Annotated in this window: 54 protein-coding genes and 1 pseudogene (1 of these 55 running past the window's edge); 10 read left to right on the top strand and 45 right to left on the bottom strand. The window is 38.7% G+C overall.

Annotated elements, in window-relative coordinates; genetic code table 11:
- The 3 genes from NIE88_RS00275 to NIE88_RS00265 all read right to left on the bottom strand — a co-directional run.
- Nucleotides 1–1,191: the 5' portion of an ABC transporter ATP-binding protein gene (locus NIE88_RS00275; protein ID WP_253057704.1), read on the bottom strand. The gene continues 606 nt to the left of window position 1, outside the view; the window shows 1,191 of its 1,797 coding nt (coding positions 1–1,191); it begins with the start codon at nucleotides 1,189–1,191; its stop codon lies off the left edge, out of view.
- Entirely contained in the window at nucleotides 1,172–1,978 is an 807-nt protein-coding gene (locus NIE88_RS00270; protein ID WP_253057703.1) for a S24/S26 family peptidase, read from the bottom strand. The genes NIE88_RS00275 and NIE88_RS00270 overlap by 20 nt, the downstream gene beginning before the upstream one ends.
- Nucleotides 1,979–2,160: 182 nt before the next feature.
- Nucleotides 2,161–2,928: a hypothetical protein gene (locus tag NIE88_RS00265; RefSeq protein ID WP_253057702.1), complete on the bottom strand. Its 768-nt coding sequence runs from the start codon at nucleotides 2,926–2,928 to the stop codon at nucleotides 2,161–2,163.
- Between the two features lie 798 nt (nucleotides 2,929–3,726).
- Between NIE88_RS00265 and NIE88_RS00260 the strand changes: the two genes are divergently transcribed.
- Complete coding sequence (locus NIE88_RS00260; RefSeq protein WP_253057701.1) at nucleotides 3,727–3,957, top strand: hypothetical protein; 231 nt, start codon at nucleotides 3,727–3,729, stop codon at nucleotides 3,955–3,957.
- Nucleotides 3,958–4,110: 153 nt separating this feature from the next.
- On the opposite strand, the gene NIE88_RS00255 is transcribed toward NIE88_RS00260, so the two are convergent.
- The 24 genes from NIE88_RS00255 to NIE88_RS00140 all read right to left on the bottom strand — a co-directional run bounded on the left by NIE88_RS00255 (nucleotide 4,111) and on the right by NIE88_RS00140 (nucleotide 28,142).
- On the bottom strand, nucleotides 4,111–5,232 hold the full coding sequence (locus NIE88_RS00255; protein WP_253057700.1) for a glycosyltransferase: 1,122 nt from the start codon (nucleotides 5,230–5,232) through the stop codon (nucleotides 4,111–4,113).
- A 44-nt stretch (nucleotides 5,233–5,276) separates the two neighbouring features.
- Nucleotides 5,277–5,729: a lasso peptide biosynthesis B2 protein gene (locus NIE88_RS00250; RefSeq protein ID WP_253057699.1), complete on the bottom strand. Its 453-nt coding sequence runs from the start codon at nucleotides 5,727–5,729 to the stop codon at nucleotides 5,277–5,279.
- Nucleotides 5,730–5,746: 17 nt separating this feature from the next.
- Entirely contained in the window at nucleotides 5,747–6,034 is a 288-nt protein-coding gene (locus tag NIE88_RS00245) for a lasso peptide biosynthesis PqqD family chaperone (protein WP_253057698.1), read from the bottom strand.
- Nucleotides 6,031–6,978: a phosphoenolpyruvate carboxykinase (ATP) gene (locus NIE88_RS00240; RefSeq protein WP_253057697.1), complete on the bottom strand. Its 948-nt coding sequence runs from the start codon at nucleotides 6,976–6,978 to the stop codon at nucleotides 6,031–6,033. The genes NIE88_RS00245 and NIE88_RS00240 overlap by 4 nt, the downstream gene beginning before the upstream one ends.
- Before the next feature lie 160 nt (nucleotides 6,979–7,138).
- Entirely contained in the window at nucleotides 7,139–7,267 is a 129-nt protein-coding gene (locus NIE88_RS00235; RefSeq protein WP_253057696.1) for a paeninodin family lasso peptide, read from the bottom strand.
- Between the two features lie 31 nt (nucleotides 7,268–7,298).
- On the bottom strand, nucleotides 7,299–9,242 hold the full coding sequence (locus tag NIE88_RS00230; protein ID WP_253057695.1) for an asparagine synthase-related protein: 1,944 nt from the start codon (nucleotides 9,240–9,242) through the stop codon (nucleotides 7,299–7,301).
- 135 nt (nucleotides 9,243–9,377) lie between these two features.
- Complete coding sequence (locus NIE88_RS00225) at nucleotides 9,378–10,475, bottom strand: glycosyl hydrolase family 28-related protein (protein WP_253057694.1); 1,098 nt, start codon at nucleotides 10,473–10,475, stop codon at nucleotides 9,378–9,380.
- Between the two features lie 46 nt (nucleotides 10,476–10,521).
- A complete protein-coding gene (locus tag NIE88_RS00220) occupies nucleotides 10,522–11,937 on the bottom strand; it encodes a lipopolysaccharide biosynthesis protein (RefSeq protein ID WP_253057693.1) in 1,416 nt (471 codons plus the stop codon).
- Between the two features lies 1 nt (nucleotide 11,938).
- Nucleotides 11,939–13,027, bottom strand: a complete 1,089-nt coding sequence (locus NIE88_RS00215) for a polysaccharide pyruvyl transferase family protein (RefSeq protein ID WP_253057692.1) — start codon at nucleotides 13,025–13,027, stop codon at nucleotides 11,939–11,941.
- A gap of 107 nt (nucleotides 13,028–13,134) precedes the next feature.
- Nucleotides 13,135–14,190 carry a glycosyltransferase family 2 protein gene (locus NIE88_RS00210; RefSeq protein WP_253057691.1) on the bottom strand — a complete coding sequence of 352 codons (1,056 nt, stop codon included), beginning with the start codon at nucleotides 14,188–14,190 and terminating at the stop codon, nucleotides 13,135–13,137.
- Between the two features lie 31 nt (nucleotides 14,191–14,221).
- Nucleotides 14,222–15,229, bottom strand: coding sequence for a glycosyltransferase family 2 protein (locus NIE88_RS00205; protein WP_253057690.1), 1,008 nt, complete (start codon nucleotides 15,227–15,229; stop codon nucleotides 14,222–14,224).
- Nucleotides 15,222–16,166, bottom strand: coding sequence for a glycosyltransferase (locus NIE88_RS00200; protein WP_290446246.1), 945 nt, complete (start codon nucleotides 16,164–16,166; stop codon nucleotides 15,222–15,224). Before NIE88_RS00200 ends, NIE88_RS00205 begins: the two co-directional genes overlap by 8 nt.
- A gap of 49 nt (nucleotides 16,167–16,215) precedes the next feature.
- A complete protein-coding gene (locus tag NIE88_RS00195) occupies nucleotides 16,216–17,313 on the bottom strand; it encodes a glycosyltransferase (protein ID WP_253057689.1) in 1,098 nt (365 codons plus the stop codon).
- A 42-nt stretch (nucleotides 17,314–17,355) separates the two neighbouring features.
- Nucleotides 17,356–18,711: an O-antigen ligase family protein gene (locus NIE88_RS00190; protein ID WP_253057688.1), complete on the bottom strand. Its 1,356-nt coding sequence runs from the start codon at nucleotides 18,709–18,711 to the stop codon at nucleotides 17,356–17,358.
- Between the two features lie 73 nt (nucleotides 18,712–18,784).
- Nucleotides 18,785–20,173: a sugar phosphate nucleotidyltransferase gene (locus tag NIE88_RS00185; protein WP_253057687.1), complete on the bottom strand. Its 1,389-nt coding sequence runs from the start codon at nucleotides 20,171–20,173 to the stop codon at nucleotides 18,785–18,787.
- Nucleotides 20,174–20,190: 17 nt separating this feature from the next.
- The gene (locus NIE88_RS00180) at nucleotides 20,191–21,429 is read right to left on the bottom strand and encodes a glycosyltransferase family 4 protein (RefSeq protein ID WP_253057686.1); all 1,239 of its coding nucleotides are present in this window, start codon (nucleotides 21,427–21,429) and stop codon (nucleotides 20,191–20,193) included.
- A complete protein-coding gene (locus NIE88_RS00175; RefSeq protein WP_253057685.1) occupies nucleotides 21,401–22,543 on the bottom strand; it encodes a glycosyltransferase family 4 protein in 1,143 nt (380 codons plus the stop codon). The genes NIE88_RS00180 and NIE88_RS00175 overlap by 29 nt, the downstream gene beginning before the upstream one ends.
- A gap of 9 nt (nucleotides 22,544–22,552) precedes the next feature.
- Nucleotides 22,553–23,548 (bottom strand): GDP-mannose 4,6-dehydratase, encoded by a 996-nt coding sequence (gene gmd / locus NIE88_RS00170; RefSeq protein ID WP_253057684.1) that lies wholly within the window; start codon nucleotides 23,546–23,548, stop codon nucleotides 22,553–22,555.
- A gap of 24 nt (nucleotides 23,549–23,572) precedes the next feature.
- Nucleotides 23,573–24,523 (bottom strand): GDP-L-fucose synthase family protein, encoded by a 951-nt coding sequence (locus tag NIE88_RS00165; protein ID WP_253057683.1) that lies wholly within the window; start codon nucleotides 24,521–24,523, stop codon nucleotides 23,573–23,575.
- A gap of 15 nt (nucleotides 24,524–24,538) precedes the next feature.
- The gene (locus NIE88_RS00160; RefSeq protein WP_253057682.1) at nucleotides 24,539–25,240 is read right to left on the bottom strand and encodes a sugar transferase; all 702 of its coding nucleotides are present in this window, start codon (nucleotides 25,238–25,240) and stop codon (nucleotides 24,539–24,541) included.
- A gap of 18 nt (nucleotides 25,241–25,258) precedes the next feature.
- The gene (galU, locus tag NIE88_RS00155) at nucleotides 25,259–26,140 is read right to left on the bottom strand and encodes a UTP--glucose-1-phosphate uridylyltransferase GalU (RefSeq protein WP_253057681.1); all 882 of its coding nucleotides are present in this window, start codon (nucleotides 26,138–26,140) and stop codon (nucleotides 25,259–25,261) included.
- Nucleotides 26,141–26,242: 102 nt separating this feature from the next.
- Entirely contained in the window at nucleotides 26,243–26,917 is a 675-nt protein-coding gene (locus NIE88_RS00150) for a CpsD/CapB family tyrosine-protein kinase (protein ID WP_253057680.1), read from the bottom strand.
- Nucleotides 26,918–26,929: 12 nt separating this feature from the next.
- The gene (locus NIE88_RS00145; protein WP_253057679.1) at nucleotides 26,930–27,658 is read right to left on the bottom strand and encodes a YveK family protein; all 729 of its coding nucleotides are present in this window, start codon (nucleotides 27,656–27,658) and stop codon (nucleotides 26,930–26,932) included.
- A 211-nt stretch (nucleotides 27,659–27,869) separates the two neighbouring features.
- Nucleotides 27,870–28,142 carry a hypothetical protein gene (locus NIE88_RS00140; protein WP_253057678.1) on the bottom strand — a complete coding sequence of 91 codons (273 nt, stop codon included), beginning with the start codon at nucleotides 28,140–28,142 and terminating at the stop codon, nucleotides 27,870–27,872.
- Nucleotides 28,143–28,592: 450 nt separating this feature from the next.
- Here NIE88_RS00140 and NIE88_RS00135 point away from each other — a divergent pair, with 450 nt between their 5' ends.
- The 3 genes from NIE88_RS00135 to NIE88_RS00125 all read left to right on the top strand — a co-directional run bounded on the left by NIE88_RS00135 (nucleotide 28,593) and on the right by NIE88_RS00125 (nucleotide 31,498).
- Nucleotides 28,593–29,897: a right-handed parallel beta-helix repeat-containing protein gene (locus NIE88_RS00135; RefSeq protein WP_253057677.1), complete on the top strand. Its 1,305-nt coding sequence runs from the start codon at nucleotides 28,593–28,595 to the stop codon at nucleotides 29,895–29,897.
- A 627-nt stretch (nucleotides 29,898–30,524) separates the two neighbouring features.
- Entirely contained in the window at nucleotides 30,525–31,115 is a 591-nt protein-coding gene (locus NIE88_RS00130) for a sigma-70 family RNA polymerase sigma factor (RefSeq protein ID WP_253057676.1), read from the top strand.
- Between the two features lie 158 nt (nucleotides 31,116–31,273).
- Nucleotides 31,274–31,498: a T7SS effector LXG polymorphic toxin gene (locus NIE88_RS00125; protein WP_253057675.1), complete on the top strand. Its 225-nt coding sequence runs from the start codon at nucleotides 31,274–31,276 to the stop codon at nucleotides 31,496–31,498.
- A 491-nt stretch (nucleotides 31,499–31,989) separates the two neighbouring features.
- Here NIE88_RS00125 and NIE88_RS00120 read toward each other — a convergent pair whose 3' ends face one another.
- A complete protein-coding gene (locus tag NIE88_RS00120; protein ID WP_253057674.1) occupies nucleotides 31,990–32,151 on the bottom strand; it encodes a hypothetical protein in 162 nt (53 codons plus the stop codon).
- 318 nt (nucleotides 32,152–32,469) lie between these two features.
- On the opposite strand from NIE88_RS00120, the gene NIE88_RS00115 reads away from it, so the two are divergent.
- Nucleotides 32,470–32,799, top strand: coding sequence for a hypothetical protein (locus NIE88_RS00115; protein WP_253057673.1), 330 nt, complete (start codon nucleotides 32,470–32,472; stop codon nucleotides 32,797–32,799).
- Between the two features lie 56 nt (nucleotides 32,800–32,855).
- Nucleotides 32,856–33,872 (top strand): dTDP-glucose 4,6-dehydratase, encoded by a 1,017-nt coding sequence (rfbB, locus tag NIE88_RS00110; RefSeq protein WP_253057672.1) that lies wholly within the window; start codon nucleotides 32,856–32,858, stop codon nucleotides 33,870–33,872.
- Between the two features lie 422 nt (nucleotides 33,873–34,294).
- Here the strand turns inward: rfbB (NIE88_RS00110) and NIE88_RS00105 are convergent, their stop codons facing one another.
- From NIE88_RS00105 to NIE88_RS00095, 3 genes are all read right to left on the bottom strand, one after another.
- Nucleotides 34,295–34,657: a 3D domain-containing protein gene (locus NIE88_RS00105; protein WP_253057671.1), complete on the bottom strand. Its 363-nt coding sequence runs from the start codon at nucleotides 34,655–34,657 to the stop codon at nucleotides 34,295–34,297.
- Between the two features lie 277 nt (nucleotides 34,658–34,934).
- Entirely contained in the window at nucleotides 34,935–35,636 is a 702-nt protein-coding gene (locus tag NIE88_RS00100) for a L,D-transpeptidase family protein (protein ID WP_253057670.1), read from the bottom strand.
- 11 nt (nucleotides 35,637–35,647) lie between these two features.
- Nucleotides 35,648–36,223: a L,D-transpeptidase family protein gene (locus NIE88_RS00095; RefSeq protein WP_253057669.1), complete on the bottom strand. Its 576-nt coding sequence runs from the start codon at nucleotides 36,221–36,223 to the stop codon at nucleotides 35,648–35,650.
- A gap of 825 nt (nucleotides 36,224–37,048) precedes the next feature.
- Here NIE88_RS00095 and NIE88_RS00090 point away from each other — a divergent pair.
- The gene (locus tag NIE88_RS00090; protein ID WP_253057668.1) at nucleotides 37,049–38,062 is read left to right on the top strand and encodes an acyltransferase family protein; all 1,014 of its coding nucleotides are present in this window, start codon (nucleotides 37,049–37,051) and stop codon (nucleotides 38,060–38,062) included.
- Between the two features lie 194 nt (nucleotides 38,063–38,256).
- A pseudogene (locus tag NIE88_RS00085) lies at nucleotides 38,257–39,665 on the top strand (IS5 family transposase).
- 115 nt (nucleotides 39,666–39,780) lie between these two features.
- Here NIE88_RS00085 and rfbD read toward each other — a convergent pair.
- The 14 genes from rfbD to galU (NIE88_RS00015) all read right to left on the bottom strand — a co-directional run bounded on the left by rfbD (nucleotide 39,781) and on the right by galU (NIE88_RS00015) (nucleotide 54,577).
- Complete coding sequence (rfbD, locus tag NIE88_RS00080; protein ID WP_253057667.1) at nucleotides 39,781–40,656, bottom strand: dTDP-4-dehydrorhamnose reductase; 876 nt, start codon at nucleotides 40,654–40,656, stop codon at nucleotides 39,781–39,783.
- On the bottom strand, nucleotides 40,646–41,668 hold the full coding sequence (rfbB, locus tag NIE88_RS00075; protein WP_253057666.1) for a dTDP-glucose 4,6-dehydratase: 1,023 nt from the start codon (nucleotides 41,666–41,668) through the stop codon (nucleotides 40,646–40,648). Before rfbB (NIE88_RS00075) ends, rfbD begins: the two co-directional genes overlap by 11 nt.
- Nucleotides 41,665–42,231 carry a dTDP-4-dehydrorhamnose 3,5-epimerase gene (rfbC, locus tag NIE88_RS00070; RefSeq protein ID WP_253057947.1) on the bottom strand — a complete coding sequence of 189 codons (567 nt, stop codon included), beginning with the start codon at nucleotides 42,229–42,231 and terminating at the stop codon, nucleotides 41,665–41,667. The genes rfbB (NIE88_RS00075) and rfbC overlap by 4 nt, the downstream gene beginning before the upstream one ends.
- Before the next feature lie 26 nt (nucleotides 42,232–42,257).
- A complete protein-coding gene (gene rfbA / locus NIE88_RS00065) occupies nucleotides 42,258–43,130 on the bottom strand; it encodes a glucose-1-phosphate thymidylyltransferase RfbA (protein WP_253057665.1) in 873 nt (290 codons plus the stop codon).
- Between the two features lie 103 nt (nucleotides 43,131–43,233).
- The gene (locus NIE88_RS00060; protein WP_253057946.1) at nucleotides 43,234–44,655 is read right to left on the bottom strand and encodes a lipopolysaccharide biosynthesis protein; all 1,422 of its coding nucleotides are present in this window, start codon (nucleotides 44,653–44,655) and stop codon (nucleotides 43,234–43,236) included.
- 123 nt (nucleotides 44,656–44,778) lie between these two features.
- The gene (locus tag NIE88_RS00055) at nucleotides 44,779–45,621 is read right to left on the bottom strand and encodes a polysaccharide pyruvyl transferase family protein (RefSeq protein ID WP_253057664.1); all 843 of its coding nucleotides are present in this window, start codon (nucleotides 45,619–45,621) and stop codon (nucleotides 44,779–44,781) included.
- Nucleotides 45,618–46,790, bottom strand: coding sequence for a glycosyltransferase (locus tag NIE88_RS00050; protein WP_253057663.1), 1,173 nt, complete (start codon nucleotides 46,788–46,790; stop codon nucleotides 45,618–45,620). Before NIE88_RS00050 ends, NIE88_RS00055 begins: the two co-directional genes overlap by 4 nt.
- Nucleotides 46,791–46,795: 5 nt before the next feature.
- Nucleotides 46,796–48,142 carry an O-antigen ligase family protein gene (locus NIE88_RS22545; protein WP_253057662.1) on the bottom strand — a complete coding sequence of 449 codons (1,347 nt, stop codon included), beginning with the start codon at nucleotides 48,140–48,142 and terminating at the stop codon, nucleotides 46,796–46,798.
- A 24-nt stretch (nucleotides 48,143–48,166) separates the two neighbouring features.
- Nucleotides 48,167–49,378: a beta 1-4 rhamnosyltransferase Cps2T gene (gene cps2T, locus NIE88_RS00040; protein ID WP_253057661.1), complete on the bottom strand. Its 1,212-nt coding sequence runs from the start codon at nucleotides 49,376–49,378 to the stop codon at nucleotides 48,167–48,169.
- 48 nt (nucleotides 49,379–49,426) lie between these two features.
- Complete coding sequence (locus tag NIE88_RS00035; protein ID WP_253057660.1) at nucleotides 49,427–50,413, bottom strand: glycosyltransferase family 2 protein; 987 nt, start codon at nucleotides 50,411–50,413, stop codon at nucleotides 49,427–49,429.
- A 1-nt stretch (nucleotide 50,414) separates the two neighbouring features.
- The gene (locus NIE88_RS00030) at nucleotides 50,415–51,554 is read right to left on the bottom strand and encodes a glycosyltransferase (RefSeq protein ID WP_253057659.1); all 1,140 of its coding nucleotides are present in this window, start codon (nucleotides 51,552–51,554) and stop codon (nucleotides 50,415–50,417) included.
- 41 nt (nucleotides 51,555–51,595) lie between these two features.
- Nucleotides 51,596–52,255, bottom strand: a complete 660-nt coding sequence (locus tag NIE88_RS00025; RefSeq protein ID WP_253057945.1) for a sugar transferase — start codon at nucleotides 52,253–52,255, stop codon at nucleotides 51,596–51,598.
- A gap of 67 nt (nucleotides 52,256–52,322) precedes the next feature.
- Complete coding sequence (locus NIE88_RS00020; RefSeq protein WP_253057658.1) at nucleotides 52,323–53,645, bottom strand: UDP-glucose dehydrogenase family protein; 1,323 nt, start codon at nucleotides 53,643–53,645, stop codon at nucleotides 52,323–52,325.
- A gap of 50 nt (nucleotides 53,646–53,695) precedes the next feature.
- Nucleotides 53,696–54,577: a UTP--glucose-1-phosphate uridylyltransferase GalU gene (gene galU / locus NIE88_RS00015; RefSeq protein ID WP_253057657.1), complete on the bottom strand. Its 882-nt coding sequence runs from the start codon at nucleotides 54,575–54,577 to the stop codon at nucleotides 53,696–53,698.
- A 997-nt stretch (nucleotides 54,578–55,574) separates the two neighbouring features.
- Between galU (NIE88_RS00015) and NIE88_RS00010 the strand changes: the two genes are divergently transcribed.
- Both NIE88_RS00010 and NIE88_RS00005 read left to right on the top strand, forming a co-directional pair.
- Entirely contained in the window at nucleotides 55,575–56,231 is a 657-nt protein-coding gene (locus NIE88_RS00010) for a potassium channel family protein (RefSeq protein ID WP_253057656.1), read from the top strand.
- A 44-nt stretch (nucleotides 56,232–56,275) separates the two neighbouring features.
- Complete coding sequence (locus NIE88_RS00005; RefSeq protein WP_253057655.1) at nucleotides 56,276–57,628, top strand: TrkH family potassium uptake protein; 1,353 nt, start codon at nucleotides 56,276–56,278, stop codon at nucleotides 57,626–57,628.
- Nucleotides 57,629–57,671: the final 43 nt, after the last annotated feature.

The raw sequence follows: 57,671 nt of genomic DNA, 5'->3' as shown, positions 1-57,671 counted from the left end.
AAGGCGAAGCAGCAGAGAAAACAGTGTCGTTTTTCCCGCACCGCTTAAACCGACTATTGCCGTTTTTTTATCTGCCGGCACTTTTAAATTGAAATGCTGCAGAACAGGCTTTCCCGCGTCATAGCCAAAAGTCAGATCTCGGAATTCAAGCGAATAGATCGGCATATGAACAAAAGGCGACTGAACCTGCCAACGCGACTGCTCCCGTTCCAAAGGTTCATCAAGAATCTCCTGAATACGCTCAGCAGAAGCCGCCGCACGTTGAAAATTAACCCAGTTTCCTGCCGCACCGGTCAGCGGATAGACCATGTGACCAATCAGAGTTATAAAGGTTACCAGAGCGCCCACCGACATCGATCCGTTTGAAATAAAGTAGGCTCCTAAGCAAAGCGTGACGAACAAGGTTAAACTTCCGGCAATTTCGCCGCCAACATAGTATAGTCCGGAAAGCTTAGCATTTTTCATTTGCAGATGATAAATTCGATCATTTTGCTTTGTGTTTCGTTGCAGCATTAGATGCTCCATTACAAATGAACGAATGACAAAAAATCCTTGAAGTGTTTCATTAATCAGCTGTGAATTATCTCCAGTCACTTCATTAAGCATTCGGCTGTTGCGGCGAATAAGAAAACCAAATACAGAACTTGCTGTTACTGCAATGGGAGCTACCAGCCAGCTTACTAATGCTAGGGTTATGTTAATGTGCAATAAATAAATGAAAACAGTAATATAGATGAGCGGCATACGGACAAGATCGACCAACCGACTTCCGAGCATGTTTTCGATCTTGTTAATATCATTACTGAACCGAGACAGCAAATCTCCTGATCGCAGTGAAGTCAGACATTGCGCACGCAGGTACAAAATGTGTTGATACAGCATTTTTTTTAAATCACGTTCAATACCGTACACGGCTGCTGACTGAAGACACGAATTACAGTAGTTGGCTGTTATCGACACGAGCAATAACCCGCTCCCCCATGGGATTAATTGAGTGAGTTCAGCTAAACGGCTGTTTACTGCCGCATTCATCACCCTGCCGAAAAAAGCTGCGATTAACAAAGTAAGCATTAAATTAATCAGCATGATGATTGTTAAACCCGAATAGGCCTTCCAATGTTTCTTAATTAAAGGACAAATCAGCACAACCACCTTCCGATTGATTCCTGATTCAAATTTCTTTATAGTCATAGCAATACATTCCTCCAGAGCGTGTCGTCAACTCATCACTAGGCATTGCGCGCAGGTTGACGAAGCAGCAGAGCCGAATTAAAAGATACATATTCAGAAGCCATGAAAGGATCGGCAAATGAAGCATCGTTTGGCTCCAGTACAGATGAAATTTATGTGAGAGACGCTTTGAATGATCAAATGTTTGTACAGATGTGAGAATGCCCACAATTTGTTCAGAATGAACAGGTTTATCTGCTTTGAAATTACTGTCACCTTTAAATAAATAAAGTTCCTTAGCCGAAACACCATCTTCCTTGCCAAGATACCGATGGGCAATTAATTGATCTGAGTCCGTACGATAAAGCGCAATCTGACCAGGCCGCAGCATACTTGAAGGATAAGAACAGAAAAGGCATGAATCACCTTCCTGGATATAAGGGAACATACTTTGTCCCCGGGCGTTCATCAAGATCTCTCCCCGATTTTTCAAAACCTTATGAACCTGAGACAGAGTTTCTGAATTCAGATCAAACTCTGCCGCCGGCTTCTTGCTGCAGTAAAAATCAAATTTTTTTCCCTTAACCGACTGATTTTTGTGGTCATAAACTTGTTTAACCATTTTCGTCGCTAAGCGATTGATGACCTGTTGCTGTTTCAGAGCAAGCACCCACTCATCCGCGTTCAGTTGATTGCGATGGATGATTTTACTGATAAAGTCATTGAAGAATTCATTTTCTGACCCACAAAGACGTGATCTGCTCGGATCGGCGGCAGTCTGAGATTCCGACCGTGGCCGTGTACGCATTTTCTCAGCCTCAAGCAAATACGAATCAGTTTGATTTTTTCTCTTTACGGAATTTATTGGAAGGGGCTGAACCCTTTTTAACGAATCATTTACTGAAAACATATCTCAGTTTCTCCCCACAAACAGTATCGATTGCCTTTTGAATTATTGGCGCAAGGCTGGCGATATTTCTCCATAATCATTCACGAAATCAGTTCCCTGACTGCTTCCTTATTTTGAAAATAGCAATTGAAAATAGAAACCTGATGAATAAGCAGTTTTAGTAAATGGATAACACTTTTCGTTTGTTCTGTGCTGCGCGGCCAGTAGAAAACCAAGTCTAATAAACGCAGGAGACTGTACGTACGCCCTACCGTAATTCTTTTGTTTTCAAAGGATCTCTGTAGAAAGCATAAGCTGGATACCGGGAGTGAATCTGACGCTCTTTCAAGGCCCGCGGAACCGAATGGAAATTCAAGGACGAATGAGTGTTCAGGGAGAATTTTAATTAATACCAAAGGTTTACTGAAAAAATTATGAGCATCCATTGACTGGGCAGAGGGTTCACCATAGTCACCACACAGCATATGAACAGATTGCTGATCAAAGATACAATCCGCTTCCAAAAGCAGCCCCCATTTTTGATGGACAATGAATGAACTATATATAGTGAGAAAGGCCTGCCTGAGCGATGAACTATCAATAATGTATAAATTTGTCGAATTATATTCAGGATTAATGTCGATTATGAAGTTATCTTGTCGAAAATTGTATTTACTCTTTTCGAGATTTATGCTAGAATCACTGTACATAGCAGGAATGACATAGTGCAAATTGACGGTCATGTCTATTGTTTTTTGCTCCGTCTTTTTCACTGTTGAAAAAGTTGAAAGAAAGAGATTGATTAAACTTGCCGACTCTGCCTGAATCTTGAAATAATGTTCGCCCAATTTAAAATTAAATTTATGCATTTTTTGGTATTCTCCCCTTTAGCTTTTCTCTCTATATTAAATGCATGTAAATGATTAAATTTACCGCTTTTAACAGATTGGAGCAATGGAATCGTTCACGACATTTCATAAATTAAGCAATAAAATTCCATCAAGTTTCGATTTCTCCTGCCTTTTTTTTCATTTATCTGATCTTATTTGCTATAAAATAACAGTTTTATAATACCTTTTAAATCATTACACAATCGTTACATTTCTGTTCGGAATTATCACAAAAATAGTTGTCTGTTCACTGTCGAACCTTTCCTATCTTCAATCCGGATACAATGAATAGAACGTCAAGACAAAATTTGTCAAAGCAATGACAGTTTTGGATTTGAGGATCAATGAGCCATTTATTTTCTCCAACGTGAATCATCTAACGTTCATACGGCGTTTCCACATTGAATCAGCTTTGAAAACAATTTGACATAGATTGTATCATTCATAAACAGCCCTGCTGCAAAAAAACAGACTTCAAACGTCTGTTTTTTTTACGTCTGCTGCTCATTGGCTTTTTTTACCCTGAGATTGAAAAGTTTTGTGATCGCTACAGATAATTAGATCTGAAAAATGCAGATTTCTGTCGAACAAACACCTAAAAACCGAAATTATCAAGAAGATGCATCAAAACGCGTTTCTCCGACTTTTTACCTAACTAGTAATAAAATCCTAAAAAATGAAACATTTTGGTTCTTAAATCTACACTTATTACTTTTTACTGGTAAAATAATCATTGGATTATGTTAATAAATGCACCGATTGTTAGGAGAGACATGCATGCTTCGTGACATGCACATTGTTCGCTACATCAAACATTCTCATTCTTGGTATCTGCATGACATTGTTCCTTTGTATACAGAAAAAACATGCTACAGAAAAGGGGATATTATTGAAAATAAACACCACTTGTACATCGTCATTGGGGATCATCCTTATTTAAGAGTCGAACGTTATAATCACAAGGTTATCAGACGAAAGCCACTTAACTTGCTCTTCCCAGAAAAATGAATCGTGCTGATTTAAATAATGATGCAGATAAATGTTGCTTTTTTTAATAGATACAAACCAGATTAAACAGTACCGGTAACTCTGTTGCCCAATTGGCAAGTATCTTAACTATTTAAACTGATTCTATGACGATTTTCTTCTCTATACGTTAACTCATGAATAACCATCTTGTTTATGATACAGGATGGTTTGAATTTCATCAGCAAGATCATTCAGTACGTTCTCTGAATTCATCATTGATCTATTTTTCTGCTTATCTAATTGATGAAGCAGATCATCAGTTATTGTAAACTTGTTCATTTGCTCCCATCTAATTAATTCACACCCACCATGCTTTTGCAGATAGCCAATCGTATGTTCATCCTCCGGCATGTTGTTTCGTTTCACTAGAATCAATGGTTTATGAGCATTCACAGCCTCTGCAACCGTACTCCATCCAGGCTTTGAAATGACAAGATCACTCGCAGCCAGATAATTTTGAGATTCAGCCTCATCACCGGGGATTTTATAAATCGTTTCTCCTTCAATATCTAGATTCTCCGACACGAGGAAGACACAATTTCTGCTGTGCCATAGCTTGTAAGCATTGAGATTTCCTGCATTAATCCTCATGCCCAGTCCAAAAAAGACAACGATTTGATTGCCCTTCGGGTCAACACTTTTTCTAATGTTATGTACGATACCCATTTGCGGAGGCCGTGAGAAAAAAGCCACATTTGTATTCGCTTCCCGACCCCATTGTGGTTCCTTGCTGCCTGCAAGAGCGAAGAAATAATCCATCTCCTTGTAACAGTCAAAAAACGGGCGCAGCACCTCATCAGGCAATAAGCTGTTATACGCAGTAAACCAAGTGAAATTCGACAGCCCGATGGATGGAACAGACACAAGTCGGGCAGCTTTGAAGGGAACCGGAGGAATATCGCCAATGACAAGATCAACATGCTGGTTCCTGAGAAAGCTCACTTCCCGCTTCACAGCTAATGGGAGTTCATGAATAAAACGCGTGCATTTTATGGCTAATTGATGACGATCCGGTTGAAGCGAGTGAGGTTTCAGGACATAACCCATATCATTTTCCAACCGACGCATCCGTACTTTACCTGCCAGAATCAGCTCTGATAGTGCTTGGTTTATAAAGTTGAAGGCAAATGCATGGCAAATAATGATTTGAATCCGCTCATGATCACATAACCTTCTGATGATTGCCAGACTTCTCGTTACATGGCCATATCCGTAATCAGAAATATAGTAAGCAATTGTTTGATAATCATCCATATTTCGCTATGACTCCCATTCGTTACGCCTGTAAATCCCCACTATTATACGTTTTTCCGTACCTTAGCAAATCGGTCCACAATAATGAACCGGCTCATGACCTCAGCGCCGGTTAGATAATAACAACCTGCACGCAGCCAAGCATGAGCAATCATTTTTCCATTGCTGTCCCTGCCTGTGCCAAGATAGATTGTACTCTCAATATTTCTCCGTTCAAGCATTTTCTGGGCAGTAATGGCTTGAACAAGGCACATGCTTTTCCAAGGTGTATGTCGGCTGACCAATTGAACGGCATGGGCAATTTTTTTTAGCAGTGTTTGATTAAGATTCTCATTTGAATACGGCGTCTCCATTTTTTCCACACCGAGATGCTTATTAATCTTTGCAAACGGTCGTAAAATAAGCAGACGTGCCCAACCCAAATAAAAAAAAGCCTCAATGTATAAACCTTTCATTTTCCACGGAGAATTGATAAATTTACGAATCTTTTTTAACATGCGATCACTCCTCAGCCTTACCGAATCGTAATCAGTCCATCACGACTTAAACGCCCAAGAAAAGGAACGATATCTGAAAAGCATTGATCCTGATCAACAGAATATTGCCCGGTTAAAATACGAATCATTTGTTTTACTTTAATCGGTTGGGCCATGAGATCCCAAATGGTTCCTCCGACTTTTCCAATGTTGTAATAATTGCCGGTTGCAATACTCAGCATGACCTTTTCACCGTCCATGTCGCTCGCGATGTTGCCCTGATTTTGACTGACAATACTGTCCATTGTAATCATCGTAATACTCATAATGTTCCCCTCTCCATTTGAATGACCTTTAATCGTTGCAACTGCTCAACTTTTTCTAACACTTGCGAAGCAATAAATGGTGCGGAAAAGTCACCCTGACTCGGCCGTTCGATGCTATAAATAGCCAGCTTTTTCACAATTCGCGAAACCATTTCAAAATGCCATTGATTCAATCCCATATCCGGAATGAAGAAATTACGATAGGTATGCTTAATAATTAATTTAAATTGATCTATTTTACTTGGCTGACTTAATCGGATTGGGCCATGATCTACCTTTGTTAGGGCAAAGATGCCAGCAAGCTCCATTGTATGATTTTCAAAGCAATCTCTGGCGGGTACGGAAAACTTAGTTTGCCGATCAAACAGGGGATTAAATCGGGATGTTTCCTCACCGAATGCCTGCAACGTGTCTTTCCAAAGCTTCTGCTGCGGATATGCGGGCGTAACAACCGGAACTGATTCTTCGGAAAAAGTCAGCGCCGTTACATCATCGCCAAGCATAGAATAGCCTAACTTTATAAATTCAGATGCCAATGTGGATTTGCCTGCTCCGGATTCACCAATAAAAGCATATGCTTTTCCGTTTATTACAACACTGCTTCCATGAAGAGGAAAAATTTTTCGCTGCAATAAAGCAACCCCAAGGCACGATCCAAGCACAAAGAGACGAATTGCACCGTTATCCGCGCCGCTAAAAGGTGATATAATAATTTTTCGTCCGTCTGTAATTTGAAAGATTCCTGTTGATGGTATCTGAAACATTACAGAATGAGAATTTGCTACAAAATGGTAATTTTTAGCTGTTTTTTCATCCCATAATGGCTTTAAATCGTCAAATTCAATGAATAGATCCGCATCCACTGATTTGTGTGCCGGGCACAACTCTGGAAAAACTAGCGAACTGGAAATCGTAAAATCGAAAGCCCTGTACATTCTTTTCATTTCTGAGACACCTCCATTCTAAGTTAAAAAAAGGCCCATATACCTAATGGCAGTATAGGGACCTAATTGATTCAGGATGCTTCAAACCGTATAAACATTTTAAGTATAAATAAAGCTTGTCTACACACATCGCTGAACGTTAAAACAGTGCTGAGAGCAATCAGCTGTAGTGAATAACTTCGTCAACATCCGGCTGAACGGAATCAGGATTTTTCAATCCAGGACCAGCCATAGTCAACTTAACGTCAAGCACTTCAATTTCAGGCTTAACCCATGTTTTCTTCGTCATGGTTGCTCACCTCCTTTCAAGGTTATTTTTCCTAGCATGTAACAGCAGTCTTCGATAAAAAGCGATACAAAATAAACGCCCGCATGAGCACCTTGAAATGCAGATTGAATGCTAAATCCGGCTGAGGTCCCGTCTCCATTGTTTTTATTCCCTGATCGATTGTGTCTTGATTGATCAAATCCGTAATCAGCGAATCGTGCTGCATATGATGCAGTTCATTCAGCCACTCGTTCCAATCCGGAGCCATTCGATGAATCATATCTGCTCCTTGAATTCCCCGTGATCGTTGATTTAATCGAATCGAATCAGGCAATAGATTTTCTGTCGAGCGCCGAATGAGTGCCCGATCGACTCCTTTTCGAACGAGCTGTTCGTTTGGAACCGACAGACAATAACGAATGACACGCAGATCATTCGTCGGATCGCGATCCTTTACACCGTAATGAAGGGATAGCTTGCCGTAGCAAGTACCGGTCGGCGTCCAAGAATAATTCTGCTTGAAATGCTGCTTCCGATAAGTAAATCCGGAAATCAGCGTTTTGCCGGAAAGATCGTAACCAAGATCGGAAATACGCTGATAGACATCTGTTTTCTGTGCAAATGTCTGATTGATCAACGTTGGAATTGATTCGTCATTCAAAGGAAGCAGCCGCCCGACAATCGGAAAGGCTTTTTCACCGACCACAGATAAAATCTTCTTGCGCCCTACGCCAATATTACGGCCGTATTGCTTGATTTCCCTCATAAGACGAAGCCAATGCCCCTTCTTCAGCAATGAGGCATAATAATCTAACGCCGGCCCCCAGGATATGGAAAAATTACCACGTGCACCATTAAGCAGTACGCTTAAACGAGCCTTCTGTGCTTCTTTAAACACACCCCGAATCCAATATGAGTTTTCAAAAAACTTATAAGGTAGTTCCATAATTTCCAGAAGACGATCAATTTCAGTGAATGGACTCTGTCCTTTAAAATCTAAAAAATGTGGCTGTATATTTCCACAGTACGCTGCAATGGTTTCAACATGATTCTTTTCATTCGGCACATAGTAACGCGAAGTCCAGTCAACAAAATCCGATTCAGGTATATAACTGAACGTCTGAAGCTGCTCACCGGCTGGCTGCATGAGACGCGACGCATATGCTGCGACCGAACCCGAATCTAATCCACCACTTAGAAAAGCACCAATCCCGCGCTTCGAGCGCAACCGATCGGAAATTGCTCGCTCAAATACTTCCTTAAATCCTTCTATGTATTCTTCGTCTGATTTAAATTTTAACAGCTGCTGATTCTCAATGGTGCAGTAGCGCCGCATGGATACAGTACCGTTCTTTACCAAAATTGAACAGGCAGGCGGTACTTGATGAATGGATTGATAGACCGTTAGTTCCGTATCCGCACAATCGGTTGTATCAGGTATAACGAGAAATTGTGCAAGCCAGCTATCATTCAATTTATTTGAACAATAAGGCAGTGTAAGCATAGATTCCAACGTACTCGCAAAAGCAAGTTGCTGATTGGCAAAAGTGTAATAAAGCATCCGATTTCCCGAGAAATCTCTCGCACCAAAAACCTGATGCTCCTTGCTATCCCAGATGATAAAGGCGAAATCACCGATCAAATGTTTGGGGACTTCATGTCGCCATTTTTCATAAGCGAGAAGAATAAGAAGAGAATCACCCACCCGGTTTTGATCAGATGAGGGTATATTTAATTCAGAAAACAGTTCTTTCCGATTATCAATAATCGCGTCCGCCGTTATCGCAAGACCGGATCGCTTATCAAAGACCGGAATACGCTCATTAACCGATTCCGGCGTGAACCATTGATTGCGACATCCGAAAAAGGTATAGCGATCCTGCCAGTCACGCACATTGTCTGCAGGATAGTTCTCTACGGCCGCCATCATTTTTGCACCATGCTCGGTAACGATGGGCGATCCTTCAAAATCAACAATACCGGCAATCACGCTCATAATTATTCCTCCGTATTGGACAACAGGTAAACGATCTTATCATTCATTGGAAACACCAAATAATGGATAATCAATCGATGTTGTTATATTATCATCGGCAGCATTACTCTTTCATTACGAAATGGTTTCATTCTTTCAATTGTGAAATTGATTATGAACAGATTTTACTTGAGCATCAATTTTCTTTTTATAGAACACAGAATCGCTCACGACGACTGTACCACCTACCGGACGATCTGTATTATAAATCGCAAGTTTGCTGTAGTCAGGATCAGATTTAAGAAACACAGAATGGGCCACAGTAACCGTTGCCTCCGAGAGCACGGCAATATCCGCATGCGGACTTCCCGCATAACTTGAATGCCCGCTGTTTTTGAAGGTACAGTTAATCACAGCAACCTCCGAATGAGCTTCGGCATGAACTGCCTGTCCATTAATGTTTTCAAAGGTACAGCCTTTTACGACAATGGCCTTCGCTGAAATGGCTGCCCCCACCCCAAAACCGGCATTGCTTGTTTTGCTTTTGATCCCTCTGAATGTACAATTTTCAATGGTCCATCGCTGGCTCGGTGCATTAATCTCAATGGCATCAGCGGTATTATTCACAAAACGGCAGTTCAGAATCTTAACATCATAGCTTGGCTCACTATTGGATAAAATTGCATAGCCTGATCGTTCAAACAGAGAATTAGTTATAATTAAATTTCTAACCGTTACCGAATTTTGAATTCCTTGCACACGGCATGAAAATGCTGCATTATTGATTGTAATGTTATCCCCGGCCGGCAGCACTCCTATTCTTGATTTGAAGCCAACATCCTGAAGCGTTTGCTCACCAGCCAGCGAAAAAACGGCCTCATCCTTATCTGTCATTGATTTGAATGTCGTTTGCCGCATTCCCGCACCAATGATCGACACATTTTTAGGAACAGAGATTGTCTTTGAAATCAAATAAACCCCTTTGCCAAAGTAGACTGTGCCTTTAACCTCAGCAGCAGCACGAAACAGTTTCTCCACAGCTTCTGTATTATCTGTCTTTCCGTCACCCTTTACCTGGAATGCCTTTGCCTGGAGCAGAGCCGGGTTATTCGTCGCTGTTATGCTTTGTTCCTCACTGCTTTTTTTCACAATTGTCGGATCAGGTGCAGTGTTTAGTGAACAACCGCCAAGAACTAACAAAACAACGGCCGCAATCATAAGCTTTGTACTTGTTTTGAACATCCAATGATTCATCCGAATCCCTCCGCTTTTTTCGTGTGAATCTTCTGTCATTCTATGGTTATCGAGAAGGCAGCACTTTTTTGATTAACCGAATGATAACTTTGTTATAAATGGGAATGAGTTCACCTTTGTTGATGACAAGCAGACCAATGAATAAAACTACCTGCCAGAGATACTCGAGCGGTATCTGCCAGTAAAGAATCCCCGTTTGAAGACAAATCATGGCGAAACTGAGCAATAATAAAGGACTATTTATCTTAATTACGACGAATTGTCTCGTCTCCACAATTCTTAACAGCCACATCACCATAAAGCTGAACATTGTTGCCAATGACGCACCATTAACCCCAATCAGCGGAATTAGAATCAGATTGCCGCTAAGGTTGACTACAGCACCGATGATTGATGTTCTGAAAACACCAAATGTTTTTTTTGCCGCAATATAATTAGTACCCAGAAAGCCCGAGAAACTGGAAAAGATGACCCCAAACAGTAAAAAAGGTACATACTTCCACGCAGTATAATACTGTGCTGACACGCAGAATTGGAGAATTGGTTTTAGAAATACGAGAAGTATCGAGGTTACAAGGAGCATTAAAGTAGACAAGAAATTGAAAATATCTGTATAAAATTTGGACTTGTCCGCAGCATCCGCCTCTTCAATGGCAGACATTTGCCATGCCTGAAAAAAAATTGTATTTACCATACTCAATAGATTGGGAATTTTATTTGCGACTGCATACAAGCCATTCGCGCTGATTCCGACAAAATAAGCCACCAGATAACGATCGGACACGCCCATTACCCACCACATCAGTGCATTGGGAATGAGCGGCATACTGTATAAAAGCATTTCCTTCAATCTCGGTCGACTGATCTTTTTATAAGACAGATTTGAAATGATATCACCTGCAAAGAGAACGATCAGGCAGCTAATGAGATCAGCACTGATTAAGGAAAGAAGATATCCTTCTATGCCCAAATGCAGAAACACCATGAAGATGAGATTGCCCAGCAAAACAACGACCGCACTGATCATTCCATTTGCGGCAAACAGCGCGACCTTGCCTGTCGCTCTGACAAATTGAAGGAACGAGCTGTTGATACACTCTGTAAGCAAATACAGATAGAACAGCAGCATATAGTTGCTGAAAGGGAATAAGATTTTAAACAGTGGATAAAAAAGCAATGCGACTAGAAAACCAAGCAAAGTTAATATCAGAGCATTGTTCAAAATAATTGATTTGTCATAGCCACGGTCCATGACAAATCGCAAGACGGCATCATAAATACTTAATGTGAATACGGGCAGAAGCAAACCCAGTGTTGTCGTAATCAAATCAACCGTGCCATATTGTGCTGTTGACAAATAATAGGTATAAAGAGGGATCAGTAAAAGCGAAATGAGTTTGCTGCCTAAGTTGCCAATAGCAAAAATAATCGAGTTTGCCGCAAGCTTCTTGTATTTATTCATCTTATTCAACCTTAGCCTTATTAATAGATTCAATTAACGGAGAAAATTGCTTCGTAAAGTCAGGACAAATTCTTTGTTCTCGATCAAGATGCCGCAAATCATCAATGATTCTTTCGAGATCTTTAATATCCGTAAGTTGATGCACATCGACAAATCGAATAAATGGCACCGTTTCTAACCAGTTTTTATAACTGTACTCAATTTTATGATTTGCATTTTTAAAAACGATACATGGAGTACCTGTAATGGCACAGAAAATCATGCCATGCAGTCTATCTGTTAACACAACTTCAGAAGATCTAAATTGATTCCATATTCGATTTAGTTCAGTTGGCCTCACTTTTGCGGTAACTCTTCGGTTCACTACTGTATCTGTCTTTTTTATCGTTTCACCTTTCGATTGCAGCATTTTCATCAAATTTGCTTTCAGATCTTTTTTTACAAACTGTTCTTCGTCGCTTCTGAAACACAAGAGAATTCCTGCTCTCACGGATTCTTTTCTTTCATTCAGGCTAAGAACAATGTCCGGCGTCAACCGAACTTTCTCAGCACCGAATATTTTTTTCATAGACTCATATGATTTTGTTTCTCTGGCAACAATCAGCAAATGATGATTGTTCTTATAAATGCGGATCGTTTTTTTTAACTCATGTTTTCCGGTATATGTAGCGCTAAAGCTGATTGTCTGCGGAAATGAAATAATTAAGTTATGTTTAAAAGAGCGTATGATATACCGTCTTACCCTTTCCTCCCAATAATACATATCCCCCATGTTCCCGCCGCCAGGAATAAAAATAATATCATCTTTGTTCATATTTTTTTTAATATAGTTCACATTTCTGATAACGTCATCATAGGGTACTTCTATATAAGAATAGTCTCTGAAATTTTCTTGAATGAACTTATTCTGAGCAAAGGCAATAGCCTGATCGCCCAAGTTGCCATGCGTTGGGGTCGCCATGACATAGATTTTTTTTGTATGATTTTGATCAAGCTGAGCGATGTTATGTGAATCAATAAAAAAATGCTTTATTTCCCTGGCTGTGAAGATCAAATTATACTTCAGGTAATTTTTCATGACATTCGCCATATAAATACTCCTCTTGTTCTAGCAATGTAGTCACGATTGACTTTTTTATTTTGTTTAACTATATAAATTGCCCCATAACACCAGCATTACAATGTCTGCAAAAAATTTCATGTTTTCTTGCTGAATGCCGCCCGCAAATTTTTAATAACATAGAAAGACCAATTGGATTGTTTAAGTAACCGTAAATTTCTAATCACTCTTTTTCTTCTTCTCATAAACTCCTCAAAATGATCATTCAGATACGTCCTGCACAGTTTTTTAAATTCAGTGCTATTGTTTATATAACGTCTGCTGTTCAATAATTCTTTTCTGGCCCTACTGGCTATGACTCTATAATTGGCAATCCCCTTCTTCTTATCTAAAAGGTCAAAGAGAAAGACAATGGCCGTCTCATAATATCTAATGCTGGCAAGAGGCAACAATTCCGAATGGTGATCGGCTATATAGTTCATCATTTTTAAATTTGCCTCAAAATGATTTTCGAATTTCTGTAAAGAGAAGGATGAACCCATAATGCTGTCTTTTCTCTGGAAATAGAAGTACATTTCTTGATTTATTTCCACGACTTTATTTACTGAATTGATAATTTTATACGTTACAAAATAATCTTCATAAAATTTTCCTACTGGGAAACGGATGTGATCCCATAATTCTTTTTTGTACAATTTGTTCCAGACATTAATAATTGAGTGGTGATTAAGTAGACAGTTAACAACAGCATTCTTTGTTTCATAAGACGTTACATCATTCGGAGTATTGCTTATTTGATCTGTTAAGGCATTCTGATCGTTGAACACCTCTCTATATCCCACTTCCACAACATCACTTTGATGATGAATACTCGTATCAATCATTATATGAAGCATATCCTTATGTATAAAATCATCACTGTCGATAAAGCTGATATAGCTTCCCGAAGCGGTTGTTAACCCAACATTTCTCGCATCTGATAACCCGCCATTTTTTTTATGAATGACCTTCACCCTATTATCTTGCAACGCGAAATGATCACAAATTTCTCCTGAGTGATCAATTGATCCATCATCAATTAATAAGATTTCAAGATTGGTATACGTCTGGTGAAGAATGCTTTGAACACATCGAGACAAATACTTCTCAACATTGAATACTGGGACAATGACACTTATTAATGGAGTATTCATCCTTACTTCTTCTCCTTTTCAAGCGATTGATTTAGTCGGCATTTACTCTAGAATTTGAAATTTCGAGCAATGTATTTTTTATTTTTTTGGGATATTTCCAAAATAAATTTCCCAATAGGATGAAATGATGCAGGTAGCACGAAATGGATAGCTTAATGAGAAGATTAGTGATAAAATTTCCATCGACAAAGCTGGGGTACTTCCAATTAGGGAAATAGGCGTTCATTGTTGCACTTACTTTCATAATCAACTTCTTTCTTGCCACATGATTCTCAATATAGGGTACCTTAAGTAATAGGGTTGCATAAAAAAGATGTCTGAAAAATAAAACTTCCAAATCCTTATTTTTCACATGAAGTTTATTTTTTTTCATTTCTTCATACACATTCTCTACCATTGAAATAATATCAAACAATTTTTCAGTTGCCAGTAAATTGGTTTGAGATTCTTTGCGCCCTGTTTCATAATAATAAAGAGATTCATCGAGTTTTCCGATTTTTTTCGCTCGTGCAACAACTGCCGGTACGATGCCAAGATCTTCGTACCAGTATCCTTCTGGGAAGCGAAGGTCCTCCCATAATATCTTTTTATAAAACTTGTTCCAGGGTACCGTTCCGGCATCATGCAGACCTGTCCCGTTGTAAATTCTTTTTTTATGACCATTAGCTTTCATTTGGTAGAAGTCAAAAATAATAAGATCGTATTGATTTTGAACCATGGTCATTAAGCATTGATTCACCGTATCCGCATCAATATAATCATCGCTGTCCACCATCAGAAGATATTCTCCATTAGCCAGATCAAGGCCTAGATTGCGAGCGCTGGCCTGTCCTCCATTTGTTTTCTCTATGATTCGAATTCTTTGATCCTTCTTCTGAAATGCATGAAGAATTTGATCCGATCGATCTGTGGACCCGTCATTAATAGCAAGTATTTCAATGTTGGTATAGGTTTGGCGGATAATTGAAATCAGACACCGTTCAAGGTAGGCTTCGACATTATAGATAGGGATGATAATACTTACTAATGGTCTATTCATTTTTCACAGTTCCTTTGGTTATTTGGTTGAACCAGAGAAAATTTTTAAAAAAAACTTTTATATTCTGCATTTTTATACTTAGCGTTTCTAATATTCTTTGTGTAAAAAAGATTCTTGTTAGATTATCATGACCGAAACCAATCAATAATTTTGCAACTCGCCGAATTCTATTTTTTTCACTGTAAATAGTTTTTAATTGGTCATAGAATTGCTTATTTTCTTCCTCACTGAACTTTATTTTTTTGCACCCGTCAAATGGTGTCTTATTCTTTAATTTATTTAATATGTAGGCATTTGTAAGATAGGCATCCAATGCTTTGGAATGTGTCAAGCTCCCTGATCTTCTTCTGTATTTTACAAGTGCAGCATTTAAGTTTCCTATCTTAAAATTTTTCATTGCAGCTCTAATTAAAAAGTCATAATCTTCACTGATTCGAAAGGGAAGGTAGCCATTCAGTTCATCAAAAACACTTTTTTTAACGAGCCACGTTGGATGGATCATCGGATCGAAAAACCTCAGCTCTTTCTTAATCCAATAATCAGATGTAGAGTGTCTTAATATCTTCTTTTCATGATCCATTTCATCGATTACAATGACCTGAGTGCCGCAAATATCCAAATTTTTTTCCTGCATATAGTTCATTTGGCAATCCAGTCTTTCAGGTAAACTTATATCATCCGCATCCATTCGCGCTATGTAATGATACTTGGCCTGCGCAATTCCTTTGTTTAAGCTTTCAGCGAGGCCTAAATTTCTTTGATTCATAATCAGATGTATTCTCTCTTCAGATTGGCTGATCGATGTTAGAAAATTTCTTAACTGACTGTTCTCCGGGCAATCAAGAACGATGATTAATTCTAATTCGTCATAATTCTGAATCAAGATCGAATGAATGCTCATTTCCACCCAGCTTAGTCTCTCGTTATAGCAAGACATAACAACAGATATCCCTTCCATATTGGCACGCCACCTCTTGAATTAGAAATTATCCATGATACACCTGTTCCTTTATCACCTTAATGTAATCTGTATAGTCCGTTCGTTGCTTTGTTTCATTAATAACTTGTTGATTCTGGCTATGTCTTTTTGGCCATTGACTGATAAACTGCTCGATCGCCTGAATCATCGCATCAATAGAAACAGGGTTAAAATAAATGGCACTATTCTTACAAATCTCTCTGGCGTAGGCTCGATCAGCAACTAAAATAGGCAAGTGTATGGATTGTGCCTCAAGCAATGGCAATCCGAGTGTCTCCGTTAAGGACGGAAAAATAAGTGCATTCATTTTTTTATAGAGACTCCCCATTGATTCATACGGGACTTTACCCATATAGACAACAGAAGGGCTGCTTTGGCCTTCAGCTGTTAGGTAAATGGTCACTTTGTGTTGATCGTGTGTGCGATTATATGCCTTGACTGCCTTGACCAGCCGTTCGTTATTTTTGTATTTATCAACATTTGTCGGATAAATAAGCTTAATTCGTTTATTTAAATCAATTGACCGTTCCAGATCGGAAGGAAGCGGCCCGCATAAATCATTAACCGGGCATAGGGAAGGCCGGATTACCTTTATATGCTCATTGGTGCACAGTTTATTGACGGATCGTTTCATCCATTCGGTCTGCGTAAAGATTTGATCCATATGCTTAATCTGATGCTTCAGCATCGTTCGAAGAATGAAATGGTATTTAATATAGCTTTTAATATCTGTATCACGAATGCTTAGATTTTCGAACGGCAATGGGGTGTGAATCAGAACAATCTGTTTATACGGCCCCTTCCTGATCGCCGTGTTCTGCAGTGACAGATACGTGCTGATCTTCTCTTTTTTAATAAACTTAGGCAGATAAATATGCTCAAAATAGTATTTATGAATCAAACTTTTTTTAGGATAATTGTTAAAAAGGATTGAAATGTAGTTGTTTGCATAGCTCTCCAGATTTTGATTCGAAACAAGGACATAAAGAAAGATCTGATTTTGCTTAAGAAAATCCACCTGTTCGTTCATATCCTTTAAAAAACTGTCCGTCAATGCCAGCGCACCTCTGGCATCGTTTGCGGTAGCATTCACTAATAGCTTCATAACAGAACACCTTGAATCCTTTTATTTTTCACTCGGCTCACGTCAGGCAGGTTCAATTCGATGATTTCGAAGAGCCTTAATCTTTCCCTTGACTCTGTTCAGCAGATGATCGGCGTCACCGACATGAAGCTCTGCAATGTAGCGACTTTGAATCATTGCAATCCAGAAGAAGAGCTGCACAAGTGCAAAGGAATCGAATTGCAGCTGAGAATAAACAGTCAGAAACATCATCAATAGAGAAAAATTACGCATTCTCTTGCTGACCATCAGATAGATAACCATAACAATGAGCAAAAAACCGCTTAATCCCATTTCTGATGACAATCGTGCATACATGTTGTAGGTAACAAGATTATAAACAGTTCGTGCGTTTTTCAATTCATCAGCTTTTGCAAGCAGACTGGGATCAACAGAAGTATAGTGACGAACGTAGGCATAGTGAAAGTTGCCTAAACCATAACCGAGTAACGGATGATCATAGAATGAATCAAAGCCGATTGCGGTATATGTTTTTCTGATTTGCGTTGATAGATCACTGTTTGAAGAATCCGGATTTTTAATCATACTTGCCATTCGATAGTAGTGATCCGAACTCATATGAAAAACATTTTGAATGAAGATCAATTGAACGATTGTGACAATAGCAGCAAGCATTACAACAAAAGTAGCGATCCTTTTCACCAATATCTTCGCTGACGCTGTCAGAAACAGATAAGCAATCATAAAAACAATAATGTCAATAAAATAGCGAATCGACATTGAAAATAGAGATAAGGTAATAAATGACAGTACAATCAATTGATGATAGCGTGTGAGCAATCCCTTCTTTTTTAAAATAATTACTGCAGGAAGCAGAAACAGATTCGTGTGCAGACTGATATAGGACGGTTCTGAAAAACTAAAGTGCAATCTTTCTGTTGTCGCAAAGTCAGATCGCGCAACAAACAAATGAATGACATCGCTGACTGCACCGCTCGGTACAACATAGATATAGATAAATTCAAGTAATCCGACGAATACAGCAACAGCGTAACCGCGAATGATCCACAGAAAGAGCTTCGTAATTTGTGCTTCACTCTTTGAATTCTGCTGCACAAACAATTTAAATCCCACATAGCAGACGAATCCGGATACCAGAGACTGAATCGCATCCATTAATCCGTCTAGGCGGTAGCCATTCGTGACACATTGAACAGCGGAGATTAGAATACTTATAACAAAAAAGGATAAAATATAACACTCGGATCTTTTGTATTTCATTCTGAATAATTTAGGAAAATTAACAAGAACATAAATAAGGATGATGAGCACGGCTATCGGCTTATACCCTCCGCCAAACATCAACGGAAAATTATCAAGTGGAAAAAGAAAAGCCGCCAGATACATGAGAAAAATCAATTCCGAACACCTCCTTGCTTGCCTGTCTGCCCACGATAGAGAATTTTTCATCCTGCACATGCATGAATCTCATTCACGAAATAACCTGCGCCTTTGATTTATAAAACTGCTCAATGACGTCTTTCCATTTATAGCAGATGCGGACAAAATCCTGATTGCTGATGCCCCTGCCTGTCTGCACTTCAATAAATTCAACTTGAGTAATCGCACGAATGGCATGCTTCTTTTGAGCAGGAAGATGCACAATATCACCGGCTTTGACACGGGTAATTGCATTCTCCAGTGCGATCTCTCCCTCACCCTTAACAATCGTCCAAACTTCATCGCGAAGATGATGGTAATGATAGGTAGAGTTTTTGCCGGCATCAATGCAGATACGTTTCGTGACCATCTCTTCCCCGTTCGCATACTTTGCATAATCAAGTGTTCTCGACCATCCCCACATGCGTTCTTCATACATCGGCGGCTGATTAAATCCACTGATCAAGTCTTTAATTTGCGGGCTCATTGATTTATCGGATACAAGAATCCCGTCCGGGCTGGCAGCAACAATCAGATTCTTTACACCGTGTACCGTGACTGGAATATCCAATTCATTAATCAAATGAGTATTTTCAGTTGCTTCACTAATGACACCTTTACCAATTTGGGAGGACGCCATCTCTTCCGTTAACGTGTTCCATGTGCCGAGATCCTTCCAATATCCAGAATACGGGAGAACAACGACAGACTTCGCTTTTTCCACCACTTCATAATCAAAACTGATCTTAGGCAGCAGCGAATAGTGTTTTTGCATTTTTTCAAACTCAAGCGGCATTCCCTTCTCAGACATCAGATCGAGCATACGACCAAGTTTAAAAGCAAAAACACCGCAGTTCCATAGCGCATGCTGTTCAATAAGACGAGCAGCCTCGTGTTCTGTCGGTTTCTCTGTAAAATGACTCACATGTTCATAATTAGATTCATCTGAGGAAGGATCTGGAACAATATATCCGTATTTAGATGAAGGATACGTTGGCTGTACACCGATCAAGGCAAGCTCCGCATCCGTTTTTTCAAGTGCCTCTTGCAGATCCTTTACTCGTTCAAAGAAACTGTTAGCTACAAATGGATCAACCGGCAAAACCGCTACCACCTCGTCCGCGGCAACGCGCGCAACAGAATAAAGATAGGAGGCTGCAAGTGTTATAGCCGGAAATGTATCTCTTCGTTCCGGTTCAATAATCAGCGGAACATGGTCATTAAGCTGACTGCGGATCATCTCACTCTGCATATTAGAGGCAGCAATAACCGTGGCCTGTTCCAAGTGGACCGCTTTCAGCTGTTCCCAGACACGCTGAACCATTGACTGTTTCTGCCCAGCTTCTGCCTTGAGTACCTTGAGAAACTGTTTGGAACGGATATCATTAGACAGCGGCCACAGACGTTTACCCGATCCTCCTGATAACAATACTAATTTCATAAAGTTTCCCCCTTGAGCTACAGACTCATTAGCATTTTTTTATATTTTGATATGGAAAGTTCTCGTGTTAAGTGGCCTTCCAGATAAGTTCTGCCTCTCAAACCCATCCTTTTGCGTTCTTCATCGCTCATTAGATAAAACTGTTTTATAAGTTTGGCTACACCCTCATAGTTCTGCGGCTCAACAACCTCTCCACATCCGCTGGCAGATATGAGACGTTCCGCTTCACTCCCCTGTTCAAGCACACCGAGTATTGGTTTGCCTGCTGCCATCACACCGTAAATTTTACTTGGTACCGAAACACCCTTAATTCCTTTTTGATTGACGACAAGATGAACATCCGCCGCATTGAGCGAATATTTAATGAATTCTTTAGGCTGGTAGGGCAGGAAGAATACATTTTCTATTCCTTCATGACGTACATAGTCCTGCATGCCCTGCTTCACTGCGCCATCTCCAATGAAGACGAAAGCCAAATCCGGATAATCGGTGAACTGGTTCGTAACCCTGACCAGGTTCTCTAAATCATAGTAGAGTCCGAGATTGCCTGAATACATAACAATAAATTTTCCTAAGAGATTGTTTTCTTCGAGAAAACGATGAATTGGTTCAACAGCCTTATTCATCGGCACGATCTGATCTTCATCTGTCCAATTATTAATGACTAAATGCGTCGGTACCCTTTTGTTCTGAAAACGTTTTTTCAATGTTTCTGCCATGTCCTGACCAACGAGAACAATTTCATCGGACAATCTACAACTGATTTTATCCACTGCCTCGGCTGTTTTGAAAATCCATTTGCTCTTCGTATAGCTGACTGCTTCAGCCTGTTCCGGATTAAAATCCTGAATATTATAAACATGTTTTGTTCTTTTGATCATCTTTCCGATGGTGCCGATCACGCCGCCAAGCACCGGCGGTGTGGATATTGTATAGATAATATCTACAGAACGCTCTCGAATCATGGCAATCGTCGCGAGGATAAAGTAAGCGGTAATGTATTTGAATCGACTCAGTTTCGATGCTTTGTTCACTTTAGGTACCTTAATGCGCACGATCTTAATCTTTTCGAGCGAACCGATTTCAAATGTTTTATGTGCCTTGCCACTGCCCCCGGAGTATCCGCCCGGCTGAGCAGCGATAACCGTGATCTTAAAGCTGTCCTGCAGAGCGAGACAGAGCTCTGTGAGCAATTGACCGGTCGATGCAGGATCAGGATAAAAATAATTAATGACAAATATGATTTTTTTGCTCATTCGGTATCCCTCGCTCGAATACTGAGATCAGTTCATCTATATAGTGATCCAACGTAAATTTTTTTAAGAAACTTGATCGGCTATGTTCAGATAACCGTTCATACAGCGATCGATTGTCAATCAGCTGCTTAATGGCGCACGCCAAATGCTCAGGATCAACTTGATCAACGACAATACCGCTGCCATCAATCATGTCGGGAATTGCGCCTTGTGCCGTTGAAATGATCGGCAATCCAGCAGCCATTCCCTCAATGATTGAGATGGGCTGACCTTCAATCGGATATTGGGTGGGCAGAACCATAACATGGGCTTCAAGTAGGATCTTTTTTTTTTCAACTCCGGTTGCAATACCTATATAGGTAATTTTTGACTCGAATCCGTATTCAGTTACCTTGCGGAACAACTGATTAAACAAGTGACAATCATAAATTTGCCCGGCGAGTGTCAGTTTAATATCTTCTTTCTTCTTTAATAACTCGATAGCGGTGAGTATGACATCACCAAATCCCTTTGATTGAATTAAATTGCTCAGATAGAGGATATGAAAAGTCTTAGCAGCTCTTCTTTTTATACGGGCATGTTTAATGATCAGAGATGAAAACATATCTTGATCAATCCCATTAGAAACAACATCAATTTTCCTTGGAAGGTTCATAAAATTAGATGAAAGGGCCTGACTTAATACAATACCTGAGTCAATTTTTCTTAAAGCGTTTGAGACAATCTTCGCCATCCAAGGATTAATTGTCATCATGATCATTTTTAAATGATTGCCATGTAAATGAGCAATCACTTTTCCGGCTCTGTTTCTCACTAAACGAATAACCATGACGTCTCTCAAAAGCCCCAATTTTGTCTGTGAAAGCGATAGATAGACGATTGCATCATGGCTTTTCTTGATCTTGTGAGCGATCACAAGGAAATTCCTGATATCCTGACACAGCTTTATGATCGAGAAGCGTCCCCCTCTTATATTCTTGCCTCGTCCGGTATCAATCACCTCCACGTCATATTTTTCTAAAATAGCTTTAGAATGAATTAATTGGCTGATTGCTATACTCTCGCCGTGAATAGGCGGCGGCACCGGACCAACAACAATAAGATGGGCCTTCATACACTCACTTCACATCGCAAATTTTTTCACTTCAACATCCGGCAGTTCCTTCTTCTGAACGGCCAAGTCATGATCAACCATCATGTGGACAAGAGACGGAAAATCAACCTTCTTCTCCCAACCCAATTTCTGTTCTGCTTTTGAACAATCACCAAGCAACAGATCAACCTCCGCAGGCCGCATAAAGCGTTCATCCTGCACCACATACTTTTTCCAGTCCAGGCCGACATAAGAGAACGCGGTCTCAACAAACTCTCGAACAGAATGCGTCTCCCCCGTTGCAATGACGTAGTCTTCAGGCTTTTCTTGCTGAAGCATCAGCCACATCGCTTTAATATAATCTCCGGCAAAGCCCCAGTCTCGTTTTGATTCGAGATTGCCAAGATGAAGATCCTCTTGCAAACCAAGCTTAATTCTTGCCACCGCATTCGTGATTTTACGTGTTACGAATTCAACCCCGCGACGCGGTGATTCGTGATTAAAAAGAATGCCTGAGCAGGCATATAGATCGAAGCTCTCACGATAGTTAATGGTCATCCAGTGCCCGTACAATTTTGCCGCACTGTAGGGACTGCGCGGATAAAAAGGCGTTGTCTCTTTTTGAGGCGTTTCATAAACCTTTCCAAACATCTCACTTGTTGAGGCCTGGTAGAATCGCGCGTCAGGCTTAATTAAACGAATTGCCTCAAGCATATTTGCCACACCGAGTGCAGTCATCTGGCCCGTCGCGAGCGGTTGTTTCCATGACGTTCCGACAAAAGACATCGCGGCAAGATTATAAATTTCATCTGGGTCAGATTCTTGAATCGCTCGAATAATCGATGCCAAATCAGTAAGATCTCCGTCAATCCATTCCAATTGATCCTTGAATTCTTCTACATTTACGTAGATCGGAGAACTGGTTCTTCTTCTGAGTGCATAGACCTTGTATCCTTTTTGCAAGAGAAATTCTGCCAAATAAGAGCCATCCTGACCGGTCACTCCGGTAACCAATGCCCGTTTCATGTTCATTCCCCCAATAATTTGAATTTAGTATTTTGCACCTGCGCCACTAAGGGATGAGTTCAAAAAGTCCTGATAAGTTTTTTCCAGCCCCTCATCAAGGGAGATATGATCAATCCAGCCTAAATTGTGCAGCTTCGTCACGTCAACAATTTTTCTTGGTGTGCCGTCCGGTTTTGATGAATCAAAATGGATGTCGCCCTCATACCCCATTAGCTTTTTAATCTTTTCCGCCAATTCACGAATCGTCAGTTCCTTGCCGACACCGATATTGACAATCTCTTCACCGTTGTAATTATTCATTAAGAAAATGCAGGCGTCGGCCAGATCATCGGAATGAAGAAATTCTCGTTTTGGTGTCCCTGTGCCCCAAACGGTGACATAAGGTTCATGATTGAATTTTGCATCATAAAATTTTCTGATCAATGCAGGCAGCACATGAGAGGTTTGGTAATCGTAGTTATCATTGGGTCCATACAGGTTTGTCGGCATAACGGAAATGTAATTCGTACCGTATTGCTTGTTATACGCTTCGCACATCTTAATTCCCGTGATCTTTGCCATTGCATAGGCCTCATTCGTCGGTTCCAGTTTCCCATTTAACAGTTCCGATTCTTTGATTGGCTGCTCGGCAAACTTAGGATAAATACAGGTACTGCCCAGAAAAAGCAGTTTCTTTACACCGGTTTTGTACGACCAGTCAATGACATTCGTCTCAATCATTAGATTTTCCTGGATGAACTGAGCAGGATAGAGACTGTTCGCCATAATTCCGCCAACCTTTGCAGCAGCAAGGAACACATAATCAATTGAATGTTCTTTAAAAAACTGCCCGACCTTTTGGTTATCTGTCAAATCAAGTTCCGCATGAGTTTTGCAGATGAGATTGTGATAACCTTTAGCCTTGAGATTTCTAACGATAGCGGAACCGACCAACCCGCGATGACCGGCTACATAAATTGTTGCATCTTTTTCCATTGCACCCAGACTCCTTTAAAAAGCGTTTTTCGAACCAAATAATAAGAACACAGTTCTGATAATGAGTTTTAAATCAAGGATCATGTTTCGCTCTTGAATATACTTAAGATCTAGTTCAACCATTTCATGAAAGCCGAGATTACTTCGACCGCTCACTTGCCATAAACCTGTACAGCCCGGACGAACCAACAGCCGCTGCATGTCATGGCTTGTATACTTCTCAACTTCTCTTGGCAAGGGTGGCCGTGGCCCGACAAGGCTCATATCACCTTTGAGTACATTTATCAATTGCGGCAGTTCATCCAGACTGGTCTTCCGCAGGACATGGCCGATACGCGTCACTCTTGGATCATCCTTCATTTTAAACATGGCACCAGTCGTTTCATTTTTATCAATAATTTTGTCAAGAAGCTGCTCAGCATTACTGACCATGGAACGAAATTTATAAATATAAAACGGCTTGCCCCTTTCACCAACTCTTATTTGTTTGAAAAACACCCTGCCATGAGGGTCGTCAAGCTTTATCAGCAAGGAAATTATCAGGAAAACCGGCGTCAGTACAATAAGACCGATCAACGAAGCCGTAAAATCAAATGCTCGCTTCATCCATGAATAGCTTCTTCGCTCGTTGACTATGGCTTGTGTATTTTGTGAAAGCGTTGCTGTTTTCGTTGAATAGACAATGTGAGATTCTACCTCTGTTTTTGATAATGCCATGCCCGTGTCCATCCCCCATCAAATGAAGAGCAGTTTGTTATCATGAAGTATCGTTTCAATACCGGCCAGAACATCTTTTTGCAGCTTTTTATTTTTCAGTGCCATTTCAATATTCGTGAGAACAAATCCCAGTGTCTCACCGACATCATAGCGATGACCTTCAAACTGATAAGCATAGACATGCTGCAGCGCGTTTAACTGCTGAATCGCATCGGTCAACTGAATTTCGCCGCCTGCACCTGCTTCCTGACGATCAAGAAATTGAAAAATCTCGGGAGTCAAAATGTAACGGCCAATGATTGCTTTATCCGACGGCGGATTATCTTTAGGCTTTTCAACAAACTGCCGAACCGAAAACAGGCGACCGTCCTGATCAATCGGATCAATAATTCCGTAGCGTTGGGTTTGTTCCATCGGAACACTCTGAACGCCGATGACCGAACACCCCGTTTGTTCGTATTGCTCAGCAAGCTGCTGAATGCACGGCTTTTCAGCCTGCACAATATCATCACCGAGCAGGACAGCAAACGGTTCGTCTCCAATAAATTTTCGTGCACACCATACGGCATGTCCCAATCCTTTCGGCGACTTTTGCCGAATGTAGTGAATGTCGATCTTTGACGGCTCACGAACCTTCTCAAGCAGTTCATATTTCTCCTTGTGAATCAGATTCTGTTCCAATTCATAGGCATCATCAAAATGATCCTCAATCGCTCTCTTTCCCTTTCCGGTGACGATGATGATTTCTTCCATTCCCGCCTCAATCGCCTCTTCGACAATGTATTGAATAGTCGGCTTATTGACAATTGGCAGCATTTCCTTCGGCAGCGCTTTTGTGGCAGGCAGGAACCGTGTACCAAGCCCTGCTGCCGGAATAACGACTTTTTTCACTTTTTTCATTGAACTTCCCCCTCATTTCAAATTTTTTCTCTATAGATGTATGTCCATAATTGGTCATGTTCTGTTTATGCGGTCATGCGTCAAACAGCGTGAATACTCATCTCAGGCGAGATATTGTTTTAATACCGGATAATCATTCAGGATCAAGCCAAGAATTTTTGCTTGAGCCTGAATGAGTTTTTCCTTCGCCTCATTAATGGCTTTTTTTCTCGTTGCATTTGTCTTAGCAACAATTACTGTACCATCGCACCTATTCGCAAACAGGGGTGTACTTGAATGCATCAGGACAGATGACGCATCGACAATAATTCGGTCAAAATGTGCAGCAGCCTCATTCATTAAATCAGATATCTGCTCTATTCCAATCCACTCCGCTGTCTCAGGATCAATCGATTTACCGGCCAATACGTATAAATTTTTCGCTGCTGTTTCTTGAACCAATGATTCTATGCTTTCTTTCTTTTTGAGAACATCAATCAGACCTTCGTTATTATTCAATGAGAAAAATTGATGAATAACCGGATGCAACGCATCAGCATCAATGATCAATACGCGATTTCCCTGCCTTGCCATAAGGACGGCTAGATTTATTGCAACTGTTGTTTTTCCTTCTTTCTTTCCAGGAGAAGTAATTAAGAGGGACTTAAAGGCATTCCTTTTCTGAAGAATATCCAGATTTGAGCGAATAATGCGATATTGTTCAGCACACAATGATCCGGATCTCATTCTGGAGTTAAAAAACAATTTAGGCCGATCAAAATCATGTCTTTTCTTCATCGTTATCCCCCTTTATTTCGAGACCGATTGAACATTAGAATAGTTTTTTAATCGATTTCTTCCATGCCTTGCACTATAACTGACCACACCGAGAACAGGCAGATCCAATTGTTTAAGTTCATGCACATCTTTAATCGAATCATCCAGGTAATCCAAGAGAAAAGCCAATCCTATTGATATAATGAACCCTGCAATCACTGCAATAAGTACATTTTTTTTCAGTGACGCTGTAATAGGGCTGAGGCCGGAAGTGTATGAGGCCGGTGATAAAATAACAACATTGTCTTCCCCCATAATCTTTTTCACACGTGATTTCAAAGCCTCAGCAACATGATTAACAAGCTGCACGGACAACTCCGGGCTATCCGACTGAATGTTAAGTGTGAGCAATTGATTGTTCTGTGTCGCTTGTACTGTCAACATGCCGCTTAATTGACCGACAGTCATCTTAAAGTTACTCATACGAATCGCTTGTTTCAGCACGATGGGATTGCTCGCCATCCCGCTGTATGTATTGACAAGCTGCGTATTTGTTTGGACGGCATTTGTATTATATAAATATGATTTTTTGACCTTCGCCTGATTGACAAGAACCTGAGTGGTTGCGCTATACATTGGGGAACTAAAAAAATGGGTATATATAAAGCTGGCCATTCCCAATAAAATGGGGATTACTAAAATAATCCATGCTCTTCTTCGAAACGTCAGTAAAATGTCTTTCACGCTTACACTGTTTTCCATACCGATCCCCCACGAGGTAGTGTCACAAACTAAACATGCACCACTGATTAATTGGTATCTTACAAGTTCACGCGTAACAGCTTCATTACAGAGAAAAATTTTGTTTCATAACGACAAAAAAGAGAACAGGTCTCTCAACCCGTTCTCCTTAGTGAACCAACAGCTGCTTACAAATGCTGAAATTATTTACCTTTTACGTCATTTAGTATATTTACTCAGCCAAATTCAGGAATTCATTCGATGGATCAAATAAATCGACAAATCGTACGGACAAACATTGACTGTTCGATTTGCTTTGTGTACGATTAACCGCACAAACAACCGATGCTTTGGCCGATCCGGTGTACCCTAGTTCGGAATCATATTCTAACAATCCAATAAGATCTCCGCGATGAAAGGTACCTTCAACAGTCATTTCATACAGTTCATTGGTCTTCATTTTTCGATATTCATTAGGTGAAATTTTCAAGTTGCGAATATTCATACCTAAGCACCCCCTGTTTTTGTTTGGCCCACCAGTGCTTACCAACCAATACTTTTTGCCCACAAATAGATATACTATTTTATTATAGTATACAGTAAAATGAACTAATATTATAAACATAGCTCCAATTTTTTTCAAATCATATCCGTTAATAATATCTTTGTTATAGTTCTTATTACCCATATATTATACCATGAAAAATTTGATTAAAGAATATCCATTCGTACAAGAACTTAAATTCGGCAAACATACAATATAGTAAATCGTTCATTATTCATGAGGTGAGTATGTATTAAAAAAATATTTGAGAAGTTTAAACACTCAATTGCTGAGGCTGTTACTTATGTAACCGAAAAAGCGGTTTCAAATGGCATTACTCCTTTTATCAGTATTGCTGATTTTGGAGCAGTCGGTGATGCTGTCACAGACGACGCACCTGCCTTTGCCCGATTGAAAGCGGAATACGGCAGCACACCTGTTACAGTCCTGCTCGACAAATCATATAAAATAAAATCAAATATTGATCTTCCCAGTAATTTTCATCTTATTGGTATTCACGGCGCCCGAATTCTACCTGATGCGGCTGTTTTGTTCAATGCTGCAAACTGTGAGCGGATCACAATTGTTACTCCGTTCCATGGATTCTATACTGATGGTGTACAAAATAATATGAAGATCTATGACTCTGAAATAAATGCCGGCAATTACGGAATTTTGTTAAATAATCATACTTCCGGAACCAATCTTGATGTGATTGGCAATGTCATCAAGGCAAACGCGGATCCAATCGAAATTAATACAACAGCGGGTACATTCTATGGTATTAAAATCATCGGCAATCGAATCAACGCACTTGGTGACAGCTCAACGCCAACATCCGGTTTTGCCATTGGTATAGCTCGTGGCAAAGACATTGTTATTGCCAATAATATTATTGAGCATTCTCGAAACGAGGCCGTGCACATTGAAAGTGTACAGGAGCGTATCCTGATTACTGGTAACGTCCTCAAGGACTGCCTCAGAGACGGCATTCGTTTGATTAATGAAAGCGGAGCAAAACCGGTTGTGCTGACCAATAATCAGATCAAACAATATGGAAATGCACACTCCGGCAAGGGCATTTACCTCGTCTATGACCAGAGAGGGACGCTTGACGGAAATGTTTTGAGCGGAAATATAATTGAAGGATTTGCTCAGGGCATTGACTTAGGCGCAAACTCGGTACAGAACATTGAGAGCTGCACAATTATAAATTGCCAAACTGCATTAACATCCGTGAACAGTCGCGCAACCGGAACAATTACTGTCAAAAATTGTCCCATTTTAGCCAGCGGCGGATCAGGAGCAGTTTTTGGGAAAATCATCTCACTGACAGAACCGCAGATCATTCTTCAGTACTCAGGTACCAAAGGCTATCAAGGAACGACCATTGCAGGATTCTCCTTCCAAAGAGCATCGGTCACTACACCAAAGGGAGGCTACACGAATTACTCCCTTTTTAAGCTTCCAACTGCCTTTGACGGCCGTCTGACATTACGCTATGCAAATAACTTTGATCGCATCTTCTGCTCAGCTAATGTGACCTACACAAAAAACATACTAAAAATTAATCATCAGTGGGATTACAGCTTTGGCGTAACTGCCGCTCCGGTTTTAAAGATTATTAATGATCAGCTTGTCCTGAATTTCTACTCAGCAGACAGTAGAAATGTTCGTTTCCGTATTGATTTTGATGGCGTCTTTTACCAGGAATAATTCATATAAAAAATTGCTTTCTGAAGTTTATTTTGAATAGCCTGCTTTAAGTACACGCGTTTATTTCAGGTAATCGTCAACAATTTTTCATTATTCAATAGTTACTTTGTTCTATTCCCGCTGCATAATAAATTCAATAGGTTGAGAACGCATGTAAACAGCCATTTCGGTAAAAAGGACATCTTCGTGTCAATCAGATTGCGCGATTAAGAGATGTCCTTTTTATTTTCCAAAACAACTGCCGTGCGTACTAAGGAAATAAATTTGTCCATTTAGCGGACAGGCTCTACGATCAACTTTTGACGCGAGCTGTCATTGATCTTGCCCTCCCTACATAAAGAATGCCAATATCACATCAACACAAACGAATAATAGTCTCCTGATCCTGCAGCCAATTTTTTTTACTTTTAGCGATTCCACCATAATCTGGAAATCTACTTGTGGTTCTCGTTTCATATATACTTGTTTCATTTTTCTCACCATTTTCCATCCATACTCCCTATTTAAATAACAAAGAGCAAGATTATACACCACAAATTGCTCCACCCCCGTCACCGCCTCTTAATCCACGTACAACACATTCAGCTTCAGCAAATAAACTGAATCCCCGAAAGGAGCTCCATAATTATGCCATTTACCGACTATTTTGCCGCCCCGTTCGAACCTGAGTGCTATGCCTTCGAAAGGCTGATGCAAAAGTATGAGCCGAAGATCCGAAAAACCGTCAAACGCTATAACAACATGTACAAGCAGTATTTATGCTCCGCCGATTATGATGATTTACTACAAACTGCATACACCGCATTCTCAGAAGCTAATGATAAATTCGACATCACAAAGGTCGGCCCAGGCAAAAATCCAGAAAATGTGTTCATCGCCTTCGCTGCTCGAACCATGGAAGGCCGACTCTCCGATTATCTCCGAAAACACTACAAGAACAAAAGCCGTGAATTATATGATCACGACAACTCGGCCTATGACATTCCCGATGAAGCCACCGAGCCTCTGAACATGCAAATGCTGCGCATCCTTAAAGACCATCTCCCTGTCCTCAGCCCACGCGAGGCCCTCTACATCAAACTTTCTGTCTTTTATGATTGGAATACCGGACAAATTGCCGAAGCCGCCCATGTCTCCGAGCACACCGTCCGCTCCTGGAAAAAGAGCCTGCGTAAAAAGTTGGCACCGTTGAGCGATGAATTGAAAAAAGGCAAATAAGCAGCTAAAAAATCGATCAGTTCAGCATTTACATGCAAAGCCGATCGATTTTTTATGGTAACGCCCCTAGTTTCAATGGCAGGGTATTTAATGTCGAATATTGTTGATAAACCACTTGTCTGTAAAATTACATTGACTACGCGTGTTCCGAGGAAATGATGCGCGAGCAGCGGGATGGTATTGCCAAGATTCTCAGCAGTATTTCCGCTCTTGTCCCCATCAATGTGTTTTCTAACCATGACGTCGATCAGGATCTTGATGCCGCAGATAAAAAACGTGCGAAAATGGTACGCGATGCTCAGCAACTCGATCAGAACCTCACCAATGAATATAGGCAAATCACTGAAGATCTACCAAACATCAAGCATTATACGAAGAACTGATTAACGCGACCCGCCAAGGCGCCGATGCTCAACCGATGCATTTCAACGCAACTGCCTATCATGACAGTAAAATTTATCAAGTTCAAGATGAAATGCAGAAGGAAACACAGAAGTATTTGAAGATTAAAAACAGCAGGAACAGGTGCAAAGGATCAGATTAACCGTTAGTTTATGGATTACACAAAGCCTAATTAATGCGAGCAAAGATATAATCTACGGATTTATCGATACGGCCAAGATCCTCAAAGAACAGCACCAAACACAATTACTACGCTATGGAATTGGAAGCAAACTTCGGCACTCATCGCCTAAGCAATCACTGAATCCTACAACAAAGATATGGTACATGAAGACGCACAAGCATCCGCTTGCTCACTAATGGTAAAGTCAGGCGTGGACCAGTCCTCCTTTGCAGTCCCGGGGGAATTATACTCAACGTCACCTTTTTTAATAATCGACACTTTAGACATCGTCGATGGAAGAAGACGGATCTACTCGACATATTGCTTACCAAGATCAAGCTTGGTTCCGTTATTCTCCTTGCTATAACCCGACACACTCAGCGGCGCCCGACCATCCAAAGACAAACCATCGGCAGACGAATCGGCCTGCACATGGACCGGGATAAACAAAATCGACAATAACAGAACCACGCTCATTGTCAGGGGAAGCAGGCTTTTAAATAACTTTTCCCCAAGAATATTGTGACTTCATTCACATATTCAAAATTAAAATGTGCGTACAGATAGCGAATGAATCCCCCATATCACTTATTCTTGAATGTCCAAGGATGATAGTGATAATTGATGAATCTTTATATTTTTTCTTTTGTTTTCCAAAAATTCGCCATGTCTAATGTGCTTAATGAAAAAATAGCTTGCTTATAAATTCTTTTTAAATGAACGCCTTCACTTATTAACACTACTTTAATTATCCCTGTTAATATATAATATTTAAGAAGTGAATAGATTTTGGGCAGTAATGCCAAAACGATTAAAGCATTTGTAAGTTACAGCTTGGATAGTCCGGAGCATCGTGCGTGGGTTATAGATTTTACCAATAAATTAGGAGCCAATGGAATTGACGCGAATGAACCATACCGTCATCTTAAATCAAATGATGATCCAAAACATCCATATCATCATTATGTTATTTTAGTACTCACTGAAAATTACGCAAATCGAGCAAATTCATTTGCTAAAGACGTTGGTTTTGAAACTTTATTGTCAATTCCAGAACTAAGAAGCGGAGAATACCTACCGCTTTTCCTTATCACTTTAATGACCTGTAGATGTCAATAATTCACTTAAAAAGTACAACACACTTTTCTTTAAAATTTTAGTGGAGGCAAAAACGGATGAATCTGCTCATAACCGGAGGTGCCGGCTTCATTGGAAGTAATTTTATTCATTATATGCTTACCGCTCACCCAAATGATCAGATTATTAATTTAGATTTACTGACCTATGCTGGAAATCTCGAAAATCTTTGTAGTGTGAGCGCACATCAAAATTACCATTTTATCCATGGAAATATTTGCAATAAAAGTTTGATCGAGAAGATCATTGATCAATTTCATATTGATTCGATTATTAATTTTGCAGCAGAGTCCCATGTCGATCGCAGTATTGATCAACCTGGCCTGTTTGTGAAGACTAACGTACTAGGAACCCAAATTCTGCTTGACGCAGCAAAAAAACATCAGTTTCGCAAATATATCCAGATTTCAACAGACGAAGTATACGGTTCTTTAGATTCAGACGGCTCTTTTACTGAGAAATCTCCGCTTGCGCCAAACAGTCCCTATGCAGCAAGCAAGGCATCCGCGGACTTGCTCACTCGTGCGTATTTTAAAACGTTCGGATTGAACATCAATATTACGCGCTGCTCCAATAACTACGGTCCTTACCAATTTCCCGAGAAATTGATACCGCTGATCATTACGAATGCCATTGAAGATCAAGTTTTACCAGTCTACGGTGATGGAGCCCATGTGCGCGACTGGATTTATGTCTCCGATCACTGCGTCGCGATTGATCAGGTGCTTCATCATGGAAAACCAGGAGAAATCTATAATATTGGTGCGGATCATGAATTGCACAATATTGATTTGGTTAAACACATTCTCGATCAGCTACACAAACCTTATGACAAAATCAAATACGTTTCCGATCGTCCTGGACATGATCGTCGCTATGCAATTAACACATCAAAGATCCGCAGTGATTTGAACTGGCAACCCCAATACGACTTTGAAAAAGGGATAAATCAGACCATTCAATGGTACCTTAAACACAAAACATGGTGGAAGAAAATAAAAAATGGAGCATTTAAAGACTACTACAATCAGCACTATGGAAAAGCGCCTGAGTAATGGTGCACCTTCTCTAGTACATAACAAACGATCATAAATCTACTATACCTTCTACTTCTCATCAAGGCGGTAATAGAGTATAGCTGTCTGTTATTTTCCCTCAACAGCCGTCTGGTATGCCTCAGAAAAGTCGATCATGTGGGTACTCTATGTAAGCCTTCATTACTAATCAAATAATAACTTTTATCTGCCGCTGAGGCACTCTAAGCAAACGGAAAAATAAGGCCGTTCATTATAAGAATAAAGACAGTACTGATCTGGATCCTTCTCTTTATCATGAGCAATCCAACCCTCTAAATCTATTATTTGATCAGCTTCTATTATCTTATCGAATCTATAGGACAAATACTACTTGTCTCTTCTGGATTCGCGCAAAAAATAAATGCAGCACTGCTTAGTCAGTACCGCACTACAATATCAATTCACTTCTTCTTATAAACTTTTATTTTAATATGCTTTCTCCCCCATTTTAAAGCCTGATGGCGCGTTTTAAAATGAACGTCTATAATCTTACCCTTTATGTATCCTCCAGTGTCTCTGGCAATCGCCGTTCCGTAGCCTGGAATTTTCACTTTGGAACCAAGCGGGATCACACGCGGATCAACGGCAATCACTTTTGCCTTTGGATGTTTTTTCAAGTTATAGCCGGTTGCTGTTCTCCCCATTTCGCAATAAGCCGTCGCAGATACTTTAATTGTTTTTGTCTTTGTTTGGGCCTCAACGGAGTTTGACATACCCGATATGATCAAAATTGCTACAGCCAATGTCATGAGTATTTTTTTCACGTTCGAATACATCTCCCTTTTTGAACACCCTTACTTTACCAGTTGAATATAACAAACAGATGACAGGCTCATAACAGGTGGATATGGATTCGATTACAGAAAAAAGGCTTCAGGAAAATAAATATTTTTTTCTGAAGCCTTTTAGATAATTATGTCGTTTTATGTTCCACTTAATCTAAATAAATGGAACTAAAAGAGAATAAACTATTAGATTTATTAACGGACTTCATTGAACTGTTCATGCTTTAATTGCACATGCCCTTATATATACTTTTTTTTAGTATCTGTTTAACTCTTTTGTCACTGTTTGTATGATTACCGGCTTCTTTTTAGGATCTAACCATTTCAATAGTGAAACCAATTTACCTTTCGATGTTGCCGTGCAACCTAATGTATAGCTGCCATGCGCGATATGAAAAAACACGGCACTCCCTTTTCCCTTGATTATTTTGGTATTGTAATTGATGACAAATCCGTAATCGTACTGAGGTATGTTCATTCGCTCACTATATTGGTGCGTCTTCCGGATCGATTGCAAAGAATTATAGTACTTGGAGTGAACATTATCGACCCATACATCGTCAGCAGTGATTCGGTGGTAGCTCAATTTTGTTCCCGGATTTTTATATCGGCCAAATGCTCTTGTAATGGTATATTTTCCTTCAGGTGAACCTTTGGAGCGCTCGGAGAAGTTATGTGTGAATCCATTTTTGCCAATGATTCCGTGCGTTATTAAAATTCGTGACCATTTGCTATGTTTATTTTTTGAAAAAGCCTGAATCGTCACCGCTCTCTTCCCGTACCCTGAGGCAGTCACCAAGATCATTTGACGATTCTTTTTTATCGATTTCATCTTATTCACGATTTGCTGACTTTTGGCCTTTGAGTAAATCGATTGCTTTGCTGATGAATCCCATGGAAGAAAAATTGAAATAATTAAACAGATCATTACGGAGCATACTAGCGTTCGTTTATTCATTTATATTCCCCTCAGTAGCGATAAAGATCGCTTTGTGGACTTTGGATAATGATCGGCTTCTTCTTTGGATTTAACCATTTTAATAATTTTACCACATTATTTTTAGATACGGCTGTACAGCCCAAAGTGTACTTGCCTCGGGCAATGTGGAAGAACACCACACTCCCCTTCCCCTTGATTCTTTTCGTATTATAGTTGATCACAAAGCCATAATCATATTGTGGTATATTCATTTTTTCACTGTACTGATGCACTTTTTTCATTGATTGCAAGGTATTGTAATAGCGCGAATGTATATTATCTACCCACACATCATATTTTGTGATTTTATGGTACGAAAGTTCGGTTCCCGGATTCTTATATCGTCCGAACGCTTTTGTAATTGTATACTCGCCTGCCGGAGCCTTTTTATCCCCTTCATGTTTGTTGCGCGTGAAGCCATACTTTCCTGTAATTCCATTCATAATCCATATGCGTTTCCATTTTCCATGTTTATCACGGGAAAAAGTTTGAACGATCACTGAACTGCTTCGGGATTTGTTTGTTGTTACTAAAATCAACTGATTATTCTTCTTAATTGATTTCATCTTGTTAACAATCTTTTCACTTCACTTTGAACCTTCGATTTATTATTGACTGCTTTGCAAAATAGGGTATAGCCCTGCTTTATTCCATCATCGGATGCTGAACAGTCAGATAAATCGCACCTGATTCCTTACTCGTTTTGGTTACAGTTAATGTTATTTTCACGTTTACTCCAAAATTGGAGCAAAACTCCTTGAACACGTCTTTTTTTAGAAAATTAAATTATACTAGCCCATTTTGATGTGTCCACTATTAAGACTAACTTAACTATATAGGCCAGTTGTTAATGCTATTAAAACTGTGACCATGCTTACAATTATTGACACAAATACCGTCACAAAAGTTGATATTAACGAGAACAATAGATCGGTAAAAATGATAAGTTTTTTATTGATTGATAATGATTCTTCAAGTCTTGTCTTCATTTAATTTAAATCATAGAGACTATGATCGTTAATCAATAATTTCACAATCTCATTTTCACTTTTGATTGTTGCACCACATATTTTTCTTCTATATCTTTTGTTTAAATAAGTATATGCATCTTTCGTTTTGCTAAACTTCATTCTTCAATCACCTCATGTGATTAATCGTCAATATTTTATTTAAGCCTATGTTCCATTGCCAACACCTATACAAATGGGTAAACTGGTCTTGATGTCTTGTATTGAAAACATTAACAACGTACCAACATTAGAATCATGTTTTACATCAACATCTAACGATATATTGATTGTTTTATATAGCTTTTTATCACTCATTTTAAAATGATGATTTTCCCCCTTAAACACTGTATAATTACTTATGTTTATACATGGGGGATAAAAATGAGAATTGCTTGGATCGATATCGCAAAAGGAATTGGCATTATTTTAGTTGTTGTTGGGCATTCAGGAAATCAATTTGCTTACCATTATTTTTTCTGGTTTCATATGCCTCTATTTTTCATTCTTAGTGGAATGACATTAAAAAAAATAAATACTTTTGGTGAATATTGTGCGTTTGTTTATAAGAAGCTTTATAGGCTTGTCATTCCATACATATCTTTTACCCTTTTAATATTGCTTGTTTCAAACTATTTCGATATTATTAATTACCGTTTTCAGTTATCAAATTTTATAAATTCTTTATCTGATATCTGGTATGGTGGCCAGCGAATGAAAGGATATTATGCTGTTTTTTGGTTTATCACATGCCTTCTTTTTACTGAATTAATCTTTGCCCTAATCCAAATAGTCTTAAAAAAAAGATCATCGCAAATCACTTTAACATTATTTTTATTTTTCATTGCACATATCGAAAAATTCATCATCCATACTGATTTGTTATGGGATATAGATGTAGCATTGTTTGCAATTGCTTATTTTTCATTTGGATTTCATTTTAAAAAATATATAGAATATGTTATCCATAACATTAAATTCATGCTTCCCATTGTGGCAATCTCTTTAACTATGTTTTTAGTCGACCATTACGGAGTTTATAAGTTTACTCTAGATATGAAATATAGAGTTTATTCAAATATTCTTTTGGATTTAATCATACCGATTTCATGTAGCATAGTGATTTTCTATATCAGTTATTTAATTTCAAAAACCCCCCTTTCAGATTTTTTAAAAAAGTTGGGAACAATGAGTATGGTCATCATGTTTTTACATTTTCCAATAAATTTAATTTTCCAAATTTATTATCATTATGGATGGAAAAAATTTAGTCTTATTGGCATTGTCGTGCCTATGTTTTTCTATCTTCTTTTCTCTAAAATTCATGCAAGCTTTTTCTTAGGAACTTTTCTCCCCAAGAAAAAAACAAAATGGATTAGCCGCAATGTAGTTCATTGATACTGATATTCCCGTAATATTGAATATTAATAAACAAATTAATCAAAATCGAAAGTACTTACGTAGTGAATACTTAATAATTATAAAATTGCTTACAGCAAACAACTAAACACATATTTAGTGTATAATAATGCACGAGATAATGCGTTTGAACGCGATTTTTCATGCATTTTTTTATGAATGGGGTGCTTGGGATGATTTATCGGACGAACACGGTTCAACTTTCAATCGAATCATTCGGACAGAGCCTAGGTGTTTCCTTAAGTCCGGACAATCCATGGGTTCAGCTTGCGGAACAGCTGCCATGGATCCGGATGGAGAAGACCTATCGTGAGGTTTTCTCGTCTCCACTTGGCCGAGCAGGCAAACCACCGTTTCGACTCCTCTATGGGGCGCTACTCATTAAGCAAGCCACCGGCCTTTCCGATGCTGATTTGGTCACGGCCATTCCACAAGACACTCCGGCGTATCAGTACTTCATGAGATGTCCCAACTACACGGTCAATCGGCCATTCAACCCATCCGCTCTCTCGCATTTTTTGGAAACGGATCGTGCCCACCAGTTCCCAGTTGCGTGCGATCATCGGCGACTGGGGTAAAACGCTACTTCAAGATAGTCTGGGAGAGAAGCAGGAGACGATGATCCTAGACGCCATGGTCACACCCGTGAATATCCCTTTCCTCAGGACTATTCCTTACTCAATCAGGCGCGCACGATCCTTGAAAAGTTCATTACGGAGCTGGCGCATCAGCTCCATGTCTCCATTCTGCGGACCTACAAACGGGAAGCCCATAAGACTTATGTCACGTTCACCAAGAAGCCTCGTCGTTCAGCCAAGGAAACACGCCAACAGGTCAAAACGCAATTGCAGTACGTGCGGCGTGACTTGCGTTACGTCGACGAGCTGCAGGCACAAGGAGGCCAATTGGCAGAACAGCAACGCAACCGACTGGCCCCATCCAGGAGCTGTTCACGCAACAGGAGGTCATGTATCGGACGAAAACCCACCAAGTGGACCATCGAATTGTCAGTCTGGCTCAGCCGTATGTGCGTCCGATCAAGCGAGGCAAGGCCAAACAAAACACCGAGTTCGATCCCAAAATTAATGGCTCCATTCAAGAGGGAATCCTTGAAATCGAACGTGTCGACTTCAACGCGTTCAATGAAAGTAGTGACTTCCAAAAAGCCGTTGAACGGTATCACGACCAACACGGTTATTACCCCGACGAAGTACTGGCTGATAAGTTGTACCGCAACCGGGAAAACATCGCCTTTGCCAAAGAGCGGGGCACCAAGATACTCGGCCCAAAACTGGGTCGTAAACCCAAGGTCATGGATGAAAAGCAACGACGCGCGGAGAATCGCCGTGGGCAAATTGAACGCAGCTTTGCTTTTATTTAAGCAAAAGTGTAACCTTGCTTAGTGCGCGCCAAAACAGCTGAGACCATTGCCGTTACCATTGATATGGGGATCATCCTAGCAAACATCGATACGGCACTACGTCTTTTTTCTTTGGCCTTTTTACTTGTCGTACAAATCGAGGAGACGCTCTTAACTATTAGCTATAAATCAAGTGAAGACACCGAATTTTTACTTGTCTAATTCAGCATCCACTACGTAAGCGTCAAATAGCCCACATCTTTAACTAGGTGTGGGCTATTTGACGCTTACTTTTAATCGATCAATAACAATACTAAAAACGTAAGATCCCGAAATTTTAATTAATGTGTTTTTGATCATCTTTTTTACTTACATCTTTGAAATAAGACTCCAGCGCAGAACGCCAATCTTTGATATCTTCAAACCCATTTAATCTCAGCGCCATATGCTCAAACTCCGAATTTTTTGGCCGTTTCGCAGGTCTTGGAAATTCTTCCGTCGTACACGGATCGACTTTAATATCAATACCTTTAATATCAAAGATCGCTTTTGCAAACTCGTGCCATGTACAGCTGCCTGAATTTGAAAGGTGATACACTCCATATTTATCGGTTTGAAAGAGCTCAATAATCTTCTCTGCCAAATCCTTTGTGTATGTTGGACAGCCTCGCTGATCATTAACAACTTTTAACTGTTCGTGCGTTTCGGCTAATTTCAACATAGTCTTAACGAAGTTGCCGCCATATTGACCGTAAACCCAAGAGGTACGTGCAATGAAGAATTTTGAATGAAAGTCATGCACAAACTGTTCACCAGCATATTTCGATTGTCCATAAACGCCAAGCGGAGATGGAAAATCAAATTCAGAGTAAGCTCCTTTCTTCTCACCATTGAAGACGTAGTCGGTACTCACATAAACGAGCTTTGCACCGATTTCTTCCGAGGCAATCGCAACATTACGGGTACCGATTGCATTGACAAGAAAAGCTCCATCTCGGTCTGTCTCCGCCTGATCAACTGCAGTATATGCAGCTGTGTGACAGACCACATCTGGTTTAATTTCACCAAAGACTTGATGAACTTGATCAAGGTCAGTAATGTCTAGTTTTTGATGACCAAGGCTGTGGGTCTTGAATCCTTTTTCCTGAAGCACGATGGTTAATTCTGTGCCAAGTTGACCCTGTCCGCCTGTAACCAGTACTTTATTTGACATAACTCTTCGCCCCATATTGCTTCTTGTAGTAATCCATATATTCACCGGACTTGATCTTGCGCCACCATTGTTCATGATCCAGATACCATTGAATCGTTTCCTTAATACCGGAGTCAAAATTATATTGTGGTTTCCAGTCCAGTTCAGTTTCAATCTTCGTCGGATCAATGGCATAACGGCGGTCATGACCGAGGCGATCAGAAACATGCTTAATCAAGTCACGAGACTTACCCAACGTATCAACAATCAGTTCAACGATGTCAATATTGCGTTTTTCATTATGTCCGCCGACGTTGTACACTTCGCCGGGTTTGCCCTGATGAAGCACGAGATCGATCGCAGCACAGTGATCTTCGACGTACAGCCAATCGCGAATGTTCTTACCATCACCATAGACAGGCAGTTCTTTTCCTTCCAAAGCATTCGTTACAACGAGTGGGATCAGTTTTTCCGGGAAATGATACGGGCCATAGTTGTTCGAGCAGCGAGTAATGTTCACATTCAAGCCGAAGGTTTCATAATAAGCGCGAACAATTAAGTCTGCAGACGCCTTGCTGGCAGAGTAGGGACTGTTCGGCGCAAGTGGTGTTGTTTCCGTAAAATAACCGTCAGGGCCAAGTGAACCATACACTTCATCCGTTGAAATCTGCAGGTATTTATAAATATTTTTGTTTTTTGCTACATCAAGCAACGTCTGTGTGCCTAATACATTTGACTTTACAAAAATGTCCGGTTCTGTAATGCTGCGATCGACATGCGATTCTGCGGCAAAGTTAACGATCGTATCAATCTCATACTGATCGACGACATATTCCACAAGTTCACGATTGCAAATGTTGCCGCGCACAAAATGATAATTTGGATAATCTTCAATATCTTTCAGATTCTCCAAGTTGCCTGCATAGGTTAGCAGATCATAATTGACCACCGTATCTTCCGGGCGGTATTTAATCATGTGATGAACAAAATTGCTTCCAATAAAGCCGGCACCACCGGTCACTAAGAGTTTCATTCGTTTTCAGCTCCAAATTCAAAGTTAATTTCCGCATCCTTCAATAGTGGATGCTTCGTATCTTTCTCAGAGAGAATTGGGTCCGTGACCGGCCAATCAATACCGATTGCCGGATCGTTCCAAAGAATGCCGCGATCCTGTTCCGGTGCGTAGAATTCATCGACTTTATAAAAGACATTGACATTGGGTGTTAATGTACAGAACCCATGGGCAAAGCCCTTCGGAATCAGCAACTGACGTTTATTGTATTCACTGAGGATAAAACCACCCCATTTCCCGAAGGTCGGGGAACCTTTGCGAATATCCACAACTACATCAAGGATGGCACCCGTCAGTACACGCAATAATTTTGTTTGACATTTCGGGCTAAGCTGGTAATGCAACCCGCGGACAATGCCTGCTTCACTAGATAGTGACTGGTTATCCTGAATAAATTTTGTATGTATATCATGCTCCGCTAATTTCTCGGCATTATAGCTTTCCATAAAGTATCCGCGATTATCTCCAAAAGCCTTTGGTTCAATAATTTTGACACCTTTTAAGAAGGTATCTGTAACTTTTATCTTTGACACTGTTTCCACCCGCCTAATTATAATTGACCTTTAATTAATCGAAGCAAATACTGGCCGTAACCACTTTTCTTTAGTGGCTGTGCCAATTCATACAGTTTTTCCGCGTCAATATAACCTTTTCGATAAGCGATTTCTTCAAGGCAAGCAACCTTCAGACTCTGCCGCTTTTCAACCGTTTGTATAAACAGGGAAGCATCAAGCAACGATTCGTGAGTTCCCGTATCCAGCCATGCAAAGCCTCTGCCCAGCAACTCGACATTCAGTGTTCCTCGTCTGAGATATTCCTCATTCACTGATGTGATTTCGAGTTCACCGCGGGCTGAAGGTTTTATACTTTTCGCAATATCAACCACTTGATTATCATAGAAATAAAGGCCTGTAACCGCATAGGTTGATTTTGGTACTTTAGGCTTTTCTTCAATCGAGATCACTTTGCCTGACTCATCAAAAGCAACAACACCAAAGCGTTCTGGGTCTTTAACATTATAGCCAAATACGGTTGCCCCCTTTTTTTGTGTAGCAGCTTTTTCAAGAATATTCGTAAATCCATGACCATAAAATATATTATCCCCAAGAATTAACGCAACCTGATCATCACTGATAAAATCTTCACCAATAATGAAGGCCTGAGCTAATCCATCTGGATTAGGCTGTACCTTATATTCTAAATGAATACCCCAGTCTGACCCATTCCCAAGTAATTCCTGAAACCGAGGCGTATCCTTAGGCGTAGAAATAATGAGAATGTCTTTAATACCCGCAAGCATAAGCACAGATAATGGATAGTAGATCATCGGTTTATCATATATTGGAACTAACTGTTTTGATATTGAACGTGTTATTGGATAAAGACGGGTACCGCTACCACCCGCAAGAATAATTCCTTTCAATTTTGTCACTTCTCCTATAACCATTTTAATTTAAAATAAATTGTTGGCTTTCAAATATTAACTACTAAATTTTTGAATTTATCATAGTTTTTAAGTGGATGTTTTACAAAATTTTATCTTTCGAAATATTTTTATTTTTATAGATATATATTATTTTTTTGATCGTTGGCATCTGGAATAATAAAACACAGCATAAAAATCCAATGTTAATTATAGTAACAAATTGATAGTCCTGGGTATTGATTAATGATGCTCCAAATAAAATGGCAGTGATAATGTTATGTATCTTCAACGAGAAACCGGTCCACATCATTTTGGAGAAATAACTTCTGCAATAGTAAAAAACTATATATGACACCCCAGTGGCTACTGCTGCGCCAATTGCACCAAAATGAGGCGTTAGCAAAATATTTATTATGATATTGGGAATCATGGAAATAATGCTGACAAAGATATTAAAGTAGCTTTTTCTTGAAAAAACAATTCCCAGTGTGGTTGTTTCGCTTAAAGTATACATTATTGGAAAAAGACATAAAAGTCCAAAGATATATTTTGCGTCTAGATAATCAGCAGATAAAAGAACAACAATAATATTTTTAAAAATTAGGATCACACAAAATAACATAGACATAAGTAATAAAACAACATCACTTACAAATTTAAAATAGACAATGTTCCTTTTTTCACTATACCATCGATATGCAACTGGGGTCCAAAAAGTACTAAAACTTGTTTGAAGTATTGTAAGCACAGTTGATATTTTTAGTGCAGCAGTAAAAATGCCAATCTCAAAATAATTACTCCAAGTTCTTAAAGCGATTCGATCAAAAGAATGCAACAGATTATTGATTGATGCAGCAAGAATTATAGGAATTCCAAAACTCAATAATCGTTTAATTTGTAGTTTATCTAATTTAAATGTTCTTAAATCAAGATATTTCCGATAACGAATGATTAAGTATAAATCAACAATAATCTGTCCCCATACATTAGAATAGACAACAGCTAAAAAATTTCTTTCTTTAAAAATGCCTAATAATATTAGGGTCAGTAATAATACATTCAACTTCAAAAAGATATTCACAGTAGAATACTCTAGCGCCTTTTCATCCATTCTAATTGAAAGTAATATAAATCTCTCAAAAACTAAAAATATTAACGATATACCAAACAGAACGGTTGCAAAATAATAAATCGGTGAGTCAAATAATAGACTTGATATCCTATGTATATTAAAAATCAATACAATAAGCATCAACAATGACAGCATTAATGGAAAAAGAATTGCATTTTTTAGGAGATTATCCTTATTATCTGTCTCATGATATTCTCTTGTGTATGCTTGATCTAGTCCAAGGTATAAAAATGTACCTATTAATGCTTGAAATAGTGTAAACATACCGGCTTTGCCATAATCCTCAGGAGATATGAAATACGTCGTTACTGGTATAGTAACAAAAGATATCATTGCCCCAATAACTGGTCCAATCGAGAAACCCAAAAATTTTTTTATCAGATTGTTCATTTTGTCCAAGATAAATAATTATCTTTTTCACCTCAACCATATTTATATGGCACACATGAAGGCTTAAATAATAGCTGTACATGCGTTGTAGTAAACTATCCTATTCTACAGAAAACATTAGTCTTACAAAAACTTTGTAAAACTTGTGATTAGATCTTCTTTTTTTAAATCTACATCTTTTTTGTTAACTTTGTAATCATCAATTATGTTATTTATAGACGGATATTTATCATTATTAATATTGTAAGGCTCTACTGAAATATTAAATGCCGAATAATAATCATCATACTTATATCCATCTCCAAGCGGCTTATCAGAATATACAATTCTTTTGTTTGGTATGTTAAAACTATCAGCCACAATTAAGCCATGCAGGCTGCTTGATAGTATATGTTCACATTCTGATATTTTCTTCACCACATCCATTGGATCTTCCGTCAAATCAATTAGTGTAGAATTTTCATATTTCAATTGAAGTTGTTTAAACCTTAATTCATTTCTTTCTCGAAAATGAGGTATTATGCCTATATTGTATTTTTTTTCAATCTTTCCTTCTAATAAACATGAAGCTAAAAGTCCACCATCACCGGTTGGAATTTTTAGATTTTTATTAAGTATTTTTTCTAACCTTTTTTTTGTCAACTCTCCTCGTACTGAAGCAATATTATTTTCTCGTCTCATACAAATGTTGTCTTCTTTTTTTGGATATTTAATAAAACCTGTAGACCAAACTTGCAGTGGGGAATTTAATTTAGCATATGTTCTTTGTAGTAGATTTTTTGGAAAATAAGCCATTTCCGCTTTCTCAGGGAAAAACATATTTAAGCCACTTCCAATACCTGTCGTTTCACATGTATATCTATTCGAACATTTCACTTTATAACCAAATACCTTTTCAATTATTAATTCATTTAACAAATCGCCCATGTTATCTATCTTCGCATAAAATACTTTTAATTCTTTCATATTCTTTCCTCACAATCATCACTAAAATATGTTTTTTTCAATTTCTCATTCCAATTTTCCAAAATTCTTTCCTTTTTGAAATCTTGTACCCTTTCTAGACTCTTCTTTTGATATTCTGTTAGTACATCTGGATTTTTAATCAAATTAATTATTTCTGATATAAATCCATCTATGTTTCCTCTCTCAATTAGAATACCATAATAATTTTCATGTCGTTTAAGTATTTCAAACGGGCCATTATTTTTAAAACTTACTATTGGCAAACCAAATAACATTGCCTCTGTCAAAACCAAACCGAAACCCTCCCAGCGAGAAGTTGAGATAAAAATGGAACCGGACAGATAAAATTTTATTAAATCTTTATTATATAAGTTGCCTTTTAAAATTATTTTATCTTGCAGTTCATTCTCTATAATTAGTTTTTTGAATAGTTTTTTGTCTTTTCCTTCACCAGCAACCAATATTCTCCAACCGTTTGGCAACTTTTTTCCAATTTCAATTAAATAATTTAAACCCTTTTGTTTCATTAGTAACCTGCCAACAAAGATTATATTCTTCTGTTTTAGGTCGGTTGTCTTACCTTCGTTATTTTCAATAGTGATCGGATTGTAAATAAAAATTGAGTTTTCATTTAGTTCTTTGAATTTTTGACAATCTTTTTCTGTAAGGCATACTACAAGATCAGCTTTTTTAATTCCACAGATATAGTTATGTATAAATTTTTTATAATAATACTGAGTATAAATCTCATATTCGTTATGTTGCCAAGCAACAATCTTAATTTTGGGTATTTCATTTTTAATTTTAGGTATAAATGATGTGAGCAATCCCTGACAAACAATGATAATATCAAAGACGTTATTTTCAAGATACCTTAAAAGATCATTAATTTGTTTTTTATAAATCCAATTAATATTTAATGATTTATGATCTAAATAAAATTTTCCGTTTAGAATTTTCCTTATTAATTTTTTCTTGAAGCTCAGTTTAGAAATGGCATGTGGCCTTTTTATCTTTTCATTAACTTCATAGGTGTATACATTTTCGCCAGAGAAGTCAATTAAAGATACCTGATAGCCGTCTGTGTGCAGCATATTTGCTACTTCTGTGGCAACTCTTCCTACCCCTCCTCTTTTATTAAATCGCTCATTTATTATACATATATTCATATTATTCAACCTCTTGTAGAATTCTTATATTGTTCTAAATCATGGGCTAAAGTTTTTTTACTTTCATTCGCATCTCTTTGCTGCAATTTATAATATTCACCAAAGATATAGAAATAATAAAAAATATTGTTAATATAGTAGTACTGATTTGGATTAAAATTTATACAAATAAAATTGCCTATAAATAGTGACAATGAAAAAGCCTTTAGCAATTTAGATTTTTCTTGTCTTAATATATAAACAATTATATAAAAATTACCAAAGACAAAAATAATAAAAATTATACAGCCTTGTTCAGCAAGAACATTCAAATACTGCGAATGGATCACAAGATCATGTATACCTTTATTCGCGTATAGGTAATACTGATATCTTGCTTCTCCAACCCCCAACCAAAAGTTATGACTAACAACATCCCCTAATACTCTTCTGTATTGTATAAATCTAGATGTTAATGTGTCACCCCTAGACTGAAATAAGTAATAATTGATTTTATTCCAAGTTACCAAAAGAGAAACTATTAAGAATAAAGTCAGTCCAATAACTGACCACTTCTTTTTTAAAAACATCTTTATATACTTTATTCGCGTTGTTACAACAATCAGTACTAATTCAACAAATATTGCAACATAACCAATTCTTGTTAAGGTTAAAAAAGAAAATAAAAGCGTAAAAATTAGTGAAAACAAACTAGTCAAATCTTTATTTTTCAAAAGATTATACAAAACAACTGCAAACAGTATCGCTCCGAGATTTCCAGCAGCATTGTTAGTCATTCCGATTCCAACCGCACGTTTTACAGTAGTCAATCCTTCATAATAGAAAATAGACTGATTAAAAGAACCTAAGACCAACATTTTACCCGTTATAAATTGTAATATAGCCAAAATTCCATTTGCAATTGCTAAGTAATTAGTATAGTACAGTAACTTATCAAATTTATATATTTTTATACTTTGATAAATTAAAATAATCATACTAATGCTTAGTAAGAGAATGACCATATAAAAATAATGCGCTTTATCTAAAACTGGAAAAACAACTAATGAATAAATAAAATGTGCTGCAATCAACAATAAAAAAACATATTCATATCGAAAATGAAAAGATTTCCTCTTTACTACGGAGGTAAACAAAGCAACAATGGCTAAAAAAATACTTGGTACGTAAAAAGTATTTTTAACTCCTACTATCGTTTGTGAATAGTGCAATGAAATGTGAAAATTAAAAAAACACATTAACAAAAACACTATGAGATTTTTATATTGATCTTCTTCCTTATAGAAAATTTTTTTGTTCAACGTTAAAAAAATTATCAATTCAATAAATAAACCAATTATTAGTTTAGCCACCGATATTTATTCCTCCAAATAACACTAAAGTAAATTTCCATTTCCCTCATTATGATCATTGAATTCATATTCTTTTATATTTTTTTTGAAAAATAACTCTTCATATCTTGAAACAATGTATCCCCACGAATAATGTTTTTCAATTCGCTTTTTTGCTTCGCTTCCAAATTTTTCTCTTTCTGTAGCCGACATTTGATCAGCTTTATGTATTAATTGTGATAGATTTCCAGATCTTTTTGTAAAATACATAGCTCCATTTGCTCCAACTTCTCTATTGAAAATCACATCAAGCAACAAATTTACTTTTGTCGAAGACAGAGCCTCAAGAAGAGAAGGATTTGTCCCCCCCACTTCATGGCCATGTAGATATCCATATGCTAACTCTCTTATTTTTCTAAGGAGGGGTTGGTCATAAACAGTTCCAACAAATTTAATTCTTGAATCCCTTAAACATTGTGTTGAATTAATTAATTTCTTATAAAAAGTATTTTCACTCACATTTGAAATAATTACTAAACTTTTATCTGTATCAGATTTCATAAATTCTCTAATCATTAATTCATAATTATTTTCTGGTACAAACCGACCGACAATCAAATAATAATTATTTGATTGTAGATAATTTTTGCTCAACCAATTGATAATTTTAGGATCGTCTGATTTTATTAACGATTCATCGACATCCGAACCATAGGCAATAAAAGTTGTTTTTGGCCTATATTTATAATAGTTTTTTTGAATATATTCTTCTATACCTTTAGAATCACAAATTAAAAGATCCGCATTTTTAACCATTAATCGTTCAGAAAGTTTCCAATATACTCTAATGGGCCTACTCCATTTGCTTCTCAACCATTCATGTCCGTCAGGATTGACAAACAGCTTCACTCCTAAGCGATTGAGCATTCTCTTATAGTAACCAATAAAAGGTCCAATACGACAAGCCAAAACATAAACAATGCTATTTTGCAAATGATTTTCTTGTATATACTTTATGCACCTTTTTAAACTTTTTACATCATAAATAATGGCTTTTGCGCTGCCAAGATCAGGCACATTAATATTAAAACATCTTGTGTTGTTATAGGTAAATTCCAAGTTATCACTGGCTAAGCAAGCAACATGATAATGTATATCACTGTTTTTTTTCTGTTTTGTTAATTGATCTACAAAAGTTTCAAATCCACCATATTTCGCTGGAATACCTTTAGAGCCAATAATAAATACATCAACCAACTTTATGCACCTCAACGTTAATATTGTGTGACGCTATCCTCAAATCAATTATTGAATAGGGAATGACTTTTTTCTTCCAAACCACAGAAGCATTTTTTTACTATCCATTAAATTCCGACTCATAATTTGTTTTCTTACCTGCAAAATATACTTAAAGTTCATAATAATAAATTTAAATGCAGGTAATGAAGTTTTTTCTTTTAACAATACTGCTATAAAAATCATTAAATCATAAGTTATAAAAAATATACCATCCCTGAATAAAGCATATCTTGTTTCATTTTGTAGTTCTAAAAGTATCCTATTTTTTACGGAATGCATATTTACCATTTCTGACATCTCATTACGTTTCAAAGGAGTATTATGTCTTACATGAAATGCCACTGCAGATGGACAATAGATGCATTGCCAATTCCGATGTTGCGCTCGCCAAGCTAAATCCACATCTTCACGGTATGCAAAAAAATACTCTAAGAAATATTCTCCATTTATACGAATATCCTGTAACATTTGTTTGTTATATAAAGGCGCTGCACCAGAAGCGCCAAAAACGTATTCTTTTTTGTCATACTGACCAATGTCTACTTCCTCAGCACCTCTATCCAAACTACGTCTATTTTTTTTAAAATAGACCCCAGTTGAATCAATAATATCAGTTTTTTTCTTTTTTTCTAAGTCAAATCGAAGTAATTTCCCAGATACCATGCCCACTCTTTTTTTACTTTTTATTGTCAACAGCATATTCTCTAAAAAATCTTTCTCTACAAAAACATCTGGATTAAGCGGCATGTAAAATTTTCCTTCTGACAAGCTAATGCCTAGATTATGTCCACCACAAAACCCCAAATTTTTTTCGTTTTTTATAATTTTCGCCAAGGGATATTCTTCCTTAATAATGTCACAAGTTCTATCAGAGGAGGCATTATCAATGATCAAAAGTTCAAAATCATTCAGGGTTTGTTCTTGTAAGCATTTCAAGCATTCTCTTATAAATTTCTGGCTATTCCAAGTTACAATGCAGACAGTTAAATCCATCTTAATCCTCCAACATTTTGCAAATATGATCGACTTTTTTGCTCCACGTATTCTCTTTCATGAAAGTTAGTCGTTCATTTTTCAATCCATCATTGTTTTCATTCAATGCTGTTGCCAGTTTCTTTACAAACTCCTGTCTGGTATGTCCTACATAAATAATTTGATTCAAGAGATCTGCCGGGGGAATCTCAGTCGAAACAATTGGTTTCCCATAAGCAAGATAATCATAGATTTTCATGGAGTCTTGGGATAATGTATATTCATTAACAACATGAGGGACAATACATACATCAAATTTACTAATATACCTTGGAATATCTTTATAATCCTTTGGTCCAGTAAACGAAGTATTTGAATAGTTCGCTAACAATTGATCAAAAAGTTTTGATTGAAAATCATTTTTCCCAACAAAAATAAATTTAACACGTGGATAGTGTTTAATTACTGACTCTAATAAGTCCATGTCTAACCTCTCATGAATATTGCCAATATACCCCACATATTTTCTCTTGTTATTTTTCTTGATGTTAACATTCTCAATTTTTAAAGAAGAAGTATTACAAATCAATTCAACCTTATTTACATGTGTTGATAATTTTTTTTTCATGTGAATTGTATTTGTAAGTATAAGTTCCGCATAATCTTTTGCTATATTATAACCGCGATTAATATATTTCATATGTCTTTTTCTATTTTTATAAAAAGGTGACAAACTCCAATCATCATATGCATCAAATAAGTTATGATAATTTTTTAATTTTAATATTAGACCTACAGATTTCGGATCACTAATCCACAAAAAACAATCACTTTGCTTAGTTTGTTTTAAGACATATTTTAATATGTACGGTAAAATTAATTCTTCTAATTTACCGAATGGGATACAATGTTCAATATAAAAAACTTTATTTTCACAATCAAAGAACAAATTAAAGAATAATTTTCTTAATAATAATTGACGATTTGACTTTTTGACTTTTAGAATTCGAAACGGATGAAGTCTGTTTACAATCAAGGCCTCAGAAAATCTTTTATGATTGTAAAATTGCTCTACCATTTTCAGTGGTCGGTTAACCTGACCTTTTAGAACATGATCATACCAATTATGAGGTGTAATATAAATTAAGCATTTATGAAACATTCGTTTCCCTCTTTATTCTTCTTAAAAATATAGGGAACTTCTTAATAAGCTCCCTTAGACCAAAATAATTGTACAATTGTCATGATTATTATTTTCAAATCTTGTATAACTGACCTTTTTCTTATATATTCCAAATCATATTCAACCATCTTATCAAATCCGACATTGCTCCGCCCGCTTATCTGCCACAGGCCAGTGCACCCTGGTGTCACAAGTAGTCTTTGCATATCATAATCAGAGTATTCATCAACCTCACGTGGAAGTGGCGGACGTGGTCCAACAAGACTCATATTCCCCTTCAATACATTAATAAATTGTGGTAACTCATCAATACTTGTCTTTCTAATAAAATGACCGATTTTTGTTACTCGTGGATCTTTTTTCATTTTGAACATCGCACCAGTCGTTTCATTTTCGTCAAGTAATTCATCAAGTAATTGTTCTGCATTGGTTACCATCGATCGAAATTTATAAATATAAAAATTTTGGCCATTTTTACCCACACGAATTTGTTTAAAGATTACGTTACCATGTGGATCTTCGAATTTTATAGCTAAAGAAACAATTAAGAAAACTGGAGAGAGCAAAACAAGACCAACCAAGGCGCCAAAAATGTCCAACAAACGTTTCATAAACAAATAACCTTTGCTGTCATTAATCGCCGTCAAAGTACTGGATTTAATATATTTAGTTGTTTCCATATAAGGCGTCCTAAACTCCGATCTTGATAGAGCCATCGTCTGTTCCTCCGTTTACTTGTTCATCTTGTTAGCCAATCAATTCAGGCGCCTGATCCGGACGCCCAATTGAGTAATATTCAATTGTTGCTTTTTTCACTTCATTCAGATCATAGCAATTGCGGCCATCAAACACGATCGGTTCCTTCATTAACTGACTGTAAATTGAAAGATTTGCTTTTTTAACTTCAGACCAGTCGGTAATGATCACAGTGAAGTCAGCATTTTTAAGTGCTTCAGTAAAGTCTTCGGTATAACCGATTTCAGTTCCTAATTGTTTCTTAGCATTGTTGACTGCAATTGGATCATAAGCGATGACATTTGCACCCAACTCTACTAATTTTGGAATTATAACAAGAGCGGGTGATTCCCTCAAATCATCCGTATTCGGTTTGAATGCCAATCCTAGGACTGCAACGCGCTTTCCCTGTATGTCGTCACCAAAGCGGCTCAGAATTTTATGAAGTAATAAAACTTGCTGATTGTTGTTCACTTCAATGACTGATTTTAAAAGGTTGAACTCATGATTCGCGTTACCCGCCAATTGAACCAGTGCGTTTGTATCCTTTGGAAAACATGAACCACCATAACCGATTCCCGCTTTCAAAAAGTCAGGACCGATTCGATGATCAAGTCCCATACCCTTTGCGACTTCTTCAACATTCGCTCCCATGGACTCACAGAGATTGGCAATTTCATTGATAAAACTGATTTTTGTCGCTAGAAAAGCATTCGATGAATATTTAATCATTTCCGCACTGGAAATGTCGGTCTTAACAATTGGTGTATTAAAGGGTTTATTAATTTGTGCCAAGATTTCACCTGTCTCAGCATCTTCTGCCCCAATGACAATTCGATCACCGTGAAAAGTGTCTTCTACTGCCGAACCTTCGCGAAGAAATTCAGGATTTGATGCTATTTTTACACGAACACTGTTCATCGTATGCTGATTGATCAAATTCCTAATATGGAAATTCGTACCAACCGGGACTGTGCTCTTTATGACAACGATGATATCTCTTTTAATGTTAGCGGCAATATCCAAAGCAGCTTGTTCGACATAGTCAAGATTTGCCGCACCATCTGCACGCTGCGGCGTTCCGACCGCAATGTACACAACCTCCGCGTCAGGTAGGCCCTTTTGATGCTCGGAAGTAAAGCGCAGATTCCCAGAGCCAATGTTCTTCTTAATCAGTTCTTCAAGGCCCGGCTCATATATGGTTGGTATCCCCTTACTCAATCTTTCAACTTTACTTGGATCAACATCAATACAGGTTACAACGTGACCGATTTCCGATAGTGCGACACCTGTTACAAGCCCGACATAGCCAGTACCAATCACCGCTATTTTCATTTGTTTCCCTCACAATCGTTTAACTGCTTGTGAAAATTACTACTTAATTATCACTCAAGTGGCAATTTATTCTCATGAAGAATGCGTTCAATGCCTTTAAGAACATCCTTCTGAATTGTTTTATCTTGAAGTGCCATTTCGATGTTGGTTAAAACAAAACCAAGTGTTTCACCCACATCGTAACGTCTGCCCTCAAATTGATAAGCGAATACGCCTTGAAGTTCATTTAACTTCTGAATCGCATCCGTCAGTTGGATTTCTCCGCCGGCGCCGATTTCCTTCTTGTCGAGGAAGTCGAAAATCTCCGGAGTCAGCACGTAACGGCCGATGATCGCCATATTGGAAGGCGGATTGCTTTCCGGTTTTTCGACGAATTTGCGAACATCAAATAAGCGGCCATCCTGCGTCTTCGGGTCAATAATACCATATCGGTGTGTCTGATTCTCGGGAACCTCTTTGACACCGATGCAGGAGCACCCGGTCTTCTCATATTGGTTGATCAGCTGCTTGATGCAAGGTGTCTCCGCCTGAACGATGTCGTCGCCGAGAAGGACGGCAAACGGTTCGTCACTGATAAACTTGCGGGCGCACCAAACGGCGTGACCCAGACCTTGCGGCGACTTTTGCCGGATATAATGAATATCAATCTTAGATGGTTCACGCACTTTCTCAAGTAAATCTAATTTATTTTTTTGAATCAAATTCTGTTCCAATTCGTATGCAATATCGAAGTGATCTTCGATTGCCCGTTTGCCTTTTCCGGTAACGATAATAATGTCTTCAATGCCTGCTTGAACGGCTTCCTCAACAATATACTGGATTGTCGGCTTATTGACAATGGGAAGCATTTCCTTTGGCAATGCCTTTGTTGCCGGCAAGAAGCGTGTACCTAACCCTGCAGCCGGAATGACTGCTTTTCTGACTTTCTTCATCAAAAAACCCCCTGAGTTGTGGAGACACATATCTTACTTGTGATGAAAGCTCTATGATGGTGTCTCGTTGAGTAATGAGGACATTCTATCTTATCTCTATTAAAATTGAATTAAAAATATGGGATGGATCAAGAACTCAAGATTCTCTCATTATACACTATTCCTATGCGATGTGAAGCTAAAACTCGACAATTTTTGTCTCGTCAAACTACAAGCATTATAGCATATTTTATTTTATTGAAAAGAGGGAGATCTGGGAAGAAAGTCACGGGAGTTGATTCTATCGGCTTTCGTTGGATATTGTTGCTCTATATTTACGTTTTGTTTACAAAAACGTTTCAACGTTCAGTGCTGAAAATGTCCTATTATGTCATTTATTTGCGCTGCTTAAGCAATTTTTTGCTGGCGTCGCTTCATCACTTCATTCTTCAATTGTGACGTAATAACCTTCCGCCTCACGGCCTGGCCGTGTCGTCTTGACATATACGCGATAATTTCCATACAACCGAAGTCAATGAGTTTTCCGCGCATACTTCTCACTGAGCATTCTGCAGTTTGCTCGATGCTTTCGGTTTGTTATATGCGTCAGGGATTGTCCTCTTGTCATCAGATTCATGATAAAAACGTATAATGTCTCCTTTACTTCGTACTATGAATAATTCTTTCTCGCTTTCTATGTGAAATCCGATGTGAGCCCGCCTTGATCTGTTGATAATTGTGTCTCTTCGTGCCATTCCCTGAGACTGATTCTTTGACATTTGCAGCCATGTAATGATGTGATGTGCAGAATTACGGTCGGCATCCTTCATCCTTCTTTCTTTCAATTCTCAAATTTTTTCAAAAGATATTTCTGCGTTTTGATTTCACTTAGATTTTCGCAGAGCCCGTAATGCTCTTGGGATATTTGACAATGATCGTTCTTTCAAATAAAGTAAATGTGACTTTCGTGGTTTTTTCGGACTCTTTTTTGTGTATCCTTTAAAAAAGGAAGATTGTAATGAACAAACAATTTGCCGTGATCGGCCTTGGCCAGCTTGGTTCAAGCGTCAGCATCGAGCTGAGCAATATGGGTTGCGAGGTCTTGGCGATCGATGTTGACCTGGATAAAGTAAATGATTACTCAGACGTGGTGACGCAGGCGGTTCAGGCGGATTCGACGGATGAGAAGGTGCTGCAGGCGCTCGGAATTCGCAATTTTGATCATGTGATTGTTGCGATCGGACGTAATATTCAGGCAAGCATCCTGACGACGCTGTTGCTGAAGGAAGCGGGTGTGAAGGAGATTTGGGCGAAGGCTCAGAATGACTATCACGAGAAGATCCTGAGGAAACTCGGTGCGGACAAGATCATTCGTCCCGAGGTTGAAATCGGCTTCCGAATCGCGCATCTGGCAACCGCGAATAAGATTCTTGATTATATAGAGCTGTCGAAAGATTACAGTATTATTGAAATTGAAGTGACAGATCGGCTGATCGGGAAGTCAATTATGGAAATTGATGTACGCGCGAATTACGGCTGTAATGTGATCGCGATTCGTCGTGATCGTTCCGTTATTGTGCGTAATATCGGTGAATTGAAGCTTGAGCGCAATGACGTGCTTCTAATTATCGGAAAGAGCGAGGATCTGGAGCGATTTGAGAAGGAGGGAGTCTGAGTATTTTTTCTGACTTCCTTCTCAATTAAGGCAGGGAATTTACTATGACGCAATCGACGAAGAAAATACTTTCCGCGCTTGATCTCAAGCGATTCAAATTCAGCCCGCCGCTCTTTCTGTCTCTTTTGCTGTTTGTCATTATCGTAATTGGGACATTGCTCTTAAAACTGCCGGTCTCTACAAAGCATCCGATTTCGTGGCTGGATGCCCTTTTTTTATCGACTTCCGCTTCAACGGTTACGGGGCTTTCACCTTTTGATACCGGTCAAACGTTTACCTTCTTCGGACAAATTGTTCTGATGCTGCTGATTCAGGTTGGCGGTATTGGCATCATGGCGTTTGCCGTATTTTTTGTTATTTTACTCGGCAAGAAGGTTTCGATTCGGCAGCGGCAGCTGATGCAGGAGGCGCTGAATGTTCCGTCGATTGGCGGTGTGATCCGGCTGGTCAGCTGGATTTTAATTTTTTCCTTTGTGATTGAACTGATCGGCACGTTCTTTCTCGCGTTTCGATTTGTTCCTGAATTTGGTTGGGGTAAAGGGCTGTATTATGGGCTCTTCCACTCGATCAGCGGATTCAATCAGGCCGGCTTTTCCCTTTTTCCCGGCAACATGAGCCGGTATCTCGGTGATCCGATTGTGAATCTGACGATGATCATGATGATTACGCTCGGTGGGATCGGCTTTACGGTGCTTGCTGAGCTGCTGTCCACACACCGCTACCGTAAGCTCTCGCTCCATGCCCAGGTGATGATCACCGGGACTTTGATTATTAATGCAGTCGCTGTGCTGGCGATTTTCATTATTGAGTATGCGAATTCGAATACGCTCGGTCCGCTCAGCCTTGGCGATAAATTCTGGGGTGCTTTCTTCCAAGGTATATCACCGCGAACGGCAGGTTTGACGACGATTGATCCGTCCGGATTGAGCCAGGCCTCCCTGCTGCTCACGATGCTGATGATGTTCATTGGTGCGGGCAGTACATCAACGAGCGGGGGCATCAAACTGACGACGTTCATGATCATCATCGCGCAGGTGTTTACCTTTTTGAAAGGTCGGCGCGAGGTTGTCATTAACAAGCGCACGGTGAATCATCAGGTCATTGTGCGCGCGGTATCGATTATCTCGATTTCGGTGATTGTCGTCCTGCTTGCCGTATTTCTGCTCTGCCTGTCGGAGCAGCAGCCGTTTGTCGTGATTCTGTTTGAAGTGATCTCGGCGTTCGGTACTGCTGGTGAATCGATCGGTGCGACGGCACATCTTTCCGCCTTCGGTAAGATTGTGATTATGTGCGTGATGTTTTTCGGTAAGGTCGGCCCACTGACGCTGGCATTCTCAGTGACGAAGCGTTCGCATGTGGACATCCGCTATCCGGATGGGGAGATTTATACAGGGTAAAGAATTGAAGAAGTTCTGGAATACGTTTAACCACGGCTTAGCT

Origin of the sequence: Sporolactobacillus shoreicorticis (assembly GCF_024125445.1) — a bacterium.
Classification (GTDB): domain Bacteria; phylum Bacillota; class Bacilli; order Bacillales; family Sporolactobacillaceae; genus Sporolactobacillus; species Sporolactobacillus shoreicorticis.
Note: the sequence above shows the minus strand (reverse complement) of the source record. Positions and strands in the feature narration are given on the sequence as shown.

Excerpts from the sequence above, each read along its gene's own strand:
- NIE88_RS00165 (WP_253057683.1), bottom strand. The coding sequence starts at position 24,523 with ATGGAAAAAGATGCAACAATTTATGTAGCCGGTCATCGCGGGTTGGTC.
- NIE88_RS00010 (WP_253057656.1), top strand. The coding sequence starts at position 55,575 with ATGAACAAACAATTTGCCGTGATCGGCCTTGGCCAGCTTGGTTCAAGC.
- NIE88_RS00255 (WP_253057700.1), bottom strand. The coding sequence starts at position 5,232 with ATGGATGATTATCAAACAATTGCTTACTATATTTCTGATTACGGATAT.
- galU (WP_253057657.1), bottom strand. The coding sequence starts at position 54,577 with ATGAAGAAAGTCAGAAAAGCAGTCATTCCGGCTGCAGGGTTAGGTACA.
- NIE88_RS00025 (WP_253057945.1), bottom strand. The coding sequence starts at position 52,255 with ATGGAAACAACTAAATATATTAAATCCAGTACTTTGACGGCGATTAAT.
- NIE88_RS00270 (WP_253057703.1), bottom strand. The coding sequence starts at position 1,978 with ATGCGTACACGGCCACGGTCGGAATCTCAGACTGCCGCCGATCCGAGC.
- NIE88_RS00200 (WP_290446246.1), bottom strand. The coding sequence starts at position 16,166 with ATGTCTTGCTATAACGAGAGACTAAGCTGGGTGGAAATGAGCATTCAT.
- gmd (WP_253057684.1), bottom strand. The coding sequence starts at position 23,548 with ATGAAACGGGCATTGGTTACCGGAGTGACCGGTCAGGATGGCTCTTAT.
- NIE88_RS00260 (WP_253057701.1), top strand. The coding sequence starts at position 3,727 with ATGCTTCGTGACATGCACATTGTTCGCTACATCAAACATTCTCATTCT.
- NIE88_RS00205 (WP_253057690.1), bottom strand. The coding sequence starts at position 15,229 with ATGAATAGACCATTAGTAAGTATTATCATCCCTATCTATAATGTCGAA.
- galU (WP_253057681.1), bottom strand. The coding sequence starts at position 26,140 with ATGAAAAAAGTGAAAAAAGTCGTTATTCCGGCAGCAGGGCTTGGTACA.
- NIE88_RS00220 (WP_253057693.1), bottom strand. The coding sequence starts at position 11,937 with ATGAATAAATACAAGAAGCTTGCGGCAAACTCGATTATTTTTGCTATT.
- NIE88_RS00090 (WP_253057668.1), top strand. The coding sequence starts at position 37,049 with ATGAGAATTGCTTGGATCGATATCGCAAAAGGAATTGGCATTATTTTA.
- NIE88_RS00245 (WP_253057698.1), bottom strand. The coding sequence starts at position 6,034 with ATGAGTATTACGATGATTACAATGGACAGTATTGTCAGTCAAAATCAG.
- NIE88_RS00225 (WP_253057694.1), bottom strand. The coding sequence starts at position 10,475 with ATGAATCATTGGATGTTCAAAACAAGTACAAAGCTTATGATTGCGGCC.
- NIE88_RS00050 (WP_253057663.1), bottom strand. The coding sequence starts at position 46,790 with ATGAATATATGTATAATAAATGAGCGATTTAATAAAAGAGGAGGGGTA.
- NIE88_RS00005 (WP_253057655.1), top strand. The coding sequence starts at position 56,276 with ATGACGCAATCGACGAAGAAAATACTTTCCGCGCTTGATCTCAAGCGA.
- NIE88_RS00230 (WP_253057695.1), bottom strand. The coding sequence starts at position 9,242 with ATGAGCGTGATTGCCGGTATTGTTGATTTTGAAGGATCGCCCATCGTT.
- NIE88_RS00020 (WP_253057658.1), bottom strand. The coding sequence starts at position 53,645 with ATGAAAATAGCGGTGATTGGTACTGGCTATGTCGGGCTTGTAACAGGT.
- NIE88_RS00180 (WP_253057686.1), bottom strand. The coding sequence starts at position 21,429 with ATGAGCAAAAAAATCATATTTGTCATTAATTATTTTTATCCTGATCCT.
- NIE88_RS00055 (WP_253057664.1), bottom strand. The coding sequence starts at position 45,621 with ATGAAAGAATTAAAAGTATTTTATGCGAAGATAGATAACATGGGCGAT.
- NIE88_RS00185 (WP_253057687.1), bottom strand. The coding sequence starts at position 20,173 with ATGAAATTAGTATTGTTATCAGGAGGATCGGGTAAACGTCTGTGGCCG.
- rfbD (WP_253057667.1), bottom strand. The coding sequence starts at position 40,656 with ATGTCAAATAAAGTACTGGTTACAGGCGGACAGGGTCAACTTGGCACA.
- NIE88_RS00130 (WP_253057676.1), top strand. The coding sequence starts at position 30,525 with ATGCCATTTACCGACTATTTTGCCGCCCCGTTCGAACCTGAGTGCTAT.
- NIE88_RS00265 (WP_253057702.1), bottom strand. The coding sequence starts at position 2,928 with ATGCATAAATTTAATTTTAAATTGGGCGAACATTATTTCAAGATTCAG.
- NIE88_RS00145 (WP_253057679.1), bottom strand. The coding sequence starts at position 27,658 with ATGGAAAACAGTGTAAGCGTGAAAGACATTTTACTGACGTTTCGAAGA.
- NIE88_RS00240 (WP_253057697.1), bottom strand. The coding sequence starts at position 6,978 with ATGAAAAGAATGTACAGGGCTTTCGATTTTACGATTTCCAGTTCGCTA.
- NIE88_RS00160 (WP_253057682.1), bottom strand. The coding sequence starts at position 25,240 with ATGGCATTATCAAAAACAGAGGTAGAATCTCACATTGTCTATTCAACG.
- NIE88_RS00235 (WP_253057696.1), bottom strand. The coding sequence starts at position 7,267 with ATGACGAAGAAAACATGGGTTAAGCCTGAAATTGAAGTGCTTGACGTT.
- NIE88_RS00035 (WP_253057660.1), bottom strand. The coding sequence starts at position 50,413 with ATGGATTTAACTGTCTGCATTGTAACTTGGAATAGCCAGAAATTTATA.
- NIE88_RS00125 (WP_253057675.1), top strand. The coding sequence starts at position 31,274 with ATGCGCGAGCAGCGGGATGGTATTGCCAAGATTCTCAGCAGTATTTCC.
- NIE88_RS00210 (WP_253057691.1), bottom strand. The coding sequence starts at position 14,190 with ATGAATACTCCATTAATAAGTGTCATTGTCCCAGTATTCAATGTTGAG.
- NIE88_RS00150 (WP_253057680.1), bottom strand. The coding sequence starts at position 26,917 with ATGAAGAAAAGACATGATTTTGATCGGCCTAAATTGTTTTTTAACTCC.
- NIE88_RS00030 (WP_253057659.1), bottom strand. The coding sequence starts at position 51,554 with ATGTTTCATAAATGCTTAATTTATATTACACCTCATAATTGGTATGAT.
- rfbB (WP_253057666.1), bottom strand. The coding sequence starts at position 41,668 with ATGAAACTCTTAGTGACCGGTGGTGCCGGCTTTATTGGAAGCAATTTT.
- NIE88_RS00060 (WP_253057946.1), bottom strand. The coding sequence starts at position 44,655 with ATGAACAATCTGATAAAAAAATTTTTGGGTTTCTCGATTGGACCAGTT.
- rfbB (WP_253057672.1), top strand. The coding sequence starts at position 32,856 with ATGAATCTGCTCATAACCGGAGGTGCCGGCTTCATTGGAAGTAATTTT.
- NIE88_RS00140 (WP_253057678.1), bottom strand. The coding sequence starts at position 28,142 with ATGAATATTCGCAACTTGAAAATTTCACCTAATGAATATCGAAAAATG.
- NIE88_RS00175 (WP_253057685.1), bottom strand. The coding sequence starts at position 22,543 with ATGAAGGCCCATCTTATTGTTGTTGGTCCGGTGCCGCCGCCTATTCAC.
- NIE88_RS00100 (WP_253057670.1), bottom strand. The coding sequence starts at position 35,636 with ATGAATAAACGAACGCTAGTATGCTCCGTAATGATCTGTTTAATTATT.
- NIE88_RS00215 (WP_253057692.1), bottom strand. The coding sequence starts at position 13,027 with ATGGCGAATGTCATGAAAAATTACCTGAAGTATAATTTGATCTTCACA.
- NIE88_RS00195 (WP_253057689.1), bottom strand. The coding sequence starts at position 17,313 with ATGAAGCTATTAGTGAATGCTACCGCAAACGATGCCAGAGGTGCGCTG.
- NIE88_RS00095 (WP_253057669.1), bottom strand. The coding sequence starts at position 36,223 with ATGAAATCAATTAAGAAGAATAATCAGTTGATTTTAGTAACAACAAAC.
- NIE88_RS00250 (WP_253057699.1), bottom strand. The coding sequence starts at position 5,729 with ATGTTAAAAAAGATTCGTAAATTTATCAATTCTCCGTGGAAAATGAAA.